At 48.2% G+C, this 41,023-nt stretch carries 37 protein-coding genes (1 of these 37 running past the window's edge); 9 read left to right on the top strand and 28 right to left on the bottom strand.

Annotated elements, in window-relative coordinates:
* The 21 genes from DW931_RS16210 to DW931_RS07830 all read right to left on the bottom strand — a co-directional run.
* On the bottom strand, nt 1-767 hold a 767-nt coding region (locus DW931_RS16210; RefSeq protein WP_243036930.1), incomplete at its 3' end, for a translation initiation factor IF-2 N-terminal domain-containing protein.
* A 73-nt stretch (nt 768-840) separates the two neighbouring features.
* Complete coding sequence (locus DW931_RS07925; RefSeq protein ID WP_107000578.1) at nt 841-1,149, bottom strand: ribosomal L7Ae/L30e/S12e/Gadd45 family protein; 309 nt, start codon at nt 1,147-1,149, stop codon at nt 841-843.
* Nucleotides 1,136-1,411 (bottom strand): YlxR family protein, encoded by a 276-nt coding sequence (locus DW931_RS07920; RefSeq protein ID WP_117796229.1) that lies wholly within the window; start codon nt 1,409-1,411, stop codon nt 1,136-1,138. Before DW931_RS07920 ends, DW931_RS07925 begins: the two co-directional genes overlap by 14 nt.
* Nucleotides 1,412-1,516: 105 nt before the next feature.
* A complete protein-coding gene (gene nusA, locus DW931_RS07915) occupies nt 1,517-2,707 on the bottom strand; it encodes a transcription termination factor NusA (protein WP_118468288.1) in 1,191 nt (396 codons plus the stop codon).
* A gap of 23 nt (nt 2,708-2,730) precedes the next feature.
* Complete coding sequence (gene rimP / locus DW931_RS07910) at nt 2,731-3,198, bottom strand: ribosome maturation factor RimP (RefSeq protein ID WP_118468290.1); 468 nt, start codon at nt 3,196-3,198, stop codon at nt 2,731-2,733.
* Between the two features lie 135 nt (nt 3,199-3,333).
* On the bottom strand, nt 3,334-3,990 hold the full coding sequence (gene fsa, locus DW931_RS07905; RefSeq protein WP_107000581.1) for a fructose-6-phosphate aldolase: 657 nt from the start codon (nt 3,988-3,990) through the stop codon (nt 3,334-3,336).
* 147 nt (nt 3,991-4,137) lie between these two features.
* Complete coding sequence (locus tag DW931_RS07900) at nt 4,138-4,836, bottom strand: L-ribulose-5-phosphate 4-epimerase (RefSeq protein WP_107000582.1); 699 nt, start codon at nt 4,834-4,836, stop codon at nt 4,138-4,140.
* A 3-nt stretch (nt 4,837-4,839) separates the two neighbouring features.
* Nucleotides 4,840-6,447: an FGGY-family carbohydrate kinase gene (locus tag DW931_RS07895; RefSeq protein ID WP_118468292.1), complete on the bottom strand. Its 1,608-nt coding sequence runs from the start codon at nt 6,445-6,447 to the stop codon at nt 4,840-4,842.
* A gap of 162 nt (nt 6,448-6,609) precedes the next feature.
* Nucleotides 6,610-8,049 carry an L-arabinose isomerase gene (gene araA / locus DW931_RS07890; RefSeq protein ID WP_118481907.1) on the bottom strand — a complete coding sequence of 480 codons (1,440 nt, stop codon included), beginning with the start codon at nt 8,047-8,049 and terminating at the stop codon, nt 6,610-6,612.
* 23 nt (nt 8,050-8,072) lie between these two features.
* The gene (locus tag DW931_RS07885) at nt 8,073-9,185 is read right to left on the bottom strand and encodes a GntR family transcriptional regulator (protein ID WP_107000585.1); all 1,113 of its coding nucleotides are present in this window, start codon (nt 9,183-9,185) and stop codon (nt 8,073-8,075) included.
* A gap of 32 nt (nt 9,186-9,217) precedes the next feature.
* A complete protein-coding gene (locus DW931_RS07880) occupies nt 9,218-10,189 on the bottom strand; it encodes an ABC transporter permease (RefSeq protein ID WP_107000586.1) in 972 nt (323 codons plus the stop codon).
* Nucleotides 10,190-10,199: 10 nt separating this feature from the next.
* Entirely contained in the window at nt 10,200-11,699 is a 1,500-nt protein-coding gene (locus tag DW931_RS07875; RefSeq protein WP_022358936.1) for a sugar ABC transporter ATP-binding protein, read from the bottom strand.
* 18 nt (nt 11,700-11,717) lie between these two features.
* Nucleotides 11,718-12,689 carry an ABC transporter permease gene (locus DW931_RS07870; protein WP_022358935.1) on the bottom strand — a complete coding sequence of 324 codons (972 nt, stop codon included), beginning with the start codon at nt 12,687-12,689 and terminating at the stop codon, nt 11,718-11,720.
* Nucleotides 12,690-12,826: 137 nt separating this feature from the next.
* A complete protein-coding gene (locus DW931_RS07865; protein ID WP_118481906.1) occupies nt 12,827-14,029 on the bottom strand; it encodes a sugar ABC transporter substrate-binding protein in 1,203 nt (400 codons plus the stop codon).
* A gap of 456 nt (nt 14,030-14,485) precedes the next feature.
* Complete coding sequence (locus DW931_RS07860; RefSeq protein WP_117796234.1) at nt 14,486-15,499, bottom strand: sugar ABC transporter permease YjfF; 1,014 nt, start codon at nt 15,497-15,499, stop codon at nt 14,486-14,488.
* A 3-nt stretch (nt 15,500-15,502) separates the two neighbouring features.
* Nucleotides 15,503-16,561 (bottom strand): ABC transporter permease, encoded by a 1,059-nt coding sequence (locus tag DW931_RS07855; RefSeq protein WP_117796235.1) that lies wholly within the window; start codon nt 16,559-16,561, stop codon nt 15,503-15,505.
* A 2-nt stretch (nt 16,562-16,563) separates the two neighbouring features.
* Nucleotides 16,564-18,078, bottom strand: a complete 1,515-nt coding sequence (locus DW931_RS07850) for a sugar ABC transporter ATP-binding protein (RefSeq protein WP_117796236.1) — start codon at nt 18,076-18,078, stop codon at nt 16,564-16,566.
* 189 nt (nt 18,079-18,267) lie between these two features.
* Entirely contained in the window at nt 18,268-19,326 is a 1,059-nt protein-coding gene (locus tag DW931_RS07845) for an ABC transporter substrate-binding protein (protein WP_117796237.1), read from the bottom strand.
* Between the two features lie 179 nt (nt 19,327-19,505).
* Nucleotides 19,506-21,095, bottom strand: a complete 1,590-nt coding sequence (locus DW931_RS07840) for a sensor histidine kinase (RefSeq protein ID WP_118481905.1) — start codon at nt 21,093-21,095, stop codon at nt 19,506-19,508.
* 194 nt (nt 21,096-21,289) lie between these two features.
* A complete protein-coding gene (locus DW931_RS07835) occupies nt 21,290-22,405 on the bottom strand; it encodes a response regulator (RefSeq protein ID WP_118481904.1) in 1,116 nt (371 codons plus the stop codon).
* A 112-nt stretch (nt 22,406-22,517) separates the two neighbouring features.
* Complete coding sequence (locus tag DW931_RS07830; protein WP_118481903.1) at nt 22,518-23,351, bottom strand: carbon-nitrogen hydrolase family protein; 834 nt, start codon at nt 23,349-23,351, stop codon at nt 22,518-22,520.
* A 350-nt stretch (nt 23,352-23,701) separates the two neighbouring features.
* Here DW931_RS07830 and DW931_RS07825 point away from each other — a divergent pair, with 350 nt between their 5' ends.
* Entirely contained in the window at nt 23,702-24,484 is a 783-nt protein-coding gene (locus DW931_RS07825; protein ID WP_118481902.1) for an ABC transporter ATP-binding protein, read from the top strand.
* Nucleotides 24,474-25,286 (top strand): ABC transporter permease, encoded by an 813-nt coding sequence (locus DW931_RS07820; RefSeq protein WP_118468306.1) that lies wholly within the window; start codon nt 24,474-24,476, stop codon nt 25,284-25,286. The genes DW931_RS07825 and DW931_RS07820 overlap by 11 nt, the downstream gene beginning before the upstream one ends.
* A gap of 131 nt (nt 25,287-25,417) precedes the next feature.
* Here the strand turns inward: DW931_RS07820 and DW931_RS07815 are convergent, their stop codons facing one another.
* A complete protein-coding gene (locus DW931_RS07815; protein ID WP_118481901.1) occupies nt 25,418-26,158 on the bottom strand; it encodes a YoaK family protein in 741 nt (246 codons plus the stop codon).
* A gap of 229 nt (nt 26,159-26,387) precedes the next feature.
* Nucleotides 26,388-27,893 carry an alanine/glycine:cation symporter family protein gene (locus tag DW931_RS07810; RefSeq protein ID WP_107000609.1) on the bottom strand — a complete coding sequence of 502 codons (1,506 nt, stop codon included), beginning with the start codon at nt 27,891-27,893 and terminating at the stop codon, nt 26,388-26,390.
* 651 nt (nt 27,894-28,544) lie between these two features.
* Between DW931_RS07810 and DW931_RS07805 the strand changes: the two genes are divergently transcribed.
* On the top strand, nt 28,545-29,429 hold the full coding sequence (locus tag DW931_RS07805; protein ID WP_181357188.1) for a LysR family transcriptional regulator: 885 nt from the start codon (nt 28,545-28,547) through the stop codon (nt 29,427-29,429).
* A gap of 58 nt (nt 29,430-29,487) precedes the next feature.
* On the top strand, nt 29,488-30,411 hold the full coding sequence (locus tag DW931_RS07800) for a LysR family transcriptional regulator (RefSeq protein ID WP_107000611.1): 924 nt from the start codon (nt 29,488-29,490) through the stop codon (nt 30,409-30,411).
* A gap of 83 nt (nt 30,412-30,494) precedes the next feature.
* On the opposite strand, the gene DW931_RS07795 is transcribed toward DW931_RS07800, so the two are convergent.
* The gene (locus DW931_RS07795; RefSeq protein WP_022360005.1) at nt 30,495-30,779 is read right to left on the bottom strand and encodes a helix-turn-helix transcriptional regulator; all 285 of its coding nucleotides are present in this window, start codon (nt 30,777-30,779) and stop codon (nt 30,495-30,497) included.
* Nucleotides 30,780-31,093: 314 nt separating this feature from the next.
* On the opposite strand from DW931_RS07795, the gene DW931_RS07790 reads away from it, so the two are divergent.
* From DW931_RS07790 to DW931_RS07770, 5 genes are all read left to right on the top strand, one after another.
* Complete coding sequence (locus tag DW931_RS07790; RefSeq protein WP_107000612.1) at nt 31,094-32,416, top strand: sodium-dependent transporter; 1,323 nt, start codon at nt 31,094-31,096, stop codon at nt 32,414-32,416.
* A gap of 555 nt (nt 32,417-32,971) precedes the next feature.
* On the top strand, nt 32,972-33,997 hold the full coding sequence (locus tag DW931_RS07785) for an ATP-binding cassette domain-containing protein (RefSeq protein WP_107000613.1): 1,026 nt from the start codon (nt 32,972-32,974) through the stop codon (nt 33,995-33,997).
* The gene (locus DW931_RS07780; RefSeq protein WP_107000614.1) at nt 33,994-34,662 is read left to right on the top strand and encodes a methionine ABC transporter permease; all 669 of its coding nucleotides are present in this window, start codon (nt 33,994-33,996) and stop codon (nt 34,660-34,662) included. The genes DW931_RS07785 and DW931_RS07780 overlap by 4 nt, the downstream gene beginning before the upstream one ends.
* A 74-nt stretch (nt 34,663-34,736) precedes the next feature.
* Nucleotides 34,737-35,642, top strand: a complete 906-nt coding sequence (locus DW931_RS07775; protein WP_107000615.1) for a MetQ/NlpA family ABC transporter substrate-binding protein — start codon at nt 34,737-34,739, stop codon at nt 35,640-35,642.
* Nucleotides 35,643-35,689: 47 nt separating this feature from the next.
* On the top strand, nt 35,690-37,030 hold the full coding sequence (locus DW931_RS07770; RefSeq protein WP_107000616.1) for an amidohydrolase: 1,341 nt from the start codon (nt 35,690-35,692) through the stop codon (nt 37,028-37,030).
* Between the two features lie 87 nt (nt 37,031-37,117).
* On the opposite strand, the gene DW931_RS07765 is transcribed toward DW931_RS07770, so the two are convergent.
* The 4 genes from DW931_RS07765 to DW931_RS07750 all read right to left on the bottom strand — a co-directional run.
* Nucleotides 37,118-38,662: a PucR family transcriptional regulator gene (locus tag DW931_RS07765; protein ID WP_118481899.1), complete on the bottom strand. Its 1,545-nt coding sequence runs from the start codon at nt 38,660-38,662 to the stop codon at nt 37,118-37,120.
* A gap of 82 nt (nt 38,663-38,744) precedes the next feature.
* Entirely contained in the window at nt 38,745-39,935 is a 1,191-nt protein-coding gene (locus DW931_RS07760; protein ID WP_107000618.1) for an amidohydrolase family protein, read from the bottom strand.
* 19 nt (nt 39,936-39,954) lie between these two features.
* The gene (locus tag DW931_RS07755; protein ID WP_107000619.1) at nt 39,955-40,608 is read right to left on the bottom strand and encodes a hypothetical protein; all 654 of its coding nucleotides are present in this window, start codon (nt 40,606-40,608) and stop codon (nt 39,955-39,957) included.
* A 21-nt stretch (nt 40,609-40,629) separates the two neighbouring features.
* Nucleotides 40,630-41,023, bottom strand: the 3' portion of a protein-coding gene (locus tag DW931_RS07750) for a DUF5058 family protein (RefSeq protein ID WP_107000620.1). It continues 386 nt past the right edge of the window; only the last 394 of its 780 coding nucleotides appear in the window; the start codon falls outside the window, past its right edge; it ends in the stop codon at nt 40,630-40,632.

The following is a 41,023-nucleotide window of genomic DNA, read 5'->3' as shown; positions in this document are numbered from 1 at the left end:
CGGTTTCCCTGATAGCCGCCGCTTCTCTGTCCGTCACGGTTTCCCTGATAGCCGCCGCTTCTCTGTCCGTCGCGGTTTCCCTGATAGCCGCCGCTTCTCTGTCCGTCACGGTTTCCCTGATAGCCGCTTCTCTGTCCGTCACGGTTTCCCTGATAGCCGCCGCTTCTCTGTCCATCGCGGTTTCCCTGATAGCCGCCGCTTCTCTGTCCATCGCGGTTTCCCTGATAGCCGCTTCTCTGTCCGTCACGGTTTCCCTGATAGCCGCCGTTTCTCTGTCCGTCGCGGTTTCCCTGATAGCCACTTCTCTGTCCATCACGGTTCTCCGCTGGAGCTGCGCTCTTAGCCGGCTCTGCGGTCTGCTCTGCACTTGCTGCTGCCGGACGGCTTGCCGGCGCGCCGGTCTTGGCTGCGTTTCCTGTATTGGCCTTGCCTGCCGGACGGCTTCCTCTCTGTACGCTGTTCTGCGGACGATAAACCGCTGCAATCCGCTTTTTCGGCGGCTCAGTTGTCTTCTCCGCCTCTTTCTTCTCTGCCTCTAACGGCTCTTTCTTTATATCTTCCACTCGATTTGTTTCCGCCTTTCCTGTATCTGTCTTTGACGCTGTCGTCTGTCTCTTTGCTCCTGCAAGGAAATATCTGACTGCTTCTGCCTGTTCCTCCGTCACCTTGGAAGAATGGCTTTTTACGTCAAAATGATTTTTCTGCAGTATCTCTAAAACTTCTTTATTTGATTTGCCAATCTGTTTTGACAACTCATTAACCCTCATGTTTTGCTACCTCCGTTCCGGCACTGCCTTCCCGTTCTGCATAAGCTCCTAAAAGAGCCTGCCCAGAAAAGCGTTAATCATCTAACTTCTCTCTTAACGCCTTTGCAAAACCGGAATCCAAAACGGCCAGAGACGCTCTCATCTCTTTTCCCATCGCGTGTCCCAGCTCTTCTTTCATGCCGAACTGGTACACGGGAACCTTGTAGTATGCACATGAATTTTCAAACATCTTTTTTGTATTATCCGACGCTTCTTCTGACACGATCACCAGATACGCTTTTCCACTCTTGATCGCTTTCTCGGTCATGAACTCGCCGCTTGCCGTCTTACCGGCGCGCGTCGCCAGTCCCAGAAGATTCAGCACCTTTTTACGATTCTCCAAACTGCTCCATCTCCTTTTCCAGCGCCTCATAGACTTCCTTCGGAATCGCCATCTTGAGCGACCGCTCCAGTCCTTTGCTCTTTACCGCCTTTTTCCAGCAGTCCATCGAAGGACAGAGGTAGGCGCCGCGTCCATTCCTACGGCCTGTCGCGTCAATCTCGATCGTATCGTCGGCTGTCTTTAAAACGCGGATCATTTCTTTTTTGCTCTTCATTTCTCCGCATCCGATGCACTGTCTGAGCGGCACTTTCTTTGCTCCCACTGTCTATCACTTCCATTTCTGTCAAATCCCGGTTCTGCTGCTTTCTTTCTGCCAAATCTGCTCGTTCCGCCCGAAATCAGCATCCCCGCACATTATCTGTCAGGATTATTCCTGCTCCGCTGCCGGCTCTTCTGTGCCCTCAGCCGCCTCATTTTCTGCTGCCTCGGCTGCGTCTTCCTCTGCCACGCTGATCAGCGGGTCATCGGTGTAGCCCTCGAAGCCTTCCTCATAACCGCTCTCAAGCTCATCTAAAAGACCGGACTCTCTTGCCTGTGTCTCGCTCTTGATATCGATCTTGAAGCCGGTCAGGCGGGCTGCCAGGCGTGCATTCTGACCCTCTTTACCGATTGCCAGGGAAAGCTGGTAATCCGGAACGATCACCTGTGCCTCGCGTGCTTCCTCATCTGCTGCAACCAGGATAACCTTTGCCGGGCTTAACGCGTTCTCAATCAGGAATGCAGGGTTGTCATCCCAGTTGATGATATCGATCTTCTCACCGCGCAGCTCATTGACAACCGCGCTGACACGCGCGCCGTTTAAGCCGACACATGCACCGACCGGATCGACGTTCGGGTCGTTGGAGCTGACTGCCATCTTCGTACGGGAACCTGCCTCACGTGCGATCGCCTTGATCTCTACGGTACCGTCTCGGACCTCGGCAACCTCAGACTCAAAAAGGCGTTTTACCAGATCTGGATGGCTTCTGGATACGGTAATACGCGGGTCGCGCTGTGTCTCTTTTACTTCGATGACATACAGTTTGATACGCTCGGTCGGTTTGAATACCTCGCCCTTTACCTGCTCACTCTCGTTCAAGATCGTGTCGATCTTGCCTAAGTTGATGCTGATGTTGCGTCCTACATAGCGCTGTACGATACCCGTTACGATATCTTTTTCTCTGCAGTGCCACTCCTCATACAGGGCGTTGCGCTCTGCCTCACGAAGCTTCTGTAAGATAACATTCTTCGCGTTCTGAACGGCGATACGTCCAAACTCCTTGGAATTGACAGAGAACTGAACGATGTCGCCCAGCTCATACTTGCTGTTTAAGAGCTTTGCCTCTGCCAGGCTTACCTGGGTCATCGGATCCTCTACGGTCTCCACAACCTCACGCTCTGCCACGATGGAAAAATCTCCTGTTTCACGGTTGATGTTTACCTTGACATTATCTGCCCGGCCATAATTGTTTTTGTATGCTGTCAGCAGAGAATTTTCAATTGCTTCTAAAAGAACATCTTTGCTGATATTGTTTTCTTTTTCCAGCAGATTTATTGCCTCAATCAACTCTTTATTCATTTTATTTTATCTCCTCCTACCGTCTAAAAATCAAAGGCTAAACGAATCAAAGCAATCTCTGATTTTTCAAATGTACGCTCGCTGCCGTCCTCCATCGTGATTGTCACAGAATCTGCGTCATAGGACGTAAGCGTTCCTGTAAATTCCTTCTGTTTGTCGATCGCTTTATACAGGCGGATCTCCACATCTTTGCCGATGCTTCTTGCAAAATCTTTCTCTTTCTTCAGAGGACGTCCCAGTCCCGGAGAACTCACCTCCAGTATATAGCTGTCCTCGATGAAATCTTCCTTATCCAGCCATTCACCAAGCAGACGGCTGATTACCTCGCAGTCATCAACGGTAATACCGCCCTCTTTGTCAATGTAGCACCGCAGATACCAGACGCCGACCTCGCGGACATACTCCACATCAACCAGCTCAAACTGATGCTGCTCCAGAACCGGCGTGATCCACGCCTCTACCCGTGCTTCGTACTGCTCTCCCTTTGCCACACCCCCACCACCTTTCTATGAAATTAGAAAGAGTGGACTTTTTTGTCCACTCTTTCCAGTCAGTCTATTATGTTATCGTACCTAGTATAACATGCTTTTTTCGGAAGTTCAAGAGGTATTTCCTATTGTTTCTCTTTATTTACCGAATACAGCCTCATAATCTGCTTTGAATTTCTCGATACCAGCATCGGTCAGCGGGTGTTTTACCATCTGCATCAGAACCTTGAACGGAACAGTTGCGATGTCAGCACCAGCCTTCGCGCACTCGATGATGTGCATCGGATGTCTGGTGGAAGCACAGATAATCTCGGTGGAAATCTCCGGATAATTGTCAAAGATCTCTACGATATCGTAAATCAGGTCTGTACCGTTGGTGGAGATGTCATCCAGACGGCCTAAGAACGGAGAAACGTATGTAGCGCCTGCTCTTGCAGCCAGAAGTGCCTGGTTGGCAGAAAAGATCAGGGTTACGTTGGTCTTGATGCCCTCAGCGGACAGAGCTTTCACAGCCTTTAAGCCCTCGGTAGTCATCGGGATTTTAACAACCATGTTCGGATGAATCTTAGCGATCTCACGGCCCTCAGCGATCATATCCTCTGCCTTCACAGTCGTAGCCTTAACCTCACCGGAAATCGGTCCGTCTACAATGCTGGTGATCTCTTTGATAACCTCATTAAAATCACGGCCTTCTTTTGCAATCAGAGACGGGTTTGTGGTAACGCCACAGATAATACCCATATCATTCGCTTCACGGATCTCATCAACATTCGCGGTATCAATAAAAAATTTCATTTCCCATATCCTCCTAATTTTTATAAGATAGATAGCCAGTATCTCCTATATCTGCTATACATAAGTATACCATACTTGTCCCATCTATTTCCATACTTGAATCTATATTTTACAAATTGTTACTGTTCACGCATACGTGCCCAGTAACTACAAATTCCCTTGTCCGTAATACGCCCCGGGGCCATGCTTGCGCAGATAATGTTTATCCTGCAGGCACTGCGGCGCTTCCTTCACATCCGGATTGATCATCTCGCAGCGCGCCGCCATCTTGGCAACCTCCTCGAGTACAACCGCGTTGTGAACCGCCTCATGGGCATCCTTGCCCCAAGTAAACGGTCCATGGTTCTTGCAGAGCACACATGGCACCGCCATCGGGTCGAGCTTCCTCTCCTCAAACAAATCTGCGATCAGCACGCCTGTGTTCCACTCATAATTCTTTAATTCTTCCTCATTTAAGTTTCTCGCGCATGGAACGGAACCGTAGATATAATCTGCATGGGTCGTTCCGTAGCACGGAATGTCGCGTCCCGCCTGCGCCCAGGAAGTCGCCCACGGGCTGTGCGTGTGAACCACGCCGCCGATCTTCGGAAAACGGTTATAAAGAATCAGGTGAGTTTTTGTATCAGAGGACGGATTCAGCGTTCCCTCAACGCGGTTTCCTTCCAGATCCATGACAACCATATCATCTGGCGTCAGTTTGTCATAGTCCACGCCAGACGGTTTGATGACAAACAGCCCCTTCTCACGGTCAATCCCGGAAACATTGCCCCAGGTAAAGGTAACCAGACCGTATTTCGGAAGCAGCATATTGGCTTCGTATACTTCTTTTTTTAATTCTTCCAGCATCGATTAAAACCTTCCTTCTACGGCGCCTCTCTCGGCAGCCAGACCATTGATATAGCTTGTCATAAACGCATTGAAGCCCTCGACATCCTTTGCATCCGGCTCCATCGTCTCCGCCTTTGCATCTGCAAATACCTGCTCATTTAAGTAATCGGACAAGCTCTGTCCCGGCTTCTTATCCTTGCGGTATGCCGCCAGAACCGCGATACCCCAGGCACCGCCCTCACCAGCTGTCTCCATAACGGATACCGGCACATCAGCAGCTGCCGCCATGATACGCTGTCCAACACCCTTGGTCTTGAAGAATCCGCCATGACCCATCAGTTTATCCAGTGTCACGTGCTCTTCCTTGAACAGAATGTCCAGACCATATTTCAGGGTTGCCAGGGAACTATATAAATGGGTACGCATGAAATTTGCCAGTCCCAGCTTGCTGTCGGGACGGCGCATAAACAGCGGGCGTCCCTCCTCGAAGTCGGTGATCGGCTCGCCGGAAAGGTAGCAGTAGGACATCAGTCCTCCGCAGTCTTCATCGCCCTCAAGCGCCTTGCGGTACAGGGTTCCAAACAGGGTGTTGCGGTCTGTTTTCTGACCCATCAGCTCATAGAACTCTTCAAACAGACCTACCCAGGCATTCAGATCGGAGGTACAGTTGTTGCAGTGGACCATGCCGACCAGATGACCGTCCGGCGTAGTTACCATGTCAATCTCCTGGTGAACCGTCTCCAGAGTCTTTTCCAGAACAACCATTGCAAATACGGAGGTTCCGGCAGATACGTTACCGGTGCGGACCGCCACACTATTGGTTGCAGTCATACCGGTTCCTGCATCGCCCTCCGGCGGGCACAGCGGAATGCCAGCTTCCAGATTGCCGCTCTCATCCAGCAGCTTCGCGCCTTCCTCAGTCAGCGTTCCCGCCTCATCGCCAGCGCTCAGAACCTCCGGCAGAAGGTCGCGCAGCTTCCACGGATATCCCTTCGGAACCATTATTTCTTCGAATTTATCCAGCATTTCAGCATCATACTGTCCGGTTGCCGGGTCGATCGGGAACATACCCGAAGCATCGCCGACGCCAAGTACCTGCTTGCCAGTCAGTTTCCAATGTACATATCCGGCTAAAGTGGTCAGAAAATGCACGTGGGATACGTGCTCCTCGCCGTTGATCACTGCCTGATACAGGTGTGCAATACTCCATCTCTGCGGGATATTGTAGTTAAACAGGTCTGTCAGGCGTCTTGCTGCCTCGGCGGTCATCGTATTTCTCCAGGTACGGAACGGAACGAGCAGCTTTCCGTCCGCATCAAACGCCATATAGCCGTGCATCATAGCGCTGACGCCCATCGCACCAACCCTTTTAAGCGTTAAACCGTATTGGTTCTTCACATCGGCAGCCAGATCCGCATAGCAGTCCTTTAAGCCCTTCCAGATATCTTCCAGGGAATAGGTCCAGATACCATTTTCCAGACGATTTTCCCACTCATAGCTCCCCTGCGCGATCGGCGCGGTCGTGCCGTCCGTCAATACTGCCTTGATTCGGGTCGAACCAAATTCAATTCCGAGCGCTGTATTTCCACTCTCTATGTCTTTCTTGATCTCTTCCGCACTGCGGGCCATATCCATCCTCCTCATTGTAGCAAAAAGGCGCACCGCCGCCGGAATTATCATCCCCTTGGCTGCGGCACGCCCCGTCATTCATAACTATTCTATTTTCACAGTTGTGGCAAAAACTTATGCAGTTACGTCTTTTTCAAAAATTTTTATCTTTCAAACGCCCTATTATTTCATAAAGAATTTCTGTAAATCAGCCTCTGTCGTATCCTCGCCGATTGTAATTAACTCGGTACCGGTCAGACGCGCGAACATAGCTATGTCATCTCTCGTCAGAGCGGTAGATACAACGGAGTGATGAGCGCCGCCTGCGTAGCACCATGCAGCCGTACCGATCTGGAAGTTCGGTTTATGACGGTACATAATTCTCGCTACCGGAAGTTTTGGCATCGGTTTCGGCTGTTTTACAAGCTCGATATCTGCACAGATGATGCGGAAATGATCGCCCATATCTACCATCGTTACCTGGATACCATCGCCGGTCACGCCGTCGAAAATCAGTCTTGCCGGATCTTCCTTGCCGCCGATACCCAGCGGAATTACATCGATCTCCGGTTTGGTTGCTGCAAATGCCGGCGGAACCTCCAGCATATGGGAAGCTAACTCTAACTCCTGTCCCGGAGTCAGATCGTAGGTATAATCCTCGATAAATCCGGTTGCTCCCTCTTTGCCCTCGGACATCTTCATCAGGACTGCAGACAGAGCGGAAATCTTGTAATCGCCCTCCGGACCAAAGCCGATGCCTTTGCCCATCAGGTTCTGTGCTGCGATACCCGGAAGCTGCTTTAAGCCGTGCAGATCCTGGAATGTATCAGCGAATGCGCCGATTCCGTTCGCGGAGAGAAATTTTTCCAGACCCACTTCATATTTAGCCTGCTCGCGGACAGAATCAATGCGGTCGGTCTTCATTGTATACTTATCGGTATACTCTTTCATCTTCGCGTCGATCTCTTCCTCGGTTACCTGGTTGATGATGTCAACCAGATCGCCCAGTGCGTAATAGTTACACTCCCAGCCGTATTTGATCTGGCTCTCTACACGGTCACCGTCAGTAACCGCTACATGACGCATATTGTTGCCGAAAGAAGCTACCTTCAGGGACTTGGAGTAGGCGATTGCCTTTGCTACGGATGCAAACTGGCGAATCTTTGCTACTACCTCATCATGCTTGTAATATCCAGCTACAACCTCATGCGGAATACCCATTCTGGCAACGATGAAGCCGTACTCACGGTCGCCATGTGCGGACTGGTTCAGGTTCATGAAATCCATGTCGATCTCATCATACGGAAGCTTCTCATTTGCCTGTGTATGTAAATGAAGCAGCGGTTTTCTTAATTCCTGCAGACCCTTGATCCACATTTTTGCAGGGGAGAAGGTGTGCATCCATGTGATAACGCCGACACAGTCATCATCATTGGAAGCTTTCCGCATATCCTGAATACAGATTTCAGAAGTCTCTACGGTTGGAAGAAGTTCGATCTCTGCCAGATCGCCCACTTTTTCGTTTAAGAATGCAACCATCTGACGGCTGTCTTCTGCAACCTGTTTCAGGCATTCCTCTCCGTATAAGTCCTGGGAACCCACAATAAAGTATAACTTTTTCATTTTAATCTGCCTCCTTGTCATTTTCAATGTATATCCCGAACCGAATTTCCGTTGTTAAACATCACCGGAAACCGGTACGAATACTTCTTTTCCTGCCAATCCGAATCCTCTATCATCCGCAGAAGATTGCGCGCTGTCAGCCGCCCAAGATTGTACTTGGGATGAATCACGGACAAGATCGTGAGATCCCCCTCCTGCACCGGTCCGGCATCATCAAACGATACCAGGGAAATATCTTCCGGCACGCGCAGTCCGCGGTCCTTTAAAAAATCCATATAGCTGCCCGCCACCTCGTCGTTGTAGAGGATCATCGCGGTACAGTCCTTCGTCCGGCGGTACATCCGCTGGAGTCCTTTTTTGCTTAATTTTTCTTCCATATCCCGGGTCGAATACCAACGGATCCAGTCCTCCTGGAAATCGATCCCGAAATCCGACAGGCACTCGATAAAGCCGCGGTAACGCTCGATCCCCTGCCAGTCATCGTATTTGAAAATACCGCCGATCCGGGTATGTCCGTTCTGTATCAAAATCCGCGTCAACTCATAGCCCGCGCGCGCATCCGACATCTCCACGCTGTCAAACGTCTCATTCTGGTAATGATTGTGAATAAACAGCGTCGGAATATTTCTCCGCCGTATCTCCTTGTAAAGCCGCAGATTCGGATTCGGGAAACTGGAACGCGTCCCCTCAATGATGAGTCCGGACACATTGCGCCCCAGCATCCCCTTGAGATACAGGGCCTCATCATTTAAGCGGTTACGCGTGACCGAAACGCTGATCTCATAACCTTCCTCCCGCAGGACGGACTCGATTCCCTCGTACACCTGTGGAAACAGGTAATCTGAAAAATAACTGAGAATCAGTCCGATGCGGGGACGTTCTTCCTTATCCTTCTCCGGCGCATAGGAAACGTATGTGCCGCTTCCCTTGACCCGGGCAATCAGCCCGTCCTGCTCCAGGCGGTCGAGCGCGTTGCGGACCGTCTGGCGGGAGTATCCAAATTTATTCTGGAGCATATGCTCGGATGGAAACTTGTCCATATTCCGGAGCACCCCGCTCATAATCAGCGTCCGACCCCAGTTGTAGAGCTTCTGATATTTAAGTCCACCCTGATTCCGGCTGCTGTTCTCCCTCATACTGTAACCTCCAGATGTCGCTTTTGTCTGTCCTATTTGATAACCTGCAGAGACTGACGGTCTGCGAATACAGCTACGAATATCAGGAATACAACACCCTGGATGAGCTGCATCATCTGTGTGGTAAAGCCCATCATCGTCAGACCACTGTTCAGGACGATGTACAGAAGAGAACCAACGATGATATTCTCAAAACGTACCTTCGCACCACCGGAAATCGGCATACCGCCCAGTACCAGTGCAATCAGGATCTGGGTCTCAAGCTGGTTACCACCGGAAGAAGTAACCGAACCAACCTTGATAACATTGATAAATGCGGCAAATCCTGTGATCGCACCTGCCAGTGTATAGATAAGGAACTTCATGCGGTCGGTACGGATGCCGGAGAACATCGCTGCTTTCTCACCTGCTCCGATCGCCTTTAAATAAGTACCAAACTTGGTAAAGCGGAATAAAATAAATCCGATAATCAGGACCACCAACGTACAAGCCAGCTTTAATTCAGTGCTGTCGAAGTTGATTAACATCGCAGAGCCGGCTACCGGCGCGTTGGTCGTCAGATATTTGATAAATCCACGGAATAAGAACATCGTACAAATCGTAACGATGAAGGATTTAATCTTGCGGTATACATAGAAGTAACCGTTGATGGCACCGATCGCTGCACCAACCGCGATACCTGCCACAATCGCCAGTGGAATGCTGGTCTTGGAAACCATGCAGACAACAATCGATGCAATACCAAGGATGGAACCCTGGGAGAAATCCAGACCGCCCATCGTCATGATAAAGAATACGCCGGTTGCCGAAATCATGGTGACATACACCTGGGAAAGTACCAGAGGAAGGTTATTCATCATCCGGAAATTCGTCAGGGCATTGAACATAAGAAAGATGATAATCAGTCCCGCAATCGGCAGAAGCGAACGGATCATCGTCATTTTTGATAACTTTTTGAGCTGCTGCTCTTTATTTTCCGTACTTGTCTTAACTTGATTCTCCATTGCATCCTCCTTATACCATCATCGTGATCAGGCTGTTCTCATCCATCGCCTCATCACGCTCCAGCTCACCGCTGATCTTGCCGTCCTTCATGATAATGATGCGGTCGCACATACCAATCAGCTCCATCAGCTCCTCGGAAATCATGATAATCGATTTTCCGTTCTTTCTCATCTGGTTCATTAACTGGTAAATGTCCTGTTTAACCTTAATATCAATACCACGGGTCGGACTGTCGAGAACGACAATATCGGAATCTTTTCCAATCCATCTTGCCAGAACGACCTTCTGCTTATTACCACCAGAAAGCTCCGAAACGAACTGGTTTACGTTTACCATCTTAACGGACATCTGTTTTGCAAACTGGTTGGAAAATTCTCTTAATTTCTTATCGCTCAACAGGTGAAGCTTGTTTGCCAGCGAATCCAGGGACGGCAGGCAGATGTTGTCGCCGATGCTCTGGTTTAAAACGACCGACTCATTATCACGATCCTTCGACGTATACGCGATGCTGTGCTTGATCGCGCCCGGGATATCGTTGATCTGCGTTCCGTCTGCCAGCTGTACCGTACCGGTTCTGTCATAGGAAGCGCCGAAGATTGCTTTGCCGATCTCATGCATACCGGACTCGGACAGACCGCCAAAGCCAAGGATCTCGCCCTTGTGAAGATCAAAGCTGACATCCTCGATGAGTCCCGGAACCGTCACGTTCTTAACAGAAAGAACAACTTCATCTGATACCTTCTCGCCGTAATCTGCACGGTAATAATCACCGGTTACCTCACGGCCTACCATCAGACGTTTCAGATCGTCCTCGGTCACATCCTTGCTCTTGACGGTATCAATGTAAACGCCGTCGCGCAGGATCGTGATGGTATCTGACTTCTCCAGAATCTCCGGAAGGTCATGGGAGATAAAGATAACCGTGTTGCCGCTCTCACGGATGCGGTTCATGTGTTTGTAAAGTTCTTCACGGCCTTCCTGGGAAAGTGCCGTGGTCGTCTCATCGATGACAACAATCTTCGGATTGAAGTAGGTTGCCTTTACGATCTCGACCAGCTTCCGGTCCTCGAAATTGTAGTTGTCGATAATGTCTGCCGCCTTGATACGCTCGAAGCCGTACTGTTTCAGAAGCTCCGTCGCCTTTTTATTCATGGCATTTGTATTTTTAATTCCCATATGTACGAACTGATCTTCGTGTCCCAGGAATATATTTTCCGCTACTGTAAGTCCCGACAGGGTTCCTAACTCCTGTACGATAATAGAAACACCCTCGTTGTTGGCTTCTACCTGATTCTTCGGATGAATCTCTTTCCCATCCAGAATGAAGGTACCGCTTCCGATACTGTAGATGCCGGTCAGCATGTTGGTCAGCGTCGATTTACCGGAACCATTCTCTCCGATCAGCGCGTGAACCTCGCCTTTATTGACATTAAAAGACACATTCTGAACTGCCTTCGTGATACCGAAGGACTTGCAAAGATTTTTTACCTGTAATCTTACCTCGCTCATTGCATTTCCTCCCTCGATTTACTTGACAATCTCGCCTTTTTCTGCTTTTGTGGTCAGCGTGATGATAATTAACAGTGCCAGACCCGTGATAACGTCCTGGATCGCTGTCGGTGCGCCCATCGCGATGAAACCAAAGAAAATAATGTTGATAACAAACTCGCCGATGACGATCGCCTGCAGCGGCATGCCATATTTCTTAAACGCCAGACCGAAGAAGCATCCCATCGTCGGAACGAAGTTACGGCTCATCGACGCCATACCGGTTACCGCTACCATGGAGGAACCGTAGCTGATCGTTAAAATCGCCATAACGCCTAAAAATGCGCCGCTTAAGATAAATGCAAGTACTTTGTACTTATTAACATTGATACCCATGTTTTTCGCTACGAACTCGTTGCTGCCGATCGCATATGTATACGTACCAATCTTTGTATAATTTAAGAAAATGTAAGCTGCCACACATGCCAGAAGTGCCAGAATAATGTTCCACGGCATCTGTCCGAATGCACGGAGGTTGGACGGAAGCGTCTGCTCCACGCCGCCTGCAATGTAGTTGGCAACCGACTCATAGATAAGAGCCAGACCCGTTGTTACAATCATGGACGGGATACGAAGTTTTACATAAAAAATACCGTTTAAAAGACCGACAATCGTACCAGTCAGCACGCTACCGATGATAAGACCGGCATATCCCATGCCGAAACGAGAGGCAAATACACAGCCTACAATCGCTGAAAGCATGATGTTCGCGCCGATGGAGAAATCGAACATACCCATAACCATAACAAAGTAAAAACCAACAGCGCCAACCGTCGCGATCAGGCTGGCCTGAAAATAACTCAGCATATTGGCCGGAGAACCAAAATTGCCCGGCGTCAGAACTTTAAAAATCGCCCAGGAAAGCACTACCAGACCCACCAGGATGATATAACCCTTGGCAGTTCCCGAAAGTTTTTTCTTTCCGGTTGTTTCAACAACAGAAGAACCCATATTTTATACCTCATTCATAACTGCTCAGTTTCTTTTTTCTTTTAAAGAAAAGACCGGCATCGCGCCGTGCGATACCGGCCTTTTCTATTACATTCAGCCTCTTAAAATTCTATAATTTGAATCAGTTTCTGAACTAATTAGTTGCCTGCTCTCTGTGCAGCATCCTCGATGGAGATACCAGCTGCAGTTGCTTTCAGGTCATCCAGGCTAAGCTCGGACATAGCTACCAGTTCCTCATCGGTGTATGGAAGCTGATCTACGAAGTACTGCTCATATGCTTTGTAGTCGTCCGGAGAAGATACATACAGATACGGGAACGGAACATCCTCGAAGTTACCCTCGATACCTGTGTAGTTGCCCTTGATTGCGTTGTAAACCATCATGAAAGCGATAAGCGGATCGCAGTAATGTCCACCGGACTCACCGGCCATAGAACCATTTTCAAGTCTCTCGCCCAGATCCGGAAGGAAGTCCGTGGAAACGATGTCGATATCCTGAGTCTTGCCTGCGCGCTCAACTGCTGCGATAGCGCCCTGAAGCGGGTCACCGCCGCCGCCTGCCGGAATCAGTGCATCCAGAGTCGGATCTGCGGACATCAGAGCCTCTGCTGCCTTGGAACCACCCTCAGAAGAAGTACCTGCGTACTGCGGCTCAGACAGTTTTGCCTGATCATCCGGATGCTCTGCGTTCCATTTCTCAACACCAGCTTTGTAGCCTTCCCATCTGCCAAGCCAGGTAGCGTCGCCCTGCTCCCAGCCGATCAGACCGATGTTTCTGTCGCCCTTGTCCAGAAGAATCTGAACTAATTTTTCACCGTTCTCCGGCTCGTTCTCATGAACAGCGCCGATGTAGTATGGTGATGCGGTTGCTAAATCATAGATATCCTTGCTGTTCTCCTGGCTGATAACACGGAAGAACTGTGCCAGATATACTTTATTGTCATTACATGTCTTAATAGCGGATGTCATCTCTGTATCAGAAGAGTTGCAGATGATGATACCCTGGCATCCTGCTGCTGCTAACTGCTCTACGGATGCGGTAACCTTCTCCGACACATGACCCTGGTCAACGTACTGAACCTGAACGCCCAGAGCCTTTGCTGCCTCGTCGATGATCAGCTTGCACTGGGAACCAAGTACATCGGTGGAGGACCAGATGGAAACACCGATCTTAATGTCTTTGTTGTCGATCGTCGAAGCTGCTGCCTCGCTTCCTTCTGCTGCAGAAGCATCTGCTGCCTGTGTCGCATTTGCTGCTCCAGAGCCGCCGCATGCGGTCATGCCCACTGCCATCGCTGCTGCTGTCACGGATGCAGCGGCACGTTTGAACATTTTTTTCATTCTAACTACCTCCCATAAAATTTTCTTTGCAAGCGGCACCCCAGCCGCACTGCTTTGTTGCTTTTCACAACTTTTTGTAACTTTATTATAACAATCCAGGACAAATTGTGCAAGTAAATACAAGATCATTTTTTCATAAAGTTGTATTTTATTTTGTATATTGTTATAAATTTAACGTCTGATTTTGACATTATTTTAGCAGAAATACAAATGATGCATAAATTAAAGCGGCTGTTTTCGCTAAACATTTATGCATCATGTATAGGATTGCTGATTTTCTCTCGAATTATGTCGAATCAAGAAAATACAGCTTTATATTGTTTCTGATATGTACTGTACTTTTTTCAGATGTCTTCTCTCTCTTTGCATGGATATTTCCCGTCATTTTGACTGTTCTATCTTGATGCTGTCATACCAGACATTCATGCCGGTTTGTCTGTCTCCGGAAGAGAATTTCTACTTTTTCTTCTTTACCATCGCAAGGATCGACTGAAGCACGATGAAGAAGCATAAAAGCGCCGCGATCGTGATACGGGTCCACCAGGAAGAAAGTGTTCCCTGGAAAGTGATAAATGCCTCGATCGTCGCCTTGATAAGGACGCCAAACAGGGTTCCGAATACATTACCGACGCCGCCGGTCAAGAGCGTGCCGCCGATAACAGAGGAAGCTATCGCATCCATCTCGAAGCCCTTTGCCTGCTCAACGAAGCCGCCCAGCGTATTCAGACAGAACAGGACACTGCCGACGCCGCAAAGGAAACCGTCCAGGATATAGGCTTTCAGTTTTACCCGGCGCACATTTAAGCCCATCATCAGCGCTGACTGCTCGTTGCCGCCGATCGCATAAATGCTGCGTCCAAATTTCGTATATTTCAGCATGATAAATGCCAGAACCAGAAGAACCAGCGCAATCACAACCGTCGGATAGATATATGGATAAATCATCATGCCTTTTTTGTTGAGATAGCCGCCGAACGGAATATAAAGTTTCATCTTCGCCCATGCCATGAAAGTTTCATTCGTAATACTGATCATGTCCTTGGAAATGATCGCAGTCATGCCGCGGGCAAAGAACATACCCGCCAGGGTAACAATGAATGGCTGGATATCCATGTAGGCAACCAGGAATCCCTGTACCAGACCAAAGACAATCCCGGTCACCAGCACGATGAGAACCGCCGGAACCGCACCGATACCGCCTTTTTCCATCATCCATGCCAACATCATACAGCCCATCGCCACGAAGGAACCGACGCTGATATCGATACCGCCGGTGATCATGACGATCGTCATGCCGATACCGATGACAATCAGACCCGCATTGGAAATAAAGAGGTTTAAGAAGTTCTGTGTCTTGGCAAAGCCCTGTGCATTAAAGAGCACGCAGCCGATCGCGTACATCACGAAGAACAGCAGGATCGTGACAAGAAGCAGGAACGTGTTCTGATTTAATTTCTTCTTTTCTTTCATGATTTATGCCGCCTCCTTTCCTGCCGCGCTCAGTTCTTTTTTCTGTGCCAGGGATTTTCTCCATCTAGCAAATCCCGGAGACTGGAGTGCTACGATGATGACAACCACGATCGCCTTGTAAACCGGAACCTGATCCGAGGATACGTGCATCGCATACAGGGTGGTCGTCAGCGCCTGAATTGTATACGCGCCGATGACGGAACCTGCCAGCGAGAATTTACCGCCGCCGAGGGAGTTTCCGCCGATGGCAACTGCCAGGATCGCATCCAGTTCCATATTAAGACCGATGTTATTCGCATCCGCCGAGTAGATACGGCTGGAAGCAATCAGACCGGAAAGACCGGAACAGAGTCCACAGTACGCGTAGGTGAGGAAAATAATCATAACCGACTTGATGCCGACAAGCTGGGACGCCCGTTTATTGATACCGACCGACTGGATGTACATACCCAGTGCCGTTTTCTTCAAGAGTAATGAAGTCAGCGCCACAACGACGACCGCCACGATAAACGGGGTCGGAACCGGGAATCCCGGAAGGGAAGCGCCCAGGGTACGGTAGCTGTCCACGCGCACGTATGTGATCTGTCCATCCGTGATCAGCTGGGCGATACCGCGCCCGGCGGTAAACATGATAAGAGTCGCTACCATCGGCTGGATGTTTAACTTTGCAACCAGAAAACCGTTGAAGCAGCCAATCGCCGCGCCGACGATGAGCGCTGCCAGGAAGCCAAGAATCAGCGGATTGGCATATGCAGTTGCTGCGCGCTCGCCGCCGGTTAAGAGGTTGCAGCAGACTGCCGCACTGACCGCCATGATCGCGCCGACGGAAATATCCGTTCCAGCGGAGGACGATACGACAAGCGTCATGCCGACTGCCAGAATCACCAGCTCTGACGCACGGTTGATGATATCGATTAAGTATCCGTAGAGAACGCCGTTCCGCACCTCGATCGCGAAGAAGTTCGGCGTCGTGACGATATTTACCAGCAATACCAGCGCAAGGCAGAAAATCGGGAGAAACAGCCTCTGCGAGGTAATTTTTTTGAACGTCATATTTTTCATAGCTACTGTCCTCCTGCAATGGTTGACATGATGTTGGACTGGTTCATCTCATCCTCGGAAAGTTCTCCTACCTTTGCACCATCACGCATAACGACCATGCGATCGCAGGTACGGAGCATCTCCTCGATCTCGGAAGAAATAAACACGACTGCCATGCCCTGTTCTGCCAGTTTTACGACCAGTTTCTGAATCTCTGTCTTGGTTCCGACGTCGATGCCACGGGTCGGCTCGTCCAGAATCAGGAAATCCGGGTTGGTCAGAAGCCAGCGTCCGATGATTACCTTCTGCTGGTTGCCGCCGGAGAGTGATTTGATCGGTGTCTCACGGCTGGCGGTCTTAATCTGCAGCATATCAATGTATTTATCGGTAAATTCTTCCTGCTGCTTGCGGCTGAGCAGGTGGAACATACCGCGTTTTGCCTGAAGTGCCATGATCAGGTTCTCACGCACGGATAGATCCGAGATGATACCCTCGTTTTTCCGATCCTCCGGCAGATATGCCATGCCGGCATTCATCGAAATCAGCGGGTGGCGCGCCGCGATCGGTCTTCCCTTGACACTCAGCTCGCCCTCATCCGGCTTTTCCGCTCCATAGAGAACACGGACCGTCTCAGAACGTCCCGAACCCAGAAGCCCGGTAAATCCGACGACTTCACCCTTGTGAATCACCAGATCAAACGGCTTTATGTATCCTTTCTTTCCGAGTCCCACCGCCTTGATGACGATGTCCGCTTCGCCGTGTTTCTCCTCACTCTTGGAATCCTTGATCGCTGCCAGATCATCGAAATCCTTTCCCATCATCTTGGCAACCAGCTGGACTCTCGGAAGCTCCGCCGTCGTAAATTGTCCTACCAACTGCCCATTCCGAAGAACGGTGATCTTATCGCAGACTGCATACACCTGCTCCAGGAAATGTGTAACGAATATGATGCCGACGCCTTCGGATTTCAGGCGGCGCATCAGATTAAAGAGCTTTTCTACCTCTCCATCATCGAGGGAGGAGGTCGGCTCATCAAGAATCAATACCTTTGCCGACATATCGACTGCACGGGCGATCGCTATCATCTGCTGAATTGCAATCGAATAATTGTCGATCGTCTGTGTTACATCTGCATGTATGTCAAGGTCCTGCAGCAGTTTGCTGGCCTTTTTATTCATTGTTTTCCAGTCAATCAATCCGCCTTTTCGCGGTTCGCGTCCGATAAACAGATTCTCTGCAACCGTCAAGTTCGGACAGAGATTGACTTCCTGATACACGGTGCTGATGCCCCGGTTCTGTGCCTCCTGCGGGCTGCGGTTGATGATCGCATGATCGCAGCCGTCTATCATGATTTCCCCTGTTTCAAACTCCTCTACACCCGTCAGGACTTTGATCAGCGTGGATTTTCCTGCGCCATTTTCCCCCATCAGGGCATGAATTTCGCCTTTTTTTAAGGTAAAATCCACATTCTGCAGAGCTTTTACACCCGGGAATGTCTTATAAATATGCCTCATCTCAAGAACGGAATCCTTTTCCATAAAAGCTTTGCCTCCTTATTTTTTGAAAAAGAAAGCGCAGGGACGGAAACCTAAGCCTCCAGCCCCGCGCCTCCTGATTGCCAAGTGCCTGCCGTCCGCCGAAACCTCCGGTCTGACACTCATTCACTTACGGTCAAAAGCGATTGCCTGTCCGATTATTAACATTTAAAAATACCATTCAAAAGCGAATTAGTAAGCTCTTGTCTTTAAGATTTCTTCCAGATCCATGCTTGTATCGAAGTATGCTTCGTCTACGTACTGAATCTTCTCAACCTCTTCGCCTTTTTCCAGTTTCTGGATGATTTCAGCTACACGCGGACCATGAAGCGGGTTGCACTCGAAGGTTGCGTTTAAGTCGCCAGCGATCATGGACTCGAAAGCTGCCTTTACGGAGTCAAAACTTACAACGATGATGTCGCCGTCCGGACCACAGGTCTTGCCTGCTGCCTTGATAGCATCGATGGCACCAAATGCCTCGTTATCATTCTCACAGATAACAACGTCGATGTCATCATAGCTCTTTAAGAAGGACTCCATAACTTCCTGTCCTTTTGCCTGGGTAAACTCACCAGACTGTCTGTCAAGCATCTTCCAGTTGGAGTGCTCTTTCAGCTTGTTATCCATACCTTCCGTACGACCAACCTGTGCGGATGCACCGATGGTACCCTGAATGGTAACCATGTTGATCTCTTCGTCGCCGCGTCCCTGATCCTCTAAGTATTTAGCCAGCCAGTCGCCGCAGGTCTCGCCTTCTTTTACGAAGTTTCCGCCTACCCATGCCTCATACAGGCTGTCATCAGAAAGCTGCATCTGACGGTCAGAAAGGATAACCGGGATACCAGCCTCTTTTGCTTCTTCCAGAACGGTCTCCCATCCAGTCTCAACAACCGGAGCAACTACAATGTAGTCAACACCCTGCTGGATGAAAGAACGGATTGCCTTAATCTGATTTTCCTGTTTCTGCTGTGCATCGTCGAAAATCAGTTTGTAACCATTTTCCTCAGTAAATGTAGATTTGAAAGATTCGGTGTTGGCTGTTCTCCAGTCAGACTCAGCACCAACCTGTGCATAACCTACGGTAATCAGATCGCCGTCTGCTGCCGCTTCTTTCTCTTCACCCTCTTCTGCTGCCTCTGTATCAGCCGGAGCTGCTGCCTCCGTCTCTTTCTCAGCCGGATTGCTTGTACAAGCGGTCATGGATAACGCCATTGCTGCTGCTAAAGCTGCGGACACTAATCTTTTTCTCATACTGTTTCCTCCTTATAAGACCCAATATATTTGTTTTTGCGTATTTATTATAACAAAGTACCCCGCATCATGGATACGGGGCATCTTTGGAAAAAGGTATATTATTTTTTTGCGATGTTTGTCGTTTTCTGTGTTTTTCCGGGTATGTCTTTAAAAAATTACAATTTTTTTCGAAAAAGTTATGATTTTTTTTGATTTCCCAAATAAACCTTAAAGCAGGTGCCGATATTCTTTTCAGATTCAACCAGGATCTCAGCCTGATCGCCATAATACATCTGAATCCGCTGCACCACATTATGTAACCCAAATCCGCCGCTGCCGATGGGGGCAAGTTCCTCTTCCGGCTCCAGTGTCAGCTTGGCGCGCACGGCGGCAAGCTCCGCCTCATCCATGCCAATCCCATCGTCCTCCACCTCAAAGACAAGCCCATTCCGATCCTCATAGCCGCGGAGCACAATGCATCCGCCGCCGCGCTTATTTTTGATGCCGTGGTAGAGGGCATTTTCCACCAGCGGCTGCAGCAGCATTTTCAGCACAATCCGGTGCCGGATGGACGGCTCGATCTCGATCGAATAGTCGAGAATGTCCTCGTACCGGATCTTCTGAATCTTTAAATAGCTCCGGATGTGTGATTCTTCCTCCTCGATCGTGATAAAATCGCGCCCGCCCGATAAAACCGTGCGAAAAAAGTCGCTTAAATCCGTCGTCATCTCCACGACCTGGCGGTTGTTGCCGCCCTCTGCCATCCATACGATCGAATCAAGTGTATTATAGAGGAAATGGGGACTGATCTGCTCCTGGTGGAGGCGCAGCTCCAGCTCCCGCAGGTTCTTCTGCTCCTGCCTCGTCTTATCAAGCAGCCGCCGGATGCGGTCGCTCATCTGGTTAAACGCCCGTGCCAGCACGTTGATCTCTTCCAATCCGCCCGTTCTCGCCCTCGCATTCAGGTTCCCGCGACCGAGCTGTTCTGCCGTCCTCTGTAACTGCTGCAGCGGTTCCGTGATGGATTTCGTGATCGTGACTGCCAGAAACATACCGACCACCAGCACCACCAGAAGAAGCGCCAGATAGCTCTGCACCTGATCCGCCATCTGCACCTTCAGCTCTTTCTGAAGCTGCTCCATGTTGATCATCTCATAATAGGTATACTGCGTGATGTAATCCTGAATCATCGAGCACAGACCCTGGATGTCATTCTCCCAGATATTGACATTTTCATCGTAATATCCACCGGCGGCGGCATTTCCAATCATTTTATCCACTGCCCGCTCCAGGGAATCCAGACAGGAGAGGATACCTCTTATCTTGATATCACAGTCCGACCCCGGTTCCCGCTCGATCGTCGTTCCGAACGCCTGTCTTGCCGACGCAATCAGGCTGTGGGGATTCTTGACCACCGTCGCATACTTCGTCTCGCCCTCGACAATATCTCCATTTTCGAACTGTTCCGCGTCAATCAGCCCGATCATAACACGGTACATCGAATACTCCATATCCGATTTAAACTTTATGTTGTACTCATTCGCCGTCTTGAGATTTGCCAGAATCGCGTCGTAGGAAGCAGAATAGGAAGCGATCATCTTCTGGAACCCGAGCGCCATGCCTGTTAATGGAATGGCAATCACGAAGAGGAGAAGGATCAGACGGGCGCGGAGAGAAAGAGGGCGATATGGACGGGCAGCGGATAATGAATCCGCGCCCGGATCCTGATTTTTGTTTACCTCTGCCATCCCTTCTGTTTTTCCAATCTGCCCCTGCTCCACTCCCATATCTTTCCTCCCTTTTTGAACACCTATGTACTTTCGGAATCTTTCTGTGCTTGATTTTGTGAGATGATTTTTTGTCAGTTGTGCCCAAATTTCTGAGGCGTACGCGGTACGTACGTTGATGAAATTCGGGTGCAGCTGGCGGAAAATCAGCCACAAAAGCAAGTGCAGAAAGACTCCGAGAGTACATAACTTCCTTACTCCTGCCGCGTCTGGCTCGCCTTATACTCTTTCGGCGACTGCCCCATCGCTTTCTTGAATGCCGCGCTGAAATAGTGTGAATCGTTGTATCCCACCTGCTCCCCGATTTCGGACGTCCGGTAGGAGGTACATTTCAAAAGTTCACACGCCCGTTCCATCCGCACCTGCGTCAGATACTCCACAAAGGACTGCCCCGTCTCCTGCTTGAAAATCGAGCTGAAATAGCTCGGACTGACGCCAATGTGCACGGCAATCCGGTTCAGCGACAGGTCGCTCTGGCTGAAATTTGCCCGGATATATTCCTTTGCATCCCGGATCACGCTGCCATAACGGTCGTTCGACGCCCGGTCGCGCGCCTGCAGAGCAGCCGTAAACTCCTCAATCAGATAGGCTTTCGTCATCTCCACGCTCTCGATCACCTTCGGAACCCGTTTTATGTCAACCACGCTTTCCGAAACCTCCGGCGGCTCCGCTTTCAATTTCTTCAAAAACTCCTGCACACAGTAAAAAATATCCATCGTCATATACTGACGCAGCAAGAGCGATTTGTAATTATGTTCACCGATCGCTGCAAAATACTCCTCGACAAACGGACTGCACTCTTCGACTGAGCCGAGCTTTAAAAAATCGTTGATGAGCTTCCGGTCAACACCGCTGTAATCCGTTTTATCCAGAAATTCCGTATATTTTTCGTAGCTGACAAAATACCTCTCCAGAAGCTTTGATTTTTCCCGCTCTTCCCGGATCTCGTCCGCCGCCTTTTTCAACGCATCGATGAGTCCCGCCGAGGATACCGGCTTCAGCAGATAATCGCTGATTCCTATCTTGATCGCCTCTTTTGCATATTCAAATTCATTATAGCCGCTGAGCACGATGATCCGCGTGCGCGGAAGCGCCTTTTTCACCAGGCGGCTCAGCTCCAGCCCGTCCATAAACGGCATCTTGATATCCGTCACCAGAATATCCGGCTGTGCCTTCAATATCAGCGGATACGCGTACTCGCCGTCGCCCGCCTCCCCCGCAAATTCAAATCCGTGGCTTGCCCAGTCAATATTATCCCGGATACCGCGCCGGATGATCGCCTCATCCTCTACCAGAAACACCTTTACCATGGTTTTCCCCCCTGGACTCCATTTTTCTCTGTCCTTTTTATCCATTTGCCCGAATACACCCGTTTTTCATTTCCGTCCAGACGCCATTTTGACGGCTGAAAATATTCACGCCTTACTTCTTCTCACTCACTTCATACAAATCACTCCGCCGGTTTTCCAGCGACGGAATCTGCTTCCGTATCTTCTCCAGATAATCTAAATCAATCTCCGCATAGGTGATCCCCGGTGCATCCTTTGACCGTGCAATCACCGTTCCCCACGGATCTGCCACCAGGCTGTTGCCGTATGCCGCATACGCCGGTTTCTGTCCAATCTGTCCCGGTGCCACGATGTAACAGCCGTTCTCGATCGCCCGCGCCCGCAGAAGAACCTCCCAGTGATCCTTTCCCGTCGGCATCGTAAAGCTCGCTGGAACAAAGATAACCTGCGCCCCGCGAAGCGCCATGAGCCGGTAAATCTCCGGAAAACGCACATCATAGCAGATCGACATTCCAAAAACGCCCAGCTCCGTCTCCACCGTCACAATCGAATCGCCCGGTTTGACCCGGTCCGACTCCCGGTACGGCGTGCCGTCCGCCAGCGTGATGTCAAACATATGCAGTTTGCTGTATGTCGCCAGAATCTTCCCCTCCGGCGAAATCAGCACACTCGTATTTGCCGATCGCTTTTCCCCCGGAAGTGCCTGCGTGATACTGCCCCCTTGAATATAGATGCCGTGTTCCTTCGCTTTCGCGCAGAGGCGCTCGGTCGTGTACCCTGGAATTTCCTCGCGTCCGCCGCCTTCACCGATATTTTTCCCGATCAGATTCATCACCTCCGGGAAACAAATAAGCTTCGCCCCCCTTGCCGCCGCCTCGTCAATCCAGGCGCATGCCGTCTCCAGATTTTTCCCTTTATCATTCTGCGTATCCATCTGCATCAATGCCACTGTATATCTGCGTATCATAAATACCCCCTGTATCCTGTCTATAAGCGCTTTTCTCTCCACAATTACCTATATTTTATTATAGCATCTCTTTTCCACACGGGTCAACCAATGCAAGGCGCTTCTCGCACAACCAGTAACCCGGCTTTGTTACTATACACGCATACGTGTCCAGTAACGGAATTTGCCGTGGCTTCGCATTTCAATACGGCAAATTCCTGCTGCCACCACGTTTTCTTACGGCACTTTCGGTTCCAAAAGTGCCTACCCGTGTACAGTAACCCGGCTTTTCATTTCCGCATATTATAAAGTAAGAATGTTTCAAGGAGCGTAACTGTCCCACTGATACACAGTTACCCAGGTATTTGCTTATGCCGCCCATTCTGGAAGTTTCCGGGCTTTCCTATTCCTATCACACGATGTCTGGGGAGACGAAAGCCCTTTCTGATATATCATTTCAGGTAGAAACCGGCGAATTTATCGCCATTGTCGGACCGTCCGGCTGTGGAAAATCCACGCTGCTCTCCTTAATCAGCGGGCTCCTGCCGCCGGAAGAAGGTTCCATTCTTATAAATGGGGTTCCGCTCTCGAAAAGCCAGTGCCGCATCGGTTATATGCTGCAAAGCGACCAGCTTTTCGAGTGGAGGACGATCATCCAGAATGCTGCCCTCGGGCTGGAAATTCAGAAAAAAATGGATCATGCCGCGGAAGACCGCCTCCACCGGCTCTTAAAAATCTACGGACTGGAACAATTTGAGCATTCCCGCCCCTCCGAACTATCCGGTGGAATGCGCCAGCGCGCCGCCCTGATCCGGACACTGGCGCTGGAACCGGAGCTTCTGCTTCTCGACGAACCATTTTCGGCGCTCGATTATCAGACACGCTTAACCGTCTGCGACGATATCAGCACCATCATCCGGGAGAGCCGCAAAACAGCGATTCTGATCACCCACGACCTCTCCGAAGCCGTGAGTGCCGCCGACCGCATCCTGGTTCTGACTAAACGCCCCGGAACCATCTGCCGCATCCTGCCGGTTACCTTCCCGCTGTCCGCTAACCGACCGCTGGAACGCCGGAATGATCCGGCTTTTTCTCTTTATTTCAATGAACTATGGAAAACACTGCAAGGGGAGGGCAAAAAGTATGAAATGTAAGAAAGAATCCACCGCCCAGAAAGCCTACCTCCGCCGCCAGCTCCATCGGCGCCGTCTGGTTCTCTTCTGCCGGATTTTCTTATTCGTTTTCTTTTTAATATGCTGGGAAATGAGCGCCCGACTGGGGCTCATCGACGCGTTTATTTTCAGTTCCCCGTCACGCACCGTGCGCTGTTTCCTGCGGATGATGCAGGACAAAAGCATCCTCATCCACACCGGTGTGACGCTCTATGAAACGCTGATCAGCTTTACACTGGTCATCCTCTGCGGGCTGATCGGCGCGATTCTCCTCTGGTCGAGCCGGAATCTTTCAGAGATTCTGGAGCCGTATCTCGTCATGCTCAACAGTCTGCCGAAATCCGCCCTCGCCCCGATTCTCATCGTCTGGCTTGGGAGCAACATCCGCACGATCATCGTTGCCTCCATCTCGGTCGCTGTCTTCGGCTCGATCCTGACACTCCACAACGGATTTTCCTCGATGGATCCCGACCAGATCAAATTAATCCGGTCCCTCGGAGGAAACCGGATTCATATTTTAACCAAAGTCCTGCTGCCAGGCTCAATCCCGCTGATTCTCGCCAACATGAAGGTCAACATCGGTCTCTGCCTGGTTGGCGTCATCATCGGTGAATTTCTCGCTGCCAAACAGGGACTCGGATATCTGATCATCTACGGCTCACAGGTATTCCAGATGGATATGGTTGTGATGAGTATTATTCTTTTATGTATTATGTCTGCGGCGCTATATCAAGTAGTAGGAATACTGGGAAAATTTCTACAGCAGCAATATCACCAGCATTAAAGCAATCTGTCCACTGCTTCACGTTTGCTGTTCTTAAGCGCCTGCATTTTTCCGCATCCTGTTCCCGCCAAGGCCTGTTTCCTGCCGCTTTTCTTTCCTGCATCTTGTAGAAACCTTGCAGGGAACAGACTTTACAGCTTCTGCTCCTTCTCCAGCTTCTCTGCTTCTTCCATCTCCTCTGCCGCCTCGACTGCCGTCTCCTCCGGAGTCTCGCTTTCAAGCGGAGCCGTACCGACCGCGATAAAGGTTCTCGCAGCCGCCAATGGCAAAAAGCCTACATAGGCGCTATAGATGCCGAACTGACCGACCGCCCACGCTCCGAGTACCACGCCCAGGAAAAAACAGATGACCGTATAGGTATAAAGAATTGCTTTTCTCTTAAATTCCTTATCCTTTGTCAGACCGTACTGCAGCCAGCCAAGCACCGACTGTTTGAAGTTGTTCGTCATAAAGATCGTCGCACTGTTAAATCCGTCGGCACCGGAATAGACGCCCCACTGAAATGCGGATGCAAAGAAAATCGGATAAATTCCGACCAGCGCCGGTTCAAGCGGCAGCATCGATGCCAGTGCCAGCGCAGCCGCATCCACCCAGAGGGCAAGTTTCCGCATGTTTATCTTCGTAAAGTTCGTGAGCAGATATGCGGATGCCACGCCCAGTCCAAACAGCACCAGCGCAGCCAGACGCAGAAGGACGTTAAACCATTCCATCGATACCAGTTCCGCTCCCATCTCCATCAGGTTGCCTGTCTGAGCAGAGCCAAAGTTTCCGACATGAAGCAAAATCGCATAGGCTCCGAGAAATCCCCCGACCAGGGATATATTCCAATGAAGGATCGCATCCAGGCGATCCCGAATCACTTTCTGTACCATACCATTACCGCCTTTCGCGGTTGATTGTATCGCGCGGCGGCTGGATCGTCAATGACAATTTACAAAAAATTACCATTTCTATCATAGACATTATCTATATAATGGCAAAAAAATCACTCCGGATAGTCTCCCAAAAAAACAGTCCCTGCCACACGACAGGGACTGCCTTTTATATTAGACTTTAGGAGTTAAACTCTATATCTAATAATATGTAACGATTCACATCCGATTATTTATCTTCTGCGATACGTTTTTTGTTGATGTCTTTCCACATCTCAACGTCTACGCCCTTCCAGCAAAGCTTATCCGGGTTGTAGTACGGGTCTTTCTTTGCCTTCATCTGCTCTTCATAGTCTTTGTACAGTGCAAATACCTTCGGAGACAGAAGCAGTACAACTAACATGTTGATCCATGTAGATCCACCAAGTGCAAGGTCAGAAAGATTCCAAGCCAGACCGGAATCGATATTGCCCCAGATGAAGATAAGGATAGGCATAACAATCTGCATAATTCTGATAACTACTTTACGGGTAGCTGCTTTATCATCGCCCTGGAACAGGTAAAGAACCGAAGTCTCGCCCTCGTAATAGTAGCTGATTAAGCATGTAAAGGAGAACAGAGCCAGCATGATAGCAATGAACAGAGGAGCAATACTTCCCATAACGGTGCTGCAGGCATTCTGAACGAAAATAACGCCATATGTTCCATCTGCTGCTAACTGAGCCATCTGATCGTGCATTGCACCGGTACCACCGATGTAACCAAACTGTGTATTGTAGCATCCGCTTAAGAGCATCATCAGACCAGAAGCGGTACATACGATAACGGTATCCAGCCAAACACCAGCTGCGTTTGCCATACCCTGTTTAATCGGGTGGCTGGTCTCTGCTGCTGCTGCGGTCGGCATGGACTCACCCATACCAGATGCAGATGAGAATGTGCCTCGTTTAACACCCTGCTGGATAGCGATACCAACGCCGCCGCCCAGAAGAGCTTCTTTGGAACCAAATGCACAGGATACAACCTGAGCGATAACGCTCGGAATCTGACCTGCGTTTGCGATTAAGATAACAACGGTTGCAATCAGGTAAATGCCTACCATCGGCGGAACCAGCATAGATGCTACAGAACTGATTCGTTTAACACCACCCATAACTACAACTGCCATAGCCAGTGCGATAACCAGAGCCGAAATCCACATCGGAATACCTAAAGCGTTCTTAAATCCATCGCAGATTGTAAAGGTAGCTGCTGCCGGCATGAATAATACAACGCCCAGTCCGAAGAATGCTGCATAGAAGGTACCATAAGCTTTCCAGCCAAGACCTCTCTCAGCACAGTAAGCGCCGCCGCTTCGATACTGACCATCGATACGGTTCTTATAAAGTACGGATAATGTACACTCAGTAAAGCAAACAGCAGAGTTTGTCATACCAGCGATGATCATCCAGAAGAGTGCGCCAGGTCCGCCCATGTAAAGAGCTACGGCTACACCGGCTACGTTACCGGTACCAACACGCATCGCCATGGTTGTACAGAAGGATGCGAATGAAGAAATACCGGATTCAGACTCCGACTTGTCAATGATTCGGCTCCACATATCTTTAAAATGAACAAACTGGAAAAAGCCGAGACGGATTGTAAAGTATAAACCACTACCAACAATCAGAACTAACATTCCAACGCCCCAAATGGGTCCGTTCAACATACTGACGATGTTGTTAATTGCTTCCATATAAAGTTCCCCCTTTATTTGATGTAGTGCCGCGCGCTGGCTAAGCAAGTTTTTCAATTCGCTCAAAAAACTTCTTGCTTTTGAAAAAATTATATCACTAAAGTGAAATTTGTTCAACAAAATTATTTGAATTTATTATGCAGAGTTTTCATGATATAGCATAGAATCATGAATCCCTCTGTTTTTTTCATGAAATAAATTGCACTTTTTCGAGCGTCAATTAGTATAAATGCACAAGATATCATGATATTTTGTCTACAACTGCGCCATTTTCCGTTAGACTCCCGTTCAGAATTTTGTCCATTTTCTTTCGGAGTTTCATGAATTTTGTTTACCATTTGTTTATTTTTTAACTTTTTGTGTGTTTCATTTAGATGAATTTTTTATGTTGTATTTGAGATCGTAGGCATATTTCTATCTTTTTCTCCCATTTCTTTCACGAATATGATATACTAGGGACACTTGGCAGAGCCATCGGAATGAATGTCCGCCGCACACGCACCCATGTAATCCGCCCGGATATTCCGTATGAATCAGATTCGTATTCTACATAATTCTTACAAATCTTCTCATCCTCCTTTGGTATCTGTCAGCTCTGTACATTTTATGAATCAGACCGAACGCTTATTACGAAAATGGAGGGAGTATTTTTTGGATCTCAAAGATATGCGGCTTTTTTTAGCCATTGCAGAAGAAAATAACCTGACGCGTGCCGCCCAGAAAAACGGTTACACGCAGTCGGCGGCAAGCCATATGCTGCGAAATATTGAAACAGAACTCGGGTTTTCCCTGTTTTCGCGTTCCCAGAGAGGACTTGCCCTGACGCGGAACGGCGAGGCACTGCTTTCCCCGATCCGGCGGACGCTGGCGGCGGCGGAATATTTTGATCAGACAGCTGCCTCCATCCGGGGTGTCCAGACCGGGCACATCCGGATCGGCGCTTACTTAAGCGCTTCCGTCCAATGGCTGCCGCCCGCCCTCAAAAAGTTTCTTACCGATTACCCGGATATGACCGTTGAAGTGCTGGAGGGGTGTTCACAGGAGATTGAAGGATGGCTGGAAAATAGCTCCATCGATTTTGGCATCGTCGGCCCCCACCCGGACGGAAAGATGGACTGGCTTCCCCTGAAAAAAGAACCCTACCTGGCTGTCTGCGCGAACGATTCCCCTTATGCTGAATATGAGCGCTTTGACTTAAAGGATCTCCCCAAGGTTTCTTATATAGAAGAAAAAGGTGAAAATGACCTGCTGCGCCAGTTCCAGCAGCTCGGCATCACACCGCCAAAGCCGTCGTTTACCTCGCAGAACACCTACTCCATGCTGGCGATGGTCAGCCACAACCTGGGCGTCTGCATCCTGCCGGAGCTGGTTGTCCGTGATATTTCTAAAAATGTTGTCCGGCTGCCGCTCAATCCGCCGATGGAGCGCGTGCTCGGTGTCCGGATTCCGTCAGCAAAAAAAGCGTCCCCAGCTGCCAGCCTGCTGATCGCGCAGCTGCAGCGGACGGTGTTTGAGTTAGAAGGGCCACTTTTATAGTCAGATGCTTTTTAGAAACTTAAGATGAAAGTTTTGGGAAAAGAGGAGTCATTCGAATATGAATTTTCAATCAATGGAATATTTTGCCGCGGTTGCGAAAAACCGCAGCTTCACTAGGGCCGCCGATGCGCTGCATATTACCCAGCAGACATTAAGCGCCCATATCGCCGGAATCGAGCGGGAGCTTGGATGTCCGCTCCTAATCCGTCACATCCCGCTGGAGCTTACCTATGCGGGGGAGGTATTTCTGCGCTATGCAACGGAATTTAATACAAAATATGACTGTATGCTTCACGAATTTGGCGATATTTTAAATAACCAGACAGGAAAACTGCGGATCGGCATCGCATTCACGCGCGGACACGCCATCATGCCGGAGCTGATCGCCGCCTTTCAAAAGGAATATCCCGGCGTGGATGTGGAACTCGTCGAATCTTCCAACGATGTGCTGCAAAAATACCTGCTGGACGGCACAATTGATCTGGCGATCGCCAATTTTTCAGTTCGCATTCCCGGCATCATTCTGCGGGATTTCTATGAGGAAGAGATGGTTCTCATCGTCTCCACTGCCCTGCTGCAGAACATTTACGGCAAACAGACCGAAGCCATTATCCAGGAAGTCAGCCGCCATCACCGCTACTCCCTTCTGGCTCCATGTCCGTTTCTCCTAAACCGTGAACATGATCTAGTCGGACGCATCGGGCGGAATATCCTCGCGACAGACAACTTCGTCCCCTCGGTTCATGCCTGCTCTGACAACATCGCTACCCTGCTTGCCCTCTGCGCGATGGGAAAAGGTGCCTGCATCAGCCCAAAAAACCTCGCATTTTCTATTCTCAGCAAGGAACAGCTGGATACACTCCATGTCTTTACGCTCGGGGAAGAAGCGCGGTACCCGATCAAATTTGCGTGGCTGAAACAGAGCTATGAGTGGAATATGATTTCACGGTTTATTGAATCGTCGCTGAAATGCACTCATTAAAAACAGGGGAGACAGCCTCACACACACCGCTGTCTCCCCTGTTTATTCCCCAAATGGTCCCTGTGCGCCCCGGCGCACGCCTCTTATTCATCTACCAATGTAATCTGTACCCGTTTCCCCATCGCCGCTGCGATCTTTACCATAAAATCCAGCGACGGATTGTAGCTGCCGCTCTCGAAGCGGGTGATATTCGGCTGGGAAATCCCCGCCTTTCTGCCAAGCTCCGTCTGTGTCATGCCGTTTAACTTACGATTCTGCTTAAATCCCTCGATCGTCGCCTCCCGCGCCTCCTGCTGCCAGCGCTCCATCCACTGTCTGTATTCCGCATCCGTCTGAAACGTCTCCGGAATCCTGTTTGCGTTTTTCATTGTGCTACCTTCTCCTTTTCGAATCTGCTCTGCCGCGGCGCCACCCTCCCAAAGCCCGCCGCTGCCGTCCTCTATAGAATACCATCTTTCCACCCTATAAATCAAGGTATTTCCCTGTAACGGTTCACCGGCAGTTACTTTAGATCGCCTTTTCCCCTAAAACATACGATTCGCGCGCTCTGCCACTTGAAAGCAATGCCTCTCTTCTGGTATAATAGATGGACTTATGCAAACATCTGCCTGACCGCTTCCAATCGGCGGACTTCTAGATATTTGCGGCAAATCTTATATAATGTTTGAGGAGTTACAATTTCATGGAAAAAAGAGAATCTTTCAACAGTAAGTGGGGCTTCATCCTCGCCTGTATCGGCTCAGCGGTCGGTATGGGAAATCTCTGGATGTTTCCCACCCGCGTCTCCCTGTACGGCGGTGGCTCGTTCCTGATCCCGTACTTTATCTTCGTCGCCCTGATCGGCTCCACGGGTGTCATCGGGGAAATGTGCCTGGGACGCGGCACCCGCTCCGGTCCAATCGACGCGTTCGGCGCTGCCTGCGAGACACGCGGCAGGCGCAAACTGGGTGACGCGCTCGGTTTCATCCCGGCAGCCGGTTCCCTCGCGATGGCGATCGGCTATACCGTCGTCATGGGCTGGATCCTAAAATATGCCATCGGAGCCTTTACCGGTGCCACGCTTGCCCCGGCCGACACAGACGGTTTTGCCTCTGCTTTCGGCTCGATGGCGTCCGCATTTGGAAACAATGGCTGGCAGCTTGCCGCCCTCTTCTTCTGCATTCTGATTCTGATGTTCGGCGTCGGAAGCGGAATCGAGAACGCCAACAAGCTGATGATGCCGGTATTCTTCATCCTGTTTGTCTTTTTAGGCATCTACGTAGCATTCCAGCCGGGTGCGATGCAGGGTTACCGCTACATTTTCCGCATCGATCCTGAGATCCTCGCAGACCCAAAAACATGGATTTTCGCACTGGGGCAGGCATTTTTCTCCCTGTCCGTCGCCGGAAATGGAACCTTAATCTACGGTTCCTACCTCTCCGATGAGGAAAACATCCCGGCATCCGCCGCGCGGGTTGCCCTGTTTGATACGATCGCCGCGATTCTCGCCGCCCTCGTCATCATCCCGGCAATGGCAACCACCGGCGCAAAACTTGATCAGGGTGGTCCGGGACTTCTCTTCATCTACCTCCCGAACCTCATCCGCTCAATGCCGGGCGGTACGTTGATCGCGATTATTTTCTTCGTAGCCGTTCTCTTCGCCGGGATGACCTCCCTGCTCAATCTCTACGAAGCACCGATCGCCACCGTCCAGGAAAAACTCCACCTCGGCCGCGTCCCTGCCTGCGCAGTTATCGGTATCATCGGAGCTGCCGTCTCCCTGTTAATCCAGGGCATCGTCTCCGACTGGATGGACGTTCTCTCCATCTACATCTGCCCTCTCGGTGCCGGACTCGCCGGAATCATGTTCTTCTGGGTATTCGGAAAAGACTATGCAGAAACGCAGGTCAACAAAGGTCGCGAAAAGAATTTTACAAAATGGTTTGTACCGGTGTGCCGCTATATTTATATTCCGGTATGTGCGCTGGTATTAATATTAGGCATCGCATTGGGCGGTATTGGATGATATGAAAAAGAATGTGCCTTGGCACATTCTCGCGGAGCGTTTTTTATTTCATAGGACACAATTTCCTATGAAATAAAAAAATGATTGACAAATCTCATTTCCGCGCTATAATAAGAGCTATCATTTAAAACCCACAAAACAAGTAGGAAATATATTTTTATAATCGTTTATGAATTTTAAGGAAAGGAGGAAACCATCATGAGAACATCTTATTCAGTTATGTCTGCTATGTGTTGTTGTATGGAGTGTATGTTCTGCTGTTGCTGTGACACTCTTACTTTTGTTGTGCAGGCAGATAACTGGATGATATCTTCATGAGGTTTTTCTCATCTTGCTTTCACTGGAAAGTGATAGATACAATCCAATTTAGGAGGTCTGGACAACCAGACCTCCTTTTTTGTACCCATTTATATTTCAGTATGCAAAATTAAATATTTATATTGCATTCAGATATATCATTCGTATAAAAAACGCGACACATACAGAAGTCATTTTTCAGGAATTATCCCTTAAAAATGTGCTTCCCCAGATAAACAAAGTTAAAGGAGACCAGAAATGATTCGATTTGAACATTTAAGTAAAACATTCCAGACGAAAGACGGTGCATTTGAAGCACTGAAGGATGTGTCCTTCGAAATCGAAAAGGGCGATATCTACGGCGTCATCGGTTACAGCGGTGCCGGAAAATCCACCCTGATCCGAATGGTAAACGCCCTGGAAAGACCGACTTCCGGAAAGATTTTTGTCGAAGATAAGGACATTGGAAGCCTGAGTGCAAAAGAGCTTCGCAGCCTCCGAAAGGGAATCGGAATGATTTTCCAGCAGTTCAACCTCCTGGAATCCAAGACAATTTACGACAACGTCGCGATTGCCCTGAAACTAAACGGCACCCCCAAAAAAGACATCGAAGCGCGTGTGAATGAGCTGCTGGAGTTCGTCGAACTTTCCGATAAGAAGTCCTACTATCCGGGACAGCTCTCCGGCGGACAGAAACAGCGCGTCGGTATCGCAAGGGCACTTGCAAATAATCCGTCGATTCTTCTCTGCGATGAGGCGACCAGCGCCCTCGACCCGAAAACGACCGATTCCATTCTCGATTTGCTAAAGAAGATTAATGAAACTCTTCATATTACAATTGTGATTATCACACATGAGATGAATGTCATCCAGAAAATCTGTAATAAAGTCGCCGTCATGGATTTCGGTAAAGTCGTAGAAACGGGCTCTGTCATCCAGGTTTTCTCAGACCCGCAGTCCGATATCGCCAAACGGTTTGTCGGCAATCTCATCCACGACGTTATTCCGGAACCGCTCGTCGAGAGCATCCGCCGAGAAACGCGGAACAGCCGCCTTCTCCGCATCAAGCTGGAAAATACAGACAGCACGGAACCGCTTCTGTGGGATATTAACCGGCGGTTTGAGGTGGAAACCAACATTCTCTACTCCACCATCAACGTTATTCAGGGCATCGTCGTCGGCATCATGCTCGTTCTCTTCATCGGAAGCGACGAGGAAATCAAAAAAGCCGAGCGCTACATTCTCGAATCAAACGAAGAATATAAGGAGGTTGTATTACCATGATTCAGCAGTATTTAGGCATTTCGCCGGACAAACTCATCAAGGCCGGTTGGGAAACCCTGTATATGGTCGGTTTTTCCCTGATTATCGGTTCCATCGTCGGATTTTTCATCGCCATTGTCTTATGGCTGACCCGCAAAGGCGGGCTCAAAGAAAATCCACTGCTTTACACGATTTTAAACGGTTTCATCAACATCATCCGAAGCACACCGTTTATCATCCTTCTGGTATGTGTAATGCCCTTTACGAAAATCATCGTCGGCACCCGGATCGGTACCAAGGCGGCCATCGTGCCGTTAGTTATCTATACCGCCCCATTTTTAGCAAGACTTCTTGAGACATCGCTTCTGGAAGTCGGCGGTGGCATCATCGAGGCAGCCCAGTCGATGGGAGCGACCACGTTCCAGATTATCGTTCATTTTGTGCTTCCGGAAGCATTTGCTTCGGTTATCCTGGCTCTGACAACCGGCACCATCGCCCTCATCGGAGCAACTGCGATGGCTGGCTACATCGGAGGCGGCGGCATCGGAAACATCGCCCTGACCTACGGCTATCAGACCTTTAACTTCCCGCTGATGTTTGCGACCGTTTTCATCCTGATTGCATTTGTCTGGATCATCCAGAGTCTGGGAAACCGACTGTCACAGAAGAGACGGACACATCAGTAAACCAAATTATATCATAAAAGCTATTAAATTATTTTATATACAAAATAATAAAACGAAAAAAGGAGAACCCCATTATGAAAAACGTAAAAGCCTATGTAAGAACCACCCTGACCGCCGGTCTGATCCTCGCAGCTGCTGTTCTGGGAGGCTGCTCAAAGAGTGATGCTGGAAGCTCCGCTGCTGATACTGCCGCTGCTTCTTCCGGCACCGAATCTGCTGCTTCCGCCGATGCTTCCAATTCTAATAAGAAGGAGCTCAAATACGGAAAAGCTGCCGGTCCGTACACTGTCTTATTTGAGGATGCCATCAAACCAATTCTGGAAAAAGAGGGCTATACACTCACCGAGGTTGATTTCTCTGACCTTCTCCAGAATGACCTTGCTTTAAATGACGGCGAAATCGATTTCAATGTAGAGCAGCATACCGCTTATGCCGAAAATTTCGACGAAGCCCAGAAGGGTAACCTGGTCCCGATTTCCCCGATTCCTACCGTTCCGGCTGCCATCTTTTCTGCCACCGAAACCTCTCTGGACGCCATTCAAGACGGTGCCAAAGTAGCCGTTCCAGACGATGCCGCCAACACAGCCCGCGCTTATGTACTCTTACAGAAAGCCGGATGGATCACCTTAAACCCGGATGTGGATCTCTCCACTGTCACCCAGGCAGACATCACGGAAAACCCTTACAACATCGAATTTACCGAAATGAACTCCACCAATATTCCAGCTGTTTTAGATGACTTTGATTATGCGGTTATCACCGGAAGTATTGTATACAATGCAGGAATCGATCCATCCACTGCCCTTCTTCAGGAAGACATCCTGCCGCATCTGATTCTGCAGGTCGTTGTAAAAGAGGAAAATAAAGATGCTCAGTGGGCAAAAGATATCGTTGCTGCTTACCACTCCGATGAATTCAAAGAATATTTAGACAAGAATAACAATGGTTTATGGTTTGTTCCGGAGGAACTGTTTAACTAATAGGAAACAGCATCGGAATACACCAGCAGGAAACAGGGGGATTTCACATGGCTCTCATTTTAGATAAAACCGAACAGAAAATTGTCGATATCATCGACGCACACCGCGACGAGATCATCGCATTCGCCAAAGATATCTACACCCATGCAGAGCTGGGTTATAAAGAATACAGAACTGCAGAAAAATTTGCTTCTTTCATGAAAAATCTGGGTCTTGAGACAAAGGAAGGACTGGCTGTCACCGGTGTCAAAGCCTACTTAAATGAAGAAGAGAAAACGAATGTAAGTCTGGCTCTCATCGGGGAACTGGATGCGCTCCGCATCCCGGAACATAAATATTCCAATCCGGAGACTCAGGGAGCTCACTGCTGCGGACATCATGCCCAGCTGGCCGGTGTCATCGGTGCAGCCCTGGCTCTGACCAATGAAGATGTAAAAAAAGAGCTGGACGGACAGGTTGTATTCTTCGCCGTACCGGCAGAGGAATATGGTGAGATTGAATTTAAAAACTCCCTGACCGCACAGGGCAAAATCAAATACGGTGGCGGAAAATGTGAACTCATCCGCATCGGTGCTTTTGATGACATCGACCTGGATATCGTCCACCACACCGGTGATAAAGATATCAGTGTCGGTTCCCACTCCAACAACGGTTTCGTCTCCAAGGTCATTCGTTATAAGGGACTGGCTGCCCACGCAGCCGGTGCCCCGCATCTGGGAGTCAATGCATTAAATGCAGCCTCCCTCGGACTTTCCGCCCTGGCTTACCAGCGCGAAACCTTCCGGGATGATGACCATGTCCGGATTCATCCCATTATCACAAAAGGCGGTAATCTCGTCAATGTAGTACCGGATGAGGTGGTAATCGAAACTCTGGTACGTGCCGCCAACAAAGATGCCATCGCAGATGCTGCCGCCAAAACCGACCGTGCCTTCAAAGCCGGTGCCATCGCCGTCGGTGCTTCCTGCGAAATCACCACTATGCCCGGATATCTTCCGGCTCTGAGTGAAAAAGCCGATGAATCAGTTCTGGCAGCCGCTGAGATTGCCGCACAAACCAGTGAAAACGATTACCAGATCGTCCAGGAAGATACCCACGCCTACAGCGGCGGTTCCACCGATGTGGGGGATGTACAGCATCTGCAGCCGGTCCTTACCTTCAACACCGGCGGTAAGGTAAGCGGCCTCCACTCCGTTGATTTCGATATCGTAGACGAGGAACTTGCCTATGTGGTCACTGCAAAAATCTTCGCCCTCTCCGCTTACCGCCTGCTTCGGGACGGGGCTGTGAAAGCAAAAGAAATTGTGGCGAATTATCAGCCCATCTTTACCAAAGAGGAGTATATCAAATATATGGATTCCTTTATCAAGACGGAAACGTATTCATAATGGATTTCATTATTTGCTAAATTTCTAATATTTTATAGAAAAGACAGGAGATATTGTTTATTGCAACACGTCCTGTCTTTTCCTCCCTCACAAAATATCCTTTTCTTCTAGTATTTCTGGATATAAATCCAATATTTTATATGTAAATAGCAACCTTTCTACAATATCTGCCGTATAGTTTGAAATTCCTGATAAGTCATTAAATTTTCTTAATCTATATTCCATTGTATTTCGATGAATTCCCAATTTCTGTGCAGCTGCTGTTACACTAGCAAGTTCTAAAGCAATTCTTTTAGAATATGCGAATGAAGTACCATATTTGTGGTCATATCTAAATACCTCTAGTAATTCAGGCATACAAAAGTATTGGATATGTCCTTCCCTTCCAATCTTCTTTATAGCACAATACATAATATAATCTTGATAATGAATCAGGCTTTTATTAAAATGCAGACTTTTTTCAAGTCCTATAACCATTAATAGTTGATTAAGAATATATGCAAAATCTGTAATTTTATGGAATTGATTGCTGCATACTGCTAGCAAATCATATTTTTCCAGAAATGCTTCCAACACATTCAAGCATATTCCAACCTCTTTTGTATCAAAAAATAAAATCAGTTTTCTATTGACTTCAAGAATAATGGCTTCAGGGAAAATCAGCGACAAATGATTTCTATATGACATCATCATTCGTGACTCTGCCTTTCTGGTTTTATCAGAAATAGCAATTATATAGTAATGATCATGAAGCATCCACGAAAAACCTTCTGCCCGTTTTTTGAACTCTGCTTCTGAGTATTTTGCATCCTGAATTAATTCTTGCAATAGATTTTCACTTCGTGTTGTATTAGGTAAAATATTTTCTTTTTCAAGAAATAGTTGAAGTGCTCCACACAAAAAATTCATAATTTCGATATCACTATCTTTGAACGGATGATTATAAGCCACCGTTAAAAACCAGCCAAAATATCTTCGATTTACAATCAATCGGCAAATTAAACGTTCTCTTTTTTTGGGTGATTTCAAAAGAAACGTCTGCGGTGTATTTTTTATTTGCTCCAGAACGTTAGCGTAATCGTATTTCTGAAATAGTTCACTTGTCACATATCCCATTCGAAATACACTATTTAATATCTCGTCATCTGCAGCCATTACTTCATTTGCCGAATGTACCAATAATCTTGTTGTAAAATCTTGTAATAAAATAGGATTTCCAAGGATACTAGCAGCAACATCCAATAAATCCTTTATAGACGTACAATCAAACAAAGCACGACTGATCGCCAATTCTGCCTCCAAGATACGACTTTCCAAATTTAATTTCGATAAAAGTGCTGTAAACACTTCTCCCGGAGCATCACTCTGATATATTATATAATTCTCTGGTTTCTGCATATCAATAAAATCATTCAAATTTCCTAAAAGAATAAATATAGATGGGGCTTCCAGACAGCCATCTCCTACCTCTAACAATACCGGAGCTGTTACCACATAAATAATATTTTTTGTGAATGCTACAGACGTCAATGAAAGATTACAGACTGGGCAAATGTTCTGAGACATATCTTTTATGTGAATTTCTTCTATATTCTCAGCTGATAATGCCTCTGTCAAAACGGAAAGCTTCATATTTTCTCACCTACTTCTACAATTAGCAAAGAGGCACTACAAGCGCAGCACCTCTCTAGTTCCAGTTTTAATTGTCTTTATATTAAACCATTTCTCCAGATTTGTATACCCCAATCAAGCAATCCGTATATGCTTTCAAATTAGTATATGGATTTTCTCCCAAAAGCACTAAATCAGCAATCTTACCTGGTTCAATCGTCCCAATTTCTTCTGACATCCCTAATACTTCTGCCGATGTTAACGTTGCAGAAGAAATAATCTTTTCTGGAGGCATTCCATAATCCTGCATAACTAGCATTTCCTTAAATGCAGATGGCTGTGAACCAAAACACGGAGAACCCGCATCCGTTCCTAATGCAATCTTCACCCCTTTTTCCATTGCTCTCGCAAAAGTGCTTTTCTGCTGTCTTGTTACAAGAGCAGAACGTTCCACCATAAAATCACTTAACACACCCTTGTTTTCCGATAATATTTTATAAATAGCCAATGTTGGAACCAAAGTTAGTCCTTTTTCTTTCATCATGTCTAAATACTCATCCGGAATGTCCGGTCCATGTTCAATCGTATCAATTCCTGCCTTGATACATTCAATAATTCCTTCCTGCGAAACTGCATGAACAGCAACCTTCATATGAAGACGATGTGCTTCATGAACAATAAATTTAAGCTGATCTAAATCGTACATGCTTGGTCCAACATCTTCCAGTCCAGCTGCACCACCAGTATCCATAATTTTAATCCACTGGCAACGGATTCCTTTTTTTACAAACAAAGTCTTTTTTTCCCGTATTGCATACAAAAGTTCATCTTTCGTATTTGCAATCGTTCCAATTGATGGAACATGTCCATATATACTCTGAATTGCAGAACCGCATGGAATAACTCTCGAACCTTTAATCCATCCCTTTTCAACTGCAAACGCCGTTTCAATTGATAAATCCTTAGGACTTCCTACTTCTCGTATGGTTGTAACTCCCTTTTTTAAAGAATTTTCAACATTATGTACACTTCTCAAAAAAGCTTGATATGGACCGTACATTTCATCCATATCTTCTGAAATAGCGCTTCCGTCCCATGTACTATGTACATGCATATCAATAATTCCTGGTGATAAATATTTTCCTTCACCGTCTACCACCTGATCCGCAGAACTCTTAATATCTCTTCCTATTTTCTCTATTCTTTCATTTTTGATCCAAACATCCACATCTGAAAGTATCTGCTGATTTCGAACATCAACTACATTCACATGTTTAAATAATAAAGTGCTCATAAATCCTTCACCTCCATTTTTATTCCTGTTTTATAATACCTGTTTTATACATGAATCTGGCAATAATAATTGTAAGCGCTATTCCTCCTAACAATACCCACTGAAGATCAATTTTTAATACTAGTATTCCTAATAAACAAAGAACAACTGAAACAACTGAAACCTTGAATTCTTTTAAAAGCCACAGTCCAGCTAAAGCACCAAATATTGCAGGAACGACATTACTAAATGCCGGAGCAAGAACTGCAGAATTTAACACTGGGGTCAATGGCTGCATCAAAACGATTCCCAATGCAATAATTACCGTTGTCGTGATACTGGATACTGCCACTGCCACAACTGATACAGCATTTGCTTTTTCACTTCCAGCTTCTATACCAGCTATACTCATTGCTGACAACGCACAAGGAATTTTCTGATTCTGCAGATTTCCGGTAATATAAGTCAAATAAAGGCTTCCTGGTCCTAAAATAGGTGGAAAAGCAATCATTTCACTTAAAACATACGAAGCCATCAAAATCCACATTGTTAAAACTCCTGGCCATATTATTTTAAAATCCGGCCATATTCCAGAACGTACTGAAGCAAAAAACGGAAATGCGCAGATTGCAATCAACATTGCCCATCCATATAATCTTCCATCATGATGCATTTTCTTTTCAAAATCAGTCATTAGACTTCACTCCTTTCCTAATTATGCTAAGAGCGGTGTTATAATCATTGATAATACTAATCCAAATAAAATTGTTAACGGAAAAGCATAATCTTTCAACCATTTTAGTGCTGGATTTTTCGCTGCCAAATTACATACATATGAAAACAGAAAACATCCAATAATAACCAGACTCGGAACAATTCCTTTTTTTCCACTATTAATTGCAAACGCAGCAATTACTGTAACTAATGCACAAAGACTGAAAATACCAATCCAACGGCTATCCTTTTTTCGGAAAACATCATAGGTTTTACAAACTGGTTTTAAAACCACTAAGACAATTGGCAATGCAACTGAACATCCTAATGTCATCGACCATGCAGCATTAATCCATGCCTCGATCGTCATTGTCGTCGATGTAAACTCAACTCCC

The organism is Clostridium sp. AM43-3BH (genome assembly GCF_003479985.1).
Taxonomy (GTDB): domain Bacteria; phylum Bacillota; class Clostridia; order Lachnospirales; family Lachnospiraceae; genus Otoolea; species Otoolea fessa.
Note: the sequence above shows the minus strand (reverse complement) of the source record. Positions and strands in the feature narration are given on the sequence as shown.

What these genes read in the sequence shown, in the direction of transcription:
- DW931_RS07790 (WP_107000612.1), top strand. Translation starts at nt 31,094, where the DNA reads ATGGAAAAAAGAGAATCTTTCAACAGTAAGTGGGGCTTCATCCTCGCC.
- DW931_RS07770 (WP_107000616.1), top strand. Translation starts at nt 35,690, where the DNA reads ATGGCTCTCATTTTAGATAAAACCGAACAGAAAATTGTCGATATCATC.
- DW931_RS07880 (WP_107000586.1), bottom strand. Translation starts at nt 10,189, where the DNA reads ATGGAGAATCAAGTTAAGACAAGTACGGAAAATAAAGAGCAGCAGCTC.
- DW931_RS07795 (WP_022360005.1), bottom strand. Translation starts at nt 30,779, where the DNA reads ATGAAAAACGCAAACAGGATTCCGGAGACGTTTCAGACGGATGCGGAA.
- DW931_RS07840 (WP_118481905.1), bottom strand. Translation starts at nt 21,095, where the DNA reads ATGGGAGTGGAGCAGGGGCAGATTGGAAAAACAGAAGGGATGGCAGAG.
- DW931_RS07765 (WP_118481899.1), bottom strand. Translation starts at nt 38,662, where the DNA reads ATGAAGCTTTCCGTTTTGACAGAGGCATTATCAGCTGAGAATATAGAA.
- DW931_RS07815 (WP_118481901.1), bottom strand. Translation starts at nt 26,158, where the DNA reads ATGGTACAGAAAGTGATTCGGGATCGCCTGGATGCGATCCTTCATTGG.
- DW931_RS07835 (WP_118481904.1), bottom strand. Translation starts at nt 22,405, where the DNA reads ATGGTAAAGGTGTTTCTGGTAGAGGATGAGGCGATCATCCGGCGCGGT.
- DW931_RS07780 (WP_107000614.1), top strand. Translation starts at nt 33,994, where the DNA reads ATGATTCAGCAGTATTTAGGCATTTCGCCGGACAAACTCATCAAGGCC.
- DW931_RS07870 (WP_022358935.1), bottom strand. Translation starts at nt 12,689, where the DNA reads ATGGGTTCTTCTGTTGTTGAAACAACCGGAAAGAAAAAACTTTCGGGA.
- araA (WP_118481907.1), bottom strand. Translation starts at nt 8,049, where the DNA reads ATGAAAAAGTTATACTTTATTGTGGGTTCCCAGGACTTATACGGAGAG.
- DW931_RS07775 (WP_107000615.1), top strand. Translation starts at nt 34,737, where the DNA reads ATGAAAAACGTAAAAGCCTATGTAAGAACCACCCTGACCGCCGGTCTG.
- fsa (WP_107000581.1), bottom strand. Translation starts at nt 3,990, where the DNA reads ATGAAATTTTTTATTGATACCGCGAATGTTGATGAGATCCGTGAAGCG.
- DW931_RS07810 (WP_107000609.1), bottom strand. Translation starts at nt 27,893, where the DNA reads ATGGAAGCAATTAACAACATCGTCAGTATGTTGAACGGACCCATTTGG.
- DW931_RS07885 (WP_107000585.1), bottom strand. Translation starts at nt 9,185, where the DNA reads ATGAGGGAGAACAGCAGCCGGAATCAGGGTGGACTTAAATATCAGAAG.
- DW931_RS07830 (WP_118481903.1), bottom strand. Translation starts at nt 23,351, where the DNA reads ATGATACGCAGATATACAGTGGCATTGATGCAGATGGATACGCAGAAT.
- DW931_RS07800 (WP_107000611.1), top strand. Translation starts at nt 29,488, where the DNA reads ATGAATTTTCAATCAATGGAATATTTTGCCGCGGTTGCGAAAAACCGC.
- DW931_RS07900 (WP_107000582.1), bottom strand. Translation starts at nt 4,836, where the DNA reads ATGCTGGAAGAATTAAAAAAAGAAGTATACGAAGCCAATATGCTGCTT.
- DW931_RS07785 (WP_107000613.1), top strand. Translation starts at nt 32,972, where the DNA reads ATGATTCGATTTGAACATTTAAGTAAAACATTCCAGACGAAAGACGGT.
- DW931_RS07875 (WP_022358936.1), bottom strand. Translation starts at nt 11,699, where the DNA reads ATGAGCGAGGTAAGATTACAGGTAAAAAATCTTTGCAAGTCCTTCGGT.
- nusA (WP_118468288.1), bottom strand. Translation starts at nt 2,707, where the DNA reads ATGAATAAAGAGTTGATTGAGGCAATAAATCTGCTGGAAAAAGAAAAC.
- DW931_RS07820 (WP_118468306.1), top strand. Translation starts at nt 24,474, where the DNA reads ATGAAATGTAAGAAAGAATCCACCGCCCAGAAAGCCTACCTCCGCCGC.
- DW931_RS07855 (WP_117796235.1), bottom strand. Translation starts at nt 16,561, where the DNA reads ATGAAAAATATGACGTTCAAAAAAATTACCTCGCAGAGGCTGTTTCTC.
- DW931_RS07850 (WP_117796236.1), bottom strand. Translation starts at nt 18,078, where the DNA reads ATGGAAAAGGATTCCGTTCTTGAGATGAGGCATATTTATAAGACATTC.
- DW931_RS07860 (WP_117796234.1), bottom strand. Translation starts at nt 15,499, where the DNA reads ATGAAAGAAAAGAAGAAATTAAATCAGAACACGTTCCTGCTTCTTGTC.
- DW931_RS07895 (WP_118468292.1), bottom strand. Translation starts at nt 6,447, where the DNA reads ATGGCCCGCAGTGCGGAAGAGATCAAGAAAGACATAGAGAGTGGAAAT.
- DW931_RS07845 (WP_117796237.1), bottom strand. Translation starts at nt 19,326, where the DNA reads ATGAGAAAAAGATTAGTGTCCGCAGCTTTAGCAGCAGCAATGGCGTTA.
- DW931_RS07865 (WP_118481906.1), bottom strand. Translation starts at nt 14,029, where the DNA reads ATGAAAAAAATGTTCAAACGTGCCGCTGCATCCGTGACAGCAGCAGCG.
- DW931_RS07825 (WP_118481902.1), top strand. Translation starts at nt 23,702, where the DNA reads ATGCCGCCCATTCTGGAAGTTTCCGGGCTTTCCTATTCCTATCACACG.
- DW931_RS07760 (WP_107000618.1), bottom strand. Translation starts at nt 39,935, where the DNA reads ATGAGCACTTTATTATTTAAACATGTGAATGTAGTTGATGTTCGAAAT.
- DW931_RS07755 (WP_107000619.1), bottom strand. Translation starts at nt 40,608, where the DNA reads ATGACTGATTTTGAAAAGAAAATGCATCATGATGGAAGATTATATGGA.